Genomic DNA, 56,524 nt, shown 5'->3' with positions numbered 1-56,524 from the left:
CCTGCGCGGTCCGGGGGAGGGGCGCGGGCGCCGCGGTCAGTGGTGCCAGGCCTTGCCGCCGGTGTTGTGGATCATGCGCTGCAGGACCTTCAGGGTGAGGAGGTACTCCTCGTCGCTGATGCCCTCGTGGATCTCGGCCCGCATCCGCTGCTGCAAGGCCGCGCAGTTCGCGAAGGTCTCGGCGCCCTCCTCGGTCAGGGCGAGTGAGGCGGCGAGGAGGGCTTCGTCCGGCTCCGCTTCCTGGGTGGTGTCCGTGGCCGGGGGAGCGGTGGCGTCCGCGTCTGCGGCCCGGGGAGTGGCGGCGCGGGCGTCCGCGGCCGGGGGAGTGGTGGTGAGCAGGCCCCGGGTGCGCAGGGTGCGCAGGTCGGCCACGAGGGGCGAGGCCCCGACGTCGAGGTAGCCCTCCAGGACCGCGACGACCTCCGCGCCGGTCAGGGGCGCCTCGCTCCTGGCCACCTGGGCGAGGATCCACCACTGCGGCTGGGTGAGGCCGTGCGCGGCGAGCCCGGTGCGGATATGGGTCACGACGGCCTTGTGCGCGGCCCAGCTCCAGTAGCCGATCGGCTGCTGGACGAGCTCCGCGTCACTGTGTGAGAACCGCATCTTCCCCTGCCTTCCGCGCCCTCTGCTGCCGGGCTGCCGCTGTGCTGATTGCTGATTGCTGTGCGCTCGACGCTAGGACCTGAACTTTGCTTGAGGTCAAGGGCGGTTGGTGGTTGGCGGTTAGTGGGCGAGCGGACGGGCGGGCGAGCGGACGGACGGGTGAGCGGGGGCGCCGGTGAGTCCCCTCCGCTTGTCAACTTCGATTGACAGGTGTTCTCTTGTCAACCATCATTGACGCCATGACCGAAGCAACGGATCTCGCCGAGCGGGCGGGCGACCGGGACCCGCGGATCGGCCTGCGTGCCGTGGCGGCGCTCCGGCGGCTCCTGGAGCAGTTGGAGGCCGTCCAGGTGCGCAGCGCGCGCAACCAGGGCTGGTCCTGGCAGGAGATCGCCGCCGAACTCGGCGTCAGCAGGCAGGCCGTGCACAAGAAGTACGGGAGGCAGTGATGTTCGAGAGGTTCACCCGGAGCGCGGAGGACGTGGTGAAGGGGGCCCTGGACCACGCCGACCGGGCCGGTTCCCGCCGGGTGGAGAGCGCGCATCTGCTGCGCGCGCTCCTGGACGGGGAGGGCAGCCGGGGCGCCTTCGTACTGGCGGCGCTGGGGGTTCCGGAGCGGCGGGCTTCGCTGGAGCGGGCCCTCGACCTGTCCCGTCGGCGGGCCGGGCTCTCGGGGGCCGACAGCCGTGCCCTCGCGGAACTGGGCATCGATGTGGAGGCCGTGGTCTCGCGCGTCGAAGACGTCCACGGGGAAGGGGCCTTGGCCGACAGCCCCAGGCCGCGTTCCCTCTTCGGCCCTCGGCGCCCCTTCGGCAAGGAGGCCAAGGACGTCCTCACACGCTCGCTGCGCATCGTCACCGCGCGCGGCGAGCGGCGGATCGGGGACGAACACCTGCTCCTCGCCCTCACCACCCAGCCGGGCGCCGTCGCCGAGGCCCTTGCCGACCACGGCGTCACCTACGCCTCCGTGGAGCGGATCCTCTACGGCGGGGGAGAGAACCGGGGGCAGGCGAAGGCGGGTTGAGGTGAGCGTCGTCGGCTGAGACGGAGGTCGGCTGAGGCGTAGGGCGAGGGGGCTGAGGTGGGCTGAGGTCTGCCTGTCGGGAGCGGTGGGTTGCGAGCTTCCTGCTCGGCCGACTGACCTGTCCGGCCGACCTGTCCGACTGACCTGTCCGGCCGACCTGCCGGGCCGAGTGGCCTTCGGTGCCGATGGCCATCGGCTCTCGCCCGCCTGCCCGGACAGGCGCCCCTCGGTCCCGACGCCCCCCAGCCCCCCGGGCCCCCTCACTCCTTCCGGCTGTACGGCGCCCGGAGCGTGGCCGCGATATGGGCCGCCGCGGTCGACAACTGCCGTCTGGTCTCCCGGAACTGTTCCTCCGTCACGCCGTGGTCGCGGGCCGCGTCGCGGATGTCGTCGCGGAAGCGGTCGAGCAGGCGGTCCAGGGCGCGGGCCGGATCCTCGCCCAACGGTTCATGGGCCCAGGCCGGTTCGTACCCGAGGCGGAAGTCGGTGTCGCTGCCCGGGGTGATGACGGGCTCGGGGACCGGCGGTGCGGTCGGCCCCTCCTTCGCTCCGGCGGCGGGGCCGGGCTCCGACGGGGCGGCAGGACCGGGGCCGGAGCTGGAGCCGGGGGCGCCGAAGCCGAACTCCTTGCCGAAGCCCTTGCCGAAGTCGCCGAATTCCCGGGCGAGTTCGGAGAGTCCCTCGCGTATGCCGGTGGGCCAGTCGCCGCGGGCGAAGTGGTCCTGCACCTGCTCCTGTACCTGCCGGGCGAGCCGCTGGACATCCCGCTGGGCCTGCGCCTGGGCCTCCTTGGCCTGGCGGCGGGCCTGCTCCGCCTCCTCGCGGGCGCGGCGGCTCTCGTCCTTGGCGCGGCGGGCCTGCTCCTTCCACTCCTGCTTGGCGCGCTTGAACTCCTCCTTGGCCTCGCGCCAGGCCTCCTTGTCGCCCCAGCTGCCGTCCAGGAAGTCCGAGGCCTCGGGGAAGCCGCCCGGCTTGGCCCTGCCGCCCTGGCCGCCGCTCTTGACCCGGGCCTCCTTGGCCGCGGCGCGCATATCGCGGCGCAGGTCACCGGCGGCGCCGCGGACGTTGTCGCGGATCTCGGCGGCGAGTTCGGCGACCGACTCCCGGATCTCCAGCTCCAGTTCGGCGAGTTCGCCGCTGCGCTCGGCCAGTTCGGCGCGGCCCGCGTCGGTGATCGCGTAGACCTTGCGGCCGCCCTCGGTGGTGTGGGTGACCAGGCCCTCGGCCTCCAGCTTGGCCAGCCGTGGGTAGACGGTGCCCGCGGAGGGGGCGTAGAGGCCCTGGAAGCGCTCCTCCAGGAGGCGGATCACCTCGTAGCCATGGCGGGGGGCCTCGTCGAGGAGCTTGAGCAGATACAGGCGCAGGCGGCCGTGGGCGAAGACGGGGGCCATCTCAGAGCACCTTCTTCCCGCTGGTGGCGACCGGGGCCTCGGGCTCGTCCTCCGGGGCCCGGCGCAGCAGGGCGATCGGGCCGGAGACGCTGGTGGCCCGGAGCCTGCCTCTGCCCCGGCCGAGTCTGCCGCTGATGCCCCGGGGCCCCCAGGCCGGACTGACCCGCAGGTCCTCGAAGGCGTTGGAGACCGCGCCGGAGGTGGTACCGGCCTCGACCTCCGCGTCCGCCTGATGGGGGAGCCGCACCGCGATCCGGCCGGAGACGGTGCTCAGCTCCATGCGGGCGGGCGGGTCCGCGCGCTCGTGGTCCACGGTCAGCGAGCCGCTCACCGAGACGGCCTGCACGGCGCCCGCGCCTTCGAGGAGGGTGAGGTCGCCGGAGACGGAGTGGAAGGTCAGCTCGCCGGTGACGCCCTGGGCCTCGACGTCCCCGGAGACCGTCTCGGCGCAGACCGCCGCGCCGAGGCCGACCAGGGTGGTCTCGCCGCTGACCCCGCGGACCGCGGTCTCGCCGCGGATGCCCGAGATCACCGCCGTCGCGCCCACCACGCCGACCTCGACCCCGGTGTCGGCCGGGACCGCCAGGGAGACGACCGCGTGCCGCCGCCAGCCCCGCGGGTCCAGCCACTTGAGGAAGCCCTTCCAGGGCAGGTCCTCGTAGGCGACGGTCAGGGTGCCGTCCTGCTCGGTCACCCGCAGTGGTGGGCCCTCGATCCGGGAGACCTCCAGGCGGGCGGAACTCTCCTCGGTGCCGACGACGTTGACCGTTCCGTTGACGATGCGTACCTGCAGTGCCGTCACGGGAGCGTCGAAGGAGAGCCTCTGCGGCTCCGCGACTGACCACTCGGACATGGGTGCTGACCTCCTCGACCGACCCGGGGCGTGACGCGCACTATCGCGTCTCGACTCACACGATATATCTCGGTCACGGAAAGTCAAGAGCCGAGTTCGCGAGGGTGCGGGGCCGCGGGCCCTGTGCCCGGTACGGCCCAATTGCCCCGTACCGACCCGTGCGAACTGGCTTACGGTGACGGCATGTCCTCCCAGGTACCCGCCGCGTCCGCGGCCCCGCAGACCTCCGCGAGCGCCGCCGGTGCGCTGCTCCTGTGCCGGGCGGCGCCCGCGCAGGTGGCTCCGCTCGCGCAGCTGCTCGGCGAACGCATGCTCCTGGTGCCCGCGGGGGAGGGCTGGAGCGCGCTCGTCCCCGAGGGGAAGCCCTGGCTGCACGGCGGGGAGGCCGTCGACCGGGTGCTCACCGGCTGGGCCACCGCGCTGGCCGTGGGCGCCGACTGGCCCGTCCTCGCCCTGTGGTGGGACACCGAGCGCGGCGGCTACACGCTGGCCTCCGGCTTCCGCCGCACGGTCGGCTACGAATGGCTGGCGAGCGGCACCCCCGTCGGCGAGGACGAGGCCATGCGGACCTTCGCCGCCCGCCTCGGCCTCGACGACGCACCGGCCGGGCGGCCGGCCACCTCCGCACCCGGGCGGCCCACCGCCCCCGCAACCGGCCGGGCCACCACCTCTGAGCCCGGGCAGGCCTCTGGGTCCGGGCAGGCCTCCGAGTCCGGGCGGGTCTACGAGTCCGGGCGCGCCCCCGAGTCCGGGCAGGCCGAGGAACTCGGGCAAGCCGACGCCCCCGTGCAGCCCGCCTCCGCCGAACCCCCGACGCCGGAGCCCGCCCCGTCCGCCGCGTCCCCCGGCAACGACCCGGGCAGCGACCCCGTCCGCGCCGCCCTCCGCGCGCTGACCCGCCCCGACCCGGCGGCCGATGCCAGGGCCCGCCTCGCCGCCCTGGTGCGGGTGCTCGGGCACGCCGGTCTGGCCCTGCCCGCCGGACTGGCGCCCGGTGACACCGCGGACCGGCTGCGCGAGGTGGCCCGGGTGCAGCCGGAGGCGCAGCAGATCGAGCAGCGGGGCGGGCGGAGCCGGCGCGAGGCGCTGCGCGGTGAACACGGTGAGGCCTCGTGGCTCGCCGGTTACGCGGAGGCGCGCGCCGCACTCGGCACCGGGCGCGGGACCGGGCGTGAGGACGGCCCCGTACCGTCCCCTGGCGGACTGCCCGCACACCTCCTCGGCCCGGCTCAACTGGCCCTCGGACTGCCCCTGTTGGTCTGGGGCGCCGCCCGCAGGAACGGCGGGTGGGCCGCGGCCGGGCTTGTGCTCGCGGCCGAGGGCGGCCTGCGGTGGGCGTACGCGCTCAAGGGCCCCGGCAGGCACCGGAGTTGAGGACCGGCGGCTCAGCCCTCGGTCCTTCCTCCGCCGGGCGCGCCGGTGACTCCACCTGCGCCGGTGACCCCCGCGGCTCCCACGACCCCCGCGGCTCCCGTGACCCCCGGAGCCCCCGGCCCTCCCGCGGCGGGCCCCGGGCGCGTCCCCTCCGCCTCGCCCCCGCTCGCGTCCAGGGCGGCGAGGGCCGCGCTGATCCGGGGCAGGTCGGCGGCGGTGCTGGTGTCCAGGCCGGTCAGTGCGGCGATCTTGCGGAGCCGGTAGTCGACGGTGTTCGGGTGGACCTGGAGCCGGGCCGCGGTCGCCCGGCGGTTCAGCGCGCAGGCGAAGTGGGTGCGCAGGGTGTCCAGGAGGCCGTGCTGTCCCGCCAACGGGGCGAGCAGGGCGGCGAGTTCGGCGCGGGCGGGGCCGGGGCGGGTCAGCTGGTATTCGAGCAGGACGTCCTGGAGCCGGTAGAGCCCGGGCTCGCGGCCGAAGACGGCCGCCACCTCGCGCACCTCGCCGCTGAGGCGGGCCGCCGCCCCGACGTCCCGGGGGCGGGCGGCCGCCGCGCCCGCGGTGAGCGCGGCCCCGCTGACCCGGCTCATGTGGTCGAGCACCCCGGCCAGCCAGTCCCAGTCCCCGGCGCCCACCTCCTCGGGCGGGACGGGGTGCGGGACCAGGGCGAGGCCGCCCTCGGGCGAGAGCACCGAGAGGACGGCGCCTTCGACATGGCGCTCCAACTCGACCCGCAGGCGGCGGAGTTTGCGCCGCGCCGCCACCGTGGTGCTGACGCCGCTGGCCCGCTCGTCGGGGTGCGCGCCCACCGCCAGGCTCAGTACGAGGTAGCACTCGGGCAGCGGCACCCCGGCCGCGGCGGCGGAGCCCGTGGGGTCGGCGCCGTCGAGCAGGGCGGAGAGCAGGGCCTGGCGGGCGATGTACTCGTCGCCGAAGGAGGCCTGGCGCGCCTGGACGTAGCCGCCGGAGGCCGCCGAGGTCATCACCTGGAGATAGCGCAGGACCAGCGCGCTCGCGCCGAGCACCGCGGGCAGGTCCGCCGGGGCCGCCTCCCGCAGCACCTCGTCCATGCACAGCTGCACCCCGATGTGGTACGCGCTCACCACCGCCTCCAGCGGCACGCCCTCCTCCGCCCGCCGGGCCGCGCCCTCGCGCAGCCCCGCGAGCTGTTCGGGGCCGGGCAGTTCACCGGTGCGCAGCACCTCGGCGCAGAGGGCGATGTTCAGCTCGACGATCCGCGCGATCTCCCCGCGCAGCGCCTCCGGGGGCAGCGCCGAGTACGTCGGCACCTCGCCCGCGAGCCGGGCGACCACCGCGTCCACCAGCGGGCGGGAGCGGGAGGTGAGGAGGGTGTGCAGCGGGCGGCCCGCCAGCGTGAACGGCGGCGCCTGGGGCGGCACCCGGCCGGATCCGGTGCCCGGCGCGGGGCTCGTACGCCCCGTACGGCTCGTCGTCATGGGCGCCCCCGCTCGTGGTCCTTCTCGTGGTCCCGCCAGGACTAGCACGCGGCCCGGGCCCGCTGCCAGGGAGCCGCCCGTACCGCCGCCGCACTGTGACCCGTCACAACAGCGCCCCCGCAAGGCTGGCCGCCGTCCCGGCGCTCTCGGGCCGCCCGCGCCCCAGGATGGTGCGGCCCGGTGAGCGCGGCACCGCCGCCGGGCGCCTCGACCAACGCCCTCTGCCGCGCCCCGCACCGTGGCGCGGCACAAGGACCGAAGGAGCCCCATGCCCTCCCGTACCCCCGCACGGACCGCGCGCCGCCTCGCGGTCGCCGCCGGATGCGCCGCCCTGATCTCCGCGGCCCTGGTGACCCCGGGCCGCGCCGCCGAGCCGCTCGACTATGTGGCGCTCGGCGACTCCTTCGCCGCCGCCCCGCTGGTACCGGCGCCCGACCTCGCCCACCCGCTGTGCCTGGCCTCCCGCTCCGGCTACCCGGATGTCGCCGCCGAGCGCCTCGGCGCCGAGCTGGACGACGTCAGCTGCTCCGGGGCGAAGGTGGGCGACCTCGCGGGACGGCAGTTCGGTGTGGTGGCCCCGCAGTACGAGGCACTCGGCGCGGATACCGACCTGGTCAGCCTCACCGTCGGCGGCAATGACACCAACCTGGTCGCGGCCGCCCTCGGCTGCGTCAACCTGGCGCCGGAACCGCTCGGTTCGAGCTGCGCCGACCGCTATACCAAGGGCGGCGGCGACCAGCTGGGCGAGGCCGTCGCCGCCTGGGCACCGCAGCTGGGCAAGGCGCTCGACGAGATCCACCGGCGCGCCCCGCGGGCCCGGGTCTTCGTGGTCGGCTACGGCGACTACATCCGGCAGGGCGGCTGCTGGCCCACCCAGCCGATCTGGGCGCGGGACGGCGACTACCTCCAGCGCTCCGTCGACAAGCTGAGCGCCGCGCTGCGGGAGCAGGCCGCGGGCCACGGCGCCTCCTTCGTGGACGCCTACGCGGCGACCCGGGGCCACGACGCCTGCGCCGCCCCCGGGGACCGCCACCTGGAAGGCCTCGTCCCGACCGCTCCCGCGGCTCCGCTGCACCCCAACGGGGCGGGCTCCAAGGCGGTGGGCGAGGCGCTGGCGCGGGCCGTCGAGGGCTAGGGTCCGCGCGGGGCGGGGCGGCCGGGACTCCGGGGACCTCCCCGTCGGAGGCCGAGGCTCCCCGCCCGAGACCGAGGCCCCGTCGAAGTCCGAGGCCCCCTCAGCGGCAGCGCCCCGTACTCACTCGTCCTCGTCCTCGTCGTCCAGCCGGGCCAGCCAGGTCGCCAGGCGTTCGACGGGGACCTCGAAGTCGGGGTTGAGGTCCACGAAGGTGCGCAGCTGCTCGGCCAGCCAGGCGAGGCTGACCTCCTCCTCGCCGCGCCGCTTCTCCAGCTCCTCGATGCCACGGTCGGTGAAGTACAACGCAAGCTCCTGAGGGGGACGGATGTGCCGCCCCCCATCGTAGGCCGCGGCCGGGGGCGTGGGGACATGCCCGAGGGCCCGCCCCCGCCGTGCACTGCACGGTGGGAGCGGGCCCTCGGTCGCTGTCCGCGGTTGGCGGCTCAGGTCCGGGAGGACCTGGCTCAGGCCTCGAAGACCTCGTTCACCAGCTGCTCCTGCTCGGCCTGGTGGCGCTTGGCGGAGCCGACCGCGGGGGACGAGGAGTGCGGGCGCGAGATGCGCCGCAGCCGCTCGCCGTGCGGGATGTCGGCACCGACCGCCAGGTCCAGGTGGTCGATCAGGTTGAGCGCGATGAACGGCCAGGCACCCTGGTTCGCCGGTTCCTCCTGCGCCCAGAGGTACTTCTCGGCGTTCGGGTACTTGGCGATCTCGGCCTGGAGCTCGGCACCCGGCAGCGGGTACAGGCGCTCCAGGCGGATGATCGCCACGTCGTTCGCCTCGCGCTTCTTCCGCGCGGCGTCGAGGTCGTAGTACAGCTTGCCCGCGCAGAAGACGACCTTGCGGACCACCGACGGGTCCACGCTGTCGTCGCTGATGACCGGGCGGAACTGACCCGAGGTGAACTCCTCCGTCTTCGAGGCGGCGGCCTTCAGGCGCAGCATCGACTTCGGGGTGAAGACCACCAGCGGCTTGTGGTGCGGGTTGTGCACCTGCCACCGCAGGAGGTGGAAGTAGTTCGACGGCAGGGTCGGCATGGCGACCGTCATGTTGTTCTGCGCGCACAGCTGGAGGAAGCGCTCGATACGGGCCGAGGAGTGGTCCGGGCCCTGGCCCTCGTAGCCGTGCGGGAGCAGCAGGGTGACGCCGGAGGTCTGGCCCCACTTCTGCTCGGCCGCGGAGATGTACTCGTCGACGACGGTCTGCGCGCCGTTGACGAAGTCGCCGAACTGCGCCTCCCACATCACCAGGGACTCGGGGCGGGCCAGCGAGTAGCCGTACTCGAAGCCCATGACCGCGTACTCGGAGAGCAGGGAGTCGTAGACGTTGTACCGGGCCTGGTCCTCGGAGAGGTACAAGAGCGGGGTGTAGTCCTCGCCGGTCTCCCGGTCGATGAGGACGCCGTGCCGCTGGCCGAAGGTGCCGCGCCGGGAGTCCTGGCCGGAGAGCCGGACCGGGACGCCCTCCAGGAGCAGCGAGCCGACGGCGAGGGTCTCGCCCATGCCCCAGTCGATGGTGCCGTCCTCGACCATGGCCGCGCGGCGCTGCAGCTGGGGCAGCAGGCGCGGGTGGACGGTGACCCGCTCGGGGATGTTGACCTGGGACTCGGCGATGCGCTTGACGACCTCCTGGGAGATCGCGGTGTTCACCGCCACCGGGAACTCGGCCTGCGGGTCCGGGAGATGGGCCTCGCCCGGGTGCGAGACGGCCTCGCGGACCTCGGTGAAGACCTTCTCCAGCTGGCCCTGGAAGTCCTGCAGCGCCTGCTCGGCCTCCTCCAGGGTGATGTCGCCGCGACCGATGAGGGACTCGGTGTAGAGCTTGCGCACCGAGCGCTTCTTGTCGATCAGGTCGTACATCAGGGGCTGGGTGAAGGCCGGGTTGTCCGACTCGTTGTGGCCGCGGCGGCGGTAGCAGATGAGGTCGATCACGACGTCCTTGTTGAACGCCTGGCGGAACTCGAAGGCCAGCCGCGCGACCCGGACGACGGCCTCGGGGTCGTCGCCGTTCACATGGAAGATCGGCGCCTCGATCATGCGGGCCACGTCGGTGGCGTACATCGAGGAGCGCGAGGACTCCGGGGCGGCGGTGAAGCCGACCTGGTTGTTGATGACGATGTGGACCGTGCCGCCGGTGCGGTAGCCGCGCAGCTGCGACATGTTCAGGGTCTCGGCCACCACGCCCTGGCCGGCGAAGGCCGCGTCGCCGTGCAGGGCGACCGGCAGGACGGTGAAGTCCGTGCCGCCCTTGTTGATGATGTCCTGCTTGGCGCGGCTGATGCCCTCGATGACCGGGTCGACCGTCTCCAGGTGGGAGGGGTTCGCGGCCAGCGAGACCTTGATCTGCTCGCCGTCCAGGCCGGTGAAGGTGCCCTCGGCGCCCAGGTGGTACTTCACGTCGCCGGAGCCGTGCATCGACTTCGGGTCGAGGTTGCCCTCGAACTCGCGGAAGATCTGCGCGTACGACTTGCCGACGATGTTGGCGAGGACGTTCAGGCGGCCGCGGTGGGCCATGCCGATGACGACCTCGTCGAGCCGGTTCTCGGCGGCGGAGTCGAGCACCGCGTCGAGCAGCGGAATGACGGACTCGCCGCCTTCGAGCGAGAAGCGCTTCTGGCCGACGTACTTCGTCTGCAGGAAGGTCTCGAAGGCCTCCGCGGAGTTCAGGCGGCGCAGGATGCGCAGCTGCTCCTCGCGCTCGGGCTTGGAGTGCGGGCGCTCGATGCGGTCCTGGATCCACTTGCGCTGCTTGGGGTCCTGGATGTGCATGAACTCGATGCCGGTGGTGCGGCAGTACGAGTCGCGCAGCACGCCGAGGATGTCGCGCAGCTTCATCAGGGTCTTGCCCGCGAAGCCGCCGACCGCGAACTCGCGCTCCAGGTCCCACAGGGTGAGCCCGTGCTCGGCGATGTCCAGGTCGGGGTGCTTGCGCTGCATGTACTCCAGCGGGTCGGTGTCGGCCATGACGTGGCCGCGCACCCGGTAGGAGTGGATCAGCTCGAAGACCCGGGCGGCCTTGGTGACGTCGTCGTCGTGCGAGGCGTCGATGTCGCGGTTCCAGCGCACCGGCTCGTACGGGATGCGCAGCGACTTGAAGATCTCGTCGTAGAAGTCGTTCTCGCCGAGCAGCAGGTTCGCGACGTTGCGCAGGAACTCGCCGGAGGCGGCGCCCTGGATGACCCGGTGGTCGTAGGTCGAGGTCAGCGTCATGACCTTGGAGATGCCGAGCTTGTTCAGGGTGTCCTGGGAGGTGCCCTGGTACTCCGCCGGGTACTCCATGGCGCCGACGCCCATGATCACGGCCTGGCCGGGCATCAGGCGCGGCACGGAGTGCACGGTGCCGATGCCGCCCGGGTTGGTCAGCGAGACGGTGACGCCGGAGAAGTCGTCCATCGTCAGCTTGTTGTCGCGGGCGCGGCGGACGATGTCCTCGTAGGCCTGCCAGAACTCGAAGAAGTTCAGCGTCTCGGCGGCCTTGATCGCGGCGACCACGAGCTGGCGGTCGCCGTTCGGCTTGACCAGGTCGATGGCGAGACCGAGGTTGACGTGCTCGGGCTTGACCAGGGTCGGCTTGCCGTCCTTCTGTGCGAAGGAGTAGTTCATCGACGGCATGGCCTTGATCGCCTGCACCATCGCGTAGCCGATCAGGTGCGTGAAGGAGATCTTCCCGCCCCGGGCGCGCTTGAGGTGGTTGTTGATGACGATCCGGTTGTCGAAGAGCAGCTTCACCGGGACCGCGCGGACCGAGGTGGCGGTCGGCAGCTCCAGCGAGGCGTTCATGTTCTTCGCGACGGCGGCCGAGGGGCCGCGCAGCGTCACCAGCTCGGGACCGGCCGGGGCCTCGGCCGCGGGCTGCTCCTCCTTGGCCTTGGCCGCCGGGGCGGCCTTGGCGGGAGCGGCGGCGGGCTTGGCGGCCGGGGCCGCCTGCTTCGCGGGCGTGGCAGCCGCCGGAGCGGCCTGCGCGGGCTGAGCGGTCTGCGCCGGCTTGGCCGGGGCCGCGGGCGCCGGGGCCTGGGCCGGGGCGCTCGGTGCGGCGGGGGCCTGGGCCGCGGGCGCGGCGGTCTGCTTGGCCTGGGTGGCACCGCCCCCGGGCTTGTAGTCGGCGAAGAAGTCCCACCAGGCGCGGTCTACCGAATTCGGGTCCTGGAGGTACTGCTGATAGATCTCGTCGACGAGCCACTCATTCGGACCGAAGGCGGCAGCAGGGTTCTTCCCCTGACCGTCTTGGTCAGTGGTCGGGGTCCCGCCCGGCTTCAGGCCGGGGGAGGTCGAGTTACTGGGGGACTGTGGCGACACGGCGGCAACCGCCCTCTTCCGCTTCACAAGGTGATGGACAGCGGAAATAAAGGCTACGCCCCCCTGACGCCCGGATGCAGGCCGGGCGGCTCATCCGTCGTGTAAGTCACATCAGAATGCGTGTTTCAGGCGTGGAAATGGCGGGAAACAAACGCGGTTTGATGCAGTCGGCAACGCCGAAGTACGGGCCCTGCCGCCCGGTGGACCGCTCGCGGGCCCTGTCCAGGGCGTTCTCCGGCGGCCCGGCCGCGGATCCCGATCTTCCGCTTCGAACCCTACGTCAACCCGATGGATGCGGAAGGCCCGGAAGAGTGACCTGGATCCGGCAGCCCCGAGAGGATTCGGCCACCCCGATCGCGCCGCCGTGCAGATCCACCGCCCAGCGGGCGATGGCGAGGCCGAGGCCGGTGCCGCCGTCGCTGCCCGAGCCGTGGCTCTTGGCGGGGTTGCCGGGGTCACCGCCGTGGCTGCCCCGGTTGAAGCGCTCGAAGACGCGGTGCCACTCCGACTCCGGGATGCCGGGGCCCTCGTCCAGGACCTCCAGGTCCAGCGACTCCGGATGGTGGCCGCGGCGGGCGCGCACCGTCACCCGGCCGTGCGGCGGGCTGTGCTTCACCGCGTTGTCGATGAGATTCGCCACCACCTGGTGGATCCGCTCCGGGTCGGCGTGCGCGGTCAGCTCCGGCGGGGAGACGTCCAGGTGCAGATGGACGTCCGTACGGGTGTGCCGGCCGGAGCCGGAGGCGATCCCGGCGCGCTGGGAGGCCACCATATTGGCCTCCTTGAGCACGCCCGAGAGATAGGGCCAGACCTCGAAGCGGCGGGCCTTCAGCGGCACCACGCCGTTGTCCAGGCGGGAGAGGTCGAGCAGGGTCTCGACCAGGCGGCCGAGGCGCTCGGTCTGCTTGAGGGCGGTGCGCATGGTCTCCGGGTCGGCGCTGGAGACGCCGTCCACGACGTTCTCCAGGACCGCCCGCAGCGCGGCGATGGGGGTGCGCAGCTCGTGCGAGACGTTCGCCACCAGCTCCTTGCGCTGCCGGTCCTGGGCCTCCAGGTCGTCGGCCATCCGGTTGATGGTGGAGGCCAGGTCGCCCAGCTCGTCGCGGCGGTCGGCGCCGCGGACCCGGCGGGTGTAGTCCCCGTTGGAGATGGACCGGGCGACGATGTTCATCTCGTCCAGCGGGGCGGTCAGCGAGTGCGCCACGAACTGGGTGAGGAGCAGGGTGGCGATCACCGAGAAGACGGTGATGAAGCGCAGCTCGGTCTCGGTGCGCACGGCGATCATCAGCAGCCCGGTGGTGATGAACACCGAGACCACCACGAGGGTGCCGAGCTTCGCCTTCACCGAGAAGGGCCGCGAGGAGAGGGTCCGGGAGCGGAGGCCGCCCGCCCTGCGCGGGGCGCCCGGGTGGCTCATCGTCGTGCCGTCATGGCGTCGGCGTCTCCAGGGCGTAGCCGACGCCGTGCACGGTACGGATCCGCTCGGCGCCGATCTTGCGGCGCAGGGCCTTGATGTGGCTGTCGACGGTACGGGTACCCGAGGCGTCCGCCCAGTCCCAGACCTCCGCGAGCAGCTGCTCGCGGGAGAGCACCGCGCGCGGGGTGTTGGCGAGGCAGACCAGCAGGTCGAACTCGGTCGGGGTGAGGTGGACGTCCTCGCTGCGCACCCGCACCCGGCGCTGCGAGTGGTCGATCTCCAGCTCGCCCAGGCGCAGGATGCCGCTGCGCGGGGTGGCGGCGGCGAGCGCGGCCCGCTCCACGCGGCGCAGCAGCACGTGCACCCGGGCCGCGAGCTCGCGCATCGAGAAGGGCTTGGTCATGTAGTCGTCGGCGCCCACACCGAGGCCGACCAGCATGTCCGTCTCGTCGTCGCGCGCTGTGAGCATCATCACCGGCACCGGACGCTGCGCCTGCACCCGGCGGCAGACCTCAAGACCGTCGAAGCCCGGCAGCATGATGTCGAGGATCAGCAGGTCCGGCTGCCAGGCCTCGGCGGTGTCGACGGCCGAGGGACCGTCGCCCGCGGTTTGCACCAGAAACCCCTCGGCGCGCAGCCGGGCGGAGACGGCGTCGACGATCGTCGGATCGTCCTCGACCACCAGGACCCGCCGCTGTGCACCCGGCGCGGCACTGCCCGCGCCGTTGTGGGAGGTCTGTGTCTGCTCCATCGCCCCGCCCCTGACTGTGCTTTCCGGAATCCGGGAAGAAGGATTCCACGTTGCGCTTCACGTTTGAATGATCCGGTGATGCCCAGCAGCGTACGGGCAGTGACCACCCCGCCGCTATCCAGGCCTCACCGCGAGATGCACCACGTCCGGAACGCCCCGGGCGACCGGGATTTCCTCGGTACGTACCTCTTCGTACCCGGCGTCCCGCAATGCCGACTCGAACGCCGGGGAAGGCTGTGCGGACCATACAGAGAGCACCCCGCCGGGGGTAAGCCTGCGGGCGCAGGCGGCCAGCCCGGCGGGGGAGTAGAGGCCGTCGTTGTCCTCGGTGACGGTCCAGTCGGGGCCGTTGTCGATGTCCAGGCAGAGCGCGTCGTAGCGGGGCGCCGCCGGATCGCGCAGGTGGGCGAGGAGATCGGTGTGCGCGATCGCGGTACGGGCGTCGGCGCGGGCGGCGGCGGACAGCTCGCCCAGCGGCCCGTCCCGGTGCCAGTCGACGATGGCGTCCTCGCGCTCGACCACGGTGATCCGCCCCCAGCGCGGCTCGGCGGCGGCGTGCGCCAGCGAGAAGCCCACGCCGAGGCCGCCGAGGAGCAGCGCGGGCCGCGGGCGGTCGTCGAGGGCGCCGAGCGCCGCGTCGACGAGCAGCCGCTCGGAGCGGCCGTCGGAGGTGTCCATCAGGAAGCAGCCGTTGGCGATGATCTGGAGCAGCGCGCCGTGGCGGCGCAGGACCACTTCGCCGTGCGGTCCGGTGCGGCGGTCGAGTACCTGCGGCTCGCCCGCGGGTGAGGCGGAGTACATGGCGACACTGTGCCGCACGCCGCGCGCACCGGCCGAATCCGGACCCCGGCCGTGCGGACCGCCGACGGCCCGGGTCCCGGAGCCCCGGCCCCCGCCGGTGCGCCCGGTCCCGGCGCGGCGGAACGGCGCGGGGACCGGGCGCGGGTGCGGCGGGCCGCGGTGCGGCCCCCGGCTCAGCCGGTGCCGAGCGCGTACCGCGCCACCCCGTCGGCACTGCTCACCAGCAGCATTCCGGCCTTCTCCAGTACGCGTACGGAGGCCGGGTTGGCCGTCTCCACCTGGGCGGTGACGGTGTGCACCCCGGGTGCCCGCAGCCCGTGGGCGGCCAGGGCGGCGGTGGCCTCGGTGGCGTAGCCGCGGCCCCGGCGGGAGGCGACGATGCCGTAGCCGATCTCCAGGGAGCCCGCGGACGGTGGCCAGAAAAGGCCGATCGAACCGACGACCAGCCCGCCCTCCCGCTCGGTGACCAGCCGGTGCCCCCACTCGCCGCGCGCCGCCGGCTGCCCGGCGAGGAAACCGGCGATCACCTGATCCCCTTCGGCGGGGAAGTCCGGCGCCCAGCCCGGCAGCCGGTCACCGGAGCACACCGCGCGCAGCTCGGCCTCCGCCCAGGGCCGCAGCACGAGGCGGGCGGTCACCAGAGAGGAGGGAGTGGGAGTGGGAGAGGGGGAGGGAGGAGGAGTGGACGCGGCGGAGGACGCAGCGGCGGCCGGGGAGGAGGAGGCAGGGGAAGAAGGGCCGGAAGAAGAAGGGCCGGAAGAGGACGGGCCGGAGGAAGAAGACGGGTCGGGAGAAGAAGGAGTGGACACGTGGAACTCCAGGTCTGTGGCGGAGAAGACCCGGGCGGTGCGTCGTCCGTTCAGGAGGCCCGGGTCAGGGCATGCGGAAGTGCCGTCCGGCAAGCCATGGCCTCGGCCTCCCTCTTCCGCTCCCCGGCCCGTGCTGCCGGGCCTCTGCTCTTCCCCGCCCTGCGGCGCCCGGTGCTTCCCGGGCCCGGCGCGGACCGCGCGGGCTGAACCGCCGCGCGCGCCCAGGAGCGTAGCCGGGCGCGGAGCGGCTGTCGCCGGAATTTCCGGTGGGGCCCGGTTGCTGCCCTGAATCCGGTGGATACGGGAGAACCCGGTGGATACGGCCCGCGTGCTCCCCGCCGCTGTCCGATCGCTCACAGCGAACACCCCCAGGGGAACATTCTCCGGCTCACAAGCATTGAGTCGGCATAGCTCAAGTTGACTGCCGAAGGGGAGATCATGGCTGCTGAGTCCGGTGAATTCAGGGCGCCCGAGTCGTCCGCGGTGCTCACCCTGCCCGTGCTGCCGCTCGACGAAGAGGTCGTGCTGCCCGGGATGGTGGTTCCGCTGGACCTGAGCGAGGGCGAGGTCCGGGCCGCCGTCGAGGCCGCCCAGGCCGCCGCGCGCGAGGAGCCCGGCAAGCCGCGGGTGCTGCTCGTCCCGCGGATCGACGGGACCTACGCGAGCACCGGTGTGCTCGGCACCGTGGAGCAGGTCGGGCGGCTGTCCGACGGCGACCCCGGTGCGCTGATCCGCGGCCGCGGCCGGGTGCGCATCGGCTCGGGCACCACGGGCCCCGGCGCCGCGCTGTGGGTGGAGGGCCTGGCCCTGGAGGAGAAGGTGCCGGAGCCCCTGCCGGGCGCGGTCACCGAACTGATGAAGGAGTACAAGGCGCTCGCCACCAGCTGGCTGAAGGACCGCGGCGCCTGGCAGGTGGTGGACCGGGTCCAGCAGATCGACGAGGTCTCCCAGCTCGCCGACAACTCCGGGTACTCGCCCTTCCTGAGCACCGCCCAGAAGGTGGAGCTCCTGGAGACCGCCGACCCGGTGGAGCGGCTGAAGCTCGCCACCGAGCAGCTGCGGGCGCACCTGGCCGAGCAGGAGGTGGCGGAGTCCATCGCCAAGGACGTCCAGGAGGGCGTCGACAAGCAGCAGCGCGAGTTCCTGCTCCGCCGCCAGCTGGACGCGGTCCGCAAGGAGCTGCGCGGGCTGAACGGCGAGGGCGCCGAGGACGAGTCCGACGACTACCGCGCCCGGGTGGAGTCCGCGGACCTGCCCGGGAAGGTACGGGAGGCCGCGCTCAAGGAGGTCGAGAAGCTGGAGCGGTCCAGCGACCAGAGCCCCGAGGGCTCCTGGATCCGCACCTGGCTGGACACCGTCCTCGAACTCCCGTGGAACGAGCGGACCGAGGACGCCTACGACATCTCCGGCGCCCAGGCGGTGCTCGACGCCGAGCACGCGGGCCTGGAGGACGTGAAGGAGCGCATCACCGAGTACCTGGCGGTGCGCAAGCGCCGTGCCGACCGCGGCTTCGGCGTGATCAGCGGCGGCAAGGAGGCGGAGACCGGCGGCGGCCGCCGGGCCGGGGGAGCGGTGCTCGCCCTCGTCGGCCCGCCCGGCGTCGGAAAGACCTCGCTCGGCGAGTCGGTCGCGCACGCCATGGGCCGCAAGTTCGTCCGGGTCGCCCTCGGCGGCGTACGGGACGAGGCGGAGATCCGCGGCCACCGGCGTACGTACGTGGGCGCGCTGCCCGGCCGGATCGTGCGGGCGATCAAGGAAGCCGGTTCGATGAACCCGGTGGTGCTGCTCGACGAGGTCGACAAGGTCGGCTCGGACTTCCGGGGCGACCCGGCGGCGGCCCTGCTCGAAGTGCTCGACCCGGCGCAGAACCACACCTTCCGGGACCACTACCTGGAGGTCGAACTCGACCTGAGCGACGTGGTCTTCCTCGCCACCGCCAATGTCCTGGAGGCCATCCCGGAGGCGCTGCTCGACCGGATGGAACTGGTCCGGCTCGACGGCTACACCGAGGACGAGAAGGTCGTCATCGCCCGGGACCACCTGCTCCCGCGCCAGCTGGAGCGGGCGGGCCTGGAGCCCAGCGAGGTGGAGATCGAGGAGGGCGCGCTGCGCAAGCTGGCCGGGGAGTACACCCGTGAGGCGGGCGTGCGGAACCTGGAGCGCTCGGTCTCGCGGCTGCTGCGCAAGATCGCGGCCCAGCACGAACTGGGCGAGCGGGAGCTGCCGTTCACGGTCGCCGACACCGATCTGCGCGCGCTGATCGGGCGCCCGCACCATGTGCCCGAGTCCGCCCAGGACCCGGCGGAGCGGCGCACCTCGGTGCCCGGCGTGGCCACCGGTCTCGCGGTGACCGGGGCGGGCGGCGACGTGCTCTACGTGGAGGCCTCGCTCGCGGACCCGGAGACCGGGGCCGCGGGGCTGACCCTGACCGGCCAGCTGGGCGATGTGATGAAGGAGTCGGCGCAGATCGCGCTCTCCTTCCTGCGCTCGCGCGGCGCCGAACTGGAGCTGCCCGTCGCGGACTTGAAGGAGCGCGGCGTGCACATCCACTTCCCGGCGGGCGCGGTGCCCAAGGACGGGCCGAGTGCCGGTGTCACCATGACCACCGCCCTCGCCTCGCTGCTGAGCGGCCGGCTGGTACGGACCGATGTGGCGATGACCGGTGAGGTCTCGCTGACCGGTCGGGTCCTCCCGATCGGCGGGGTGAAGCAGAAGCTGCTCGCCGCGCACCGGGCGGGGATCACCACGGTGGTGATCCCCAAGCGGAACGAGGCCGATCTGGACGACGTCCCGGCGGAGGTGCTCGACAAGCTCGACGTGCACGCCGTCACCGACGTCCGCCAGGTGCTCGAACTCGCCCTGGAACCCGCGACGGACGGGGCGGAGCGGATCCCGGTCGCGGCCTGAGACCGGAGCCGGGTGCGGCGGCTGCCCGCCGCACCCCTCCCGCCGCTCCCGCTCCCGCACCGGCCCCGCGCACGGCAACGGGCCTCCCTCACTGCACCGGAGGGAGGCCCGTCGTCAGGGGCGGGGCCGCGGTGTGGGGGCCGGGACCCGGGGGAGGAGCCGGGGATCAGCCGTTGGCGAGGGCGACGACGCGGTCCAGGGCGCCGTTGAACTGGTCGTGGTCGCCGACGATCGGGCCGGTGGAGGTGTACTGCCACATGGTGTGGGTGCCCCAGCCCGCCGGCAGCTCGCCGGGGGCGGTGTTGTAGCGGGCGATCCACAGCGGGTTGGTGGCGCCGAAGGCGGCGGAGTTGCCGGTGCACTGGGTCCACCAGCTGGTGGCCGTGTAGATCACGGCGTCGCGTCCGGTGCGGGCCTTGTAGGTGTTCAGGAAGTCCGCGATCCAGTTGACCATCGGGGCCCCGGCCATGCCGTAGCAGGCCTCGCCGTACGGGTTCCACTCGATGTCGAGCACGCCGGGCAGCGTCCTGCCGTCCTTGGACCAGCCGCCGCCGTGGTCCACGAAGTAGTTGGCCTGGGCGGCGCCGCTCGCGGTGTCCGGGGTGGCGAAGTGGTAGGCGCCGCGGATCATGCCGATGTCGTACGAGCCGTTGTACTGCTGGGTGAAGGACTCGTTCTGGTACGTGGTGCTCTCGGTGGCCTTCACATAGGCCCACTTCACCCCGCTGTTCCAGAGCCCGCCCCAGTCGACGCTGCCCTGGTGGCCGCTGACGTCGACACCCTCGGTGGTGGCGGCGAGCGAGCCGCCGGGCCGGCCGCCCTGCCCGTCGTGGGCGAGGACGCCCATGCCGAGGTGGGCGTCGCCGCGCTCGGGGGCGGCGGGCGTGTCCGCGGGCGCGGGCTGCGCGGTGGCGGGGAGGGTGAGCAGCAGGGAGAGCGCTGCGAGCAGGGCGCCGAACACGCCGAGGCGGGTACGGCGGGCGAAACGGGATCTGCGCACGAACATCGCGTGCCTCCGGAAGATCGGGCGGGGCTCGGGAGAGGACGAGCCCAGTGGGGGGACCACCTGATGTTGTCGGTGGCATGTCACCGGGGACGCTACGCACGTAGACCCCGGCAGGGAAGGGGGCCTGGGCGCTGCCGTTGGTCTACGCCTGCGAAATACTGACCGAGCTGCGGCGACGCCGGGCCGGTGGCGGAAACTTTCAGGACCCGGATCCCCGAGTACCGACCAGGATGGGCGCTGACGTGCACGAGTACGAGAACCTTCGAAGGCCCGAAGGCGGCAATCAGGCGAGCGAGACCGGGACGGAAACTGGTGTGGACCACGAATTCCTGGACCTGGAACGCGAGTTGACGCTGCTCTTCCGCCGGGCCCGGGCCCGTTCGGGCGAGATGGCCCGCCAGGTGCACCCCGACCTGGAGCCCGCGGCCTACGGACTGCTCCAGCGCCTGGAGGAGTCGGGCCCGCAGCGCGCCACCGCGCTCGCCGCCTTCATCGGCGTCGGCAAGGCGACCATGAGCCGCCAGCTGCGCGCCCTGGAGGACCTCGGCATCGTCGCCCGCGCCCCCGATCCGGCGGACGGCCGGGCCTGGCTGGTCGACCTCACCGAGACCGGCCGCTCCCGCTTCCGCGCGGTACGCGACGCCCGGCGCGCCCGCTACGTACGGCAGATGGCGGGCTGGGACCGGGCCGAGGTCGCCGAACTCGCCCGCCTGATCGGGCGGTTGAACTCGGACGGCGAGGAGCAGGACTAGGACGGGGAGCGCCGCCGGAGCGGGCGCGGGGCGCTCAGAACTCCACGAAGCCCACCGCCGCGTCGTCGTGCGTCTTGCTGCGGCGCAGACGCAGGCGCTGCTCGGCGTCGGCGGTCTCCAGGGCGCGCACCCGGTCGATCAGCGCCTCGCCGCCCTCCTTGCGGAGCAGGGCGAAGCAGGCGCGCCAGTCGCCCTCCCGGAAGGTCTCCACCCAGCGGCTCGCGCCGTCGCTGAGCGCGGCGAGGGCGCGCACCCGGGCGCGGGGCAGCTGCCCGGCCACCGCGCGGGCCGCGACCGCCGGGTCCGCGGCGGCGGTGAAGAAGCCGCCCTCCTTGTTGCGCACCGTCGCGTCGGCCACCGCGGCCGAGGCGAGGCTGGCCCCCGGCAGGCGCGCGATCCGGTCGTCCAGTACCGCGCTCACCTCGCCGTCCGGGGCCTCCAGGAGCAGGGCGGAGTCGGAGAGGACGAGGTGCTCCAGACGCTCCTCGTCCCAGCGGGCGAGCACCACGGTGGCCTGGGGGGTGCGAGGGTGAGAAAGGTCACAGGTTAGAGAGTGCGCTTCGGCGGTACGGGCGATGGCCGCGGCGAGGATCTCGCGCAGCTCCAACTCCCGGCGGGAAATCGACAGTTCACCGAGGGCGCCGCCGAGCCGGGCGGTGAACCAGGGCACCGAGTGCAGGCAGCCGTCGTCCCCGGGCGGGGGCGTCACCCCGTCGAGGAGGACCAGGGCTCCGCCCAGTCCGGAAGCGGGCACGGCGATCGAGAGGTAGTCCTCGTTGGGGCGGCCGGCGGTCCCCGGACGGCTCGCGAGTTCGATGCGCATGGCTCAAGTCTGCCCGAGCCGCCACCCGGCCGAGATGGCGTGTACCCGACGGCCGGATCCGGTGTCCGCACAGGTCAGCCGCCGGAATTGGCCCGGAATGATCTCTTCCGTGTCGTCGGTGGTGGCGCATCCTGCCAAAGCCCGCGTGCGCAGTCCACCCGAGGGTGCGCAGGTGCCCACGGAGTGTGCAGGGGGAATTTGCCCGTCAACTCCGGCTCGATGTTCACTCCTTCCGGTGGCCGGGGAGGCGATGTGCGTCCGCCGCCCGCAGGCACTGGAAGGGTCGGGTGCCCTACCGGGTGGGGCACGCCAGTGGACGGACCGTCACCCGGGCCGAGTGGCGGACGAGTCAGGAATGCGAGCACCGGTGCAGAAGAAGCGGCCTCGGCCAAAGGGTGCCACGGCGTCCTCGCCCGGGGACATCAGCCCTTCCCCCGCCACACCCGCGAAGCGGCCCGCCCGGGTGCGCAACCGCCTGGTGGTGGCCGTCGCCGTGGTCGCCGCGGCCGTCGCGGGGGCCGCCGCCCCGGGCATCGCCGACGCGACCGGCAGGCTGAGCGACTCCCAGCAGGCGGTGACCGGCTCCGAACAGCTGGCCGGGGCCCTCGCCCTGGCCCACGCCCTCGCCGAGGAGCGCGACGCCGAGACCGCCCGCCTCGCCGCGGGCCGGTCGGCCGAGGCCCCCACCGCCGAGCACCGCGACCGGGTCGACCGGCGCCTCGCCGAACTGCGCCCGGAGGCACCGGCCGCCCTCGCCCGCGCCCTCGGCGCCGTCGCCGGGGCCCGCGAGACCGCCCGGGCCGAGGGCACCACCGCCCTCCAGGCGCACCAGGCCTACGCCCGGCCGCTGGCCCAACTCCACGCCCTCGCCGAGCGGTTCGCGGAGCAGCTGCCCGGGCGCGCGCCCAGCGGCTCGCACGCCCTGGCCGAGCTGGACACCGCCGTGGCGCAGACCTCCGCCGCCCGCGGACTGCTCGGCGCGGCCCTCGCCGTCCCGCGCGGCACGAAGATCACCACCCTCGACCCGGTCACCGGGGCGCCGGTCACCCGCTACGCGGAGCAGAAGGCCGACCGCGCGCAGCGCCGCACCCTCACCGAGGCGGCCCGCGAGGCGCATCTGCGCTCCGGTACCGCCCTCGCCGAGTTCCGCGAGACGGCGCCCGAGGAGGCGCTGCGCTCCTACGACTCGGCCGTCACCGGCGACGGCGTCACCGAGGCGGAGCAACTGCTCGGCCGCCTCACCGACGAGCCCGCCCTCTCCGCCGCCGAACTCGCCCTGGACCCCGGCCGGACCGACGCCGTGCTGCGCGCCAGGATCGAGCTGATGCGCGGCGCCGAGTCGGCCCTCAACGTCCGCCGCAGCAAGGATCTCGCCGCCCTGCGCGACGAGGACGTCACCGCCCTGGAGATCCGGATCGCCCTGGCCGGTGCCTGCCTGCTGCTCGCGGCCGGCTTCGCGATGGCCACCTTCCGCTCCCTGACCCGGCCGCTCGCGGTACTGCGGCTCGGCTCCGCCCGGCTCGCGGGGGAGCCCGAGACCGAGGAGCCGGTCCGCTTCACCGGCAGGAACGACGAGTTCGCCCAGATCGTGGCCTCCGTCAACGCCCTGCACGCGCACGCCGTCGCCCTGCACGAGCGCCTCGGCACCCTGGAGGGCGAGCGCCGCCACCTGATCGGCCAGCGCCAGATGCTCGCCGAGGAACGCGAGGAACTGCGCGGGAAGTTGAGCGAGTCCACCGCCAGGCTGGAGGGGATGGAGCACAGCATCCACGCCACCTTCGTCAGCCTGGCGCTGCGCACCCTCGGCCTGATCGAGCGTCAACTCGGCGCCATCGAGAGGCTGGAGGAGCGCGAGCAGGACCCGGACCGGCTCGCCACCCTCTTCAAGCTGGACCACTTCGCCACCCTGATGCGGCGCCACAGCGAGAACCTGCTGATCCTCGCGGGCGCCGACCACCGCCAGCAGGACCCGGGCCCGGTGCCCCTGGTCGACGTGGTGCGCGCGGCGGTCAGCGAGATCGAGCGCTACGAGCGGGTCCGGATCACCGCGCTGCCCGCGCACGCCCACATCGCGGGCTTCGCCGCGGACGACCTGAGCCATCTGCTCGCCGAACTCCTCGACAACGCGGCCGCGTTCTCCCCGCCCGACACCCCGGTGGAGATCTCCGGCCAGCTCCTGGAGAACGGCGACCTCATGCTCTCCGCCGTGGACGAGGGCATCGGCGCGAGCGCCGGGCGCCTGCGCGTCCTCAACGCCCGCCTGGTCGGCTTCGACCCCGAGTCCCCGTACGTCAGGGCCGAGGGCGAGGACCCGGAGGGCGGGCTCGGCCTCGGCCTGTACGTCGCCGGGCGCCTCGCCCACCGGCACGGGGTCCGGGTGCAGCTGCGGGAGCAGAAGGAGGGCGGGGTGGCCGCCGTCCTCGTCCTCCCCAAGGCGGTCTTCACCGAGGCCCCCGCCGCCCCCGCCGCCCCCGCCGACGCCCCGGCCCCGGGCGCGGCCTCCGCCGTACGCTTCCCGGGCTCCGAGGCGGAGGCCAACTCCAACGCGCTGTACGGGCGTTCGGACACCACGGCCGGACAGGACCTGCCCGACCCGGCCTCGGAACCTGTCCCGGCTCCGGCCTCGGAACCTGTCCTGGCCTCGGAATCTGCCCCGGCCCTGGCCTCGGAAGGGGTCCCGGTTCCGGAATCCGGCCCGGAAGCTGGCCCGGAATCCGGCCCGGCCTCCGAACCGGCCGAGCCCGCGGAGGGCGCCGCTGCCGGGGACACCCCGCCCGGACCGTCCGCGCAGGGCGACGACCCCCTGATCGCCGCCGCGGAGCGCGCCGTGCGGGCCTCCGAGGAGGCCACCGCCGCGGAGCCCGCCCCGGCTCCGGAGCCCGCACCCGAACCCGAGCGCACCCCCGCGCCCGTGCCGGTACCCGGGCGCGCCTCCGCGTACGTACGGCAGTCCGCGCCGGAGCCCGATCCCGCGTACGTACGGGAGCCCGCGCCGGAGCCCGCCCCCGCGTACGCGCCGGAGCCCGCCCCTGCCTCGCGCCCCGCGCCCGAGCCCGGCCCGCACTCCGGCACGGACCCGTACGCGATCGGTCCCGACCGGCACGAGCGCGCCGAGGACGAGGCGACGGCCCCCGCGGACGCCCCACCGGCTTCCCACGAGGAGCAGCCGCGCCCCGCCGCGGAACAGCCGCAACCCCTCCGCGAGGAACAGCCGCCCGCCTCCCACCGGGAGCAGTCGGCCCCCCACGAGGAGCAGCCGTCCGCCCCGGACGAGGCACCGCCCGCCCCGTACGCGACCCCGCTCCCCGCAATGGGCCCCGAGCCCGCGCCCTGGGACGAGTTGACGGACAAGGGGCTGCCGAGGCGGACGCCGAAGGCCGCGGAGCCCGTGCCGGTTCCGCAGCCGAGGTCCGGTGGTGTCGACCCGCAGGAACTGCGCCGCAGACTCGGTGGTTTCCACCGGGGCGCGCTCGCCGGGAGACGGGACGCGGACGCCGAGATCGCCGGGGAGACCGGTGAGGCCCAAGGACCGGGGGACCCAGTCGAGGAGGGAACCAGTTGACCGCTCCCATGCGTACGCCCCGCACCGGCCGCTCATCCGGTCCGGCGGCCCGCGAGCCGCGGCCGGAGCCGGGACTGAGCAGCGAGGCGCGCAATCTGCAGTGGCTGCTGACCAATCTGGTCGAGGAGGTGCCGGGGCTGCGTTCGGTCGCGGTGGTCTCCTCCGACGGGCTGCTGCTGCTCTCCTCGGACCTGCTCCTCGGCGAGCAGCCGAAGACCGGCGCCCCGGAGGCGAGGCCCGGCCCCAAGGACTCCAGCGGGGACCTCGCCACCCTGGTGGCCGGGGTCGGCAGCCTCACCATCGGGGCGGCCCGCCTGATGGACGGCGGCGGCGTCAAGCAGACCATGGTCGCGATGGACGAGGGCAGCCTGTTCATCATGGCCATCAGCGACGGCTCGCTGCTCGGCGCGCACGCCGCCCCGGACTGCGACATGAGTGTGGTCGCGTACCACATGGCGCTCTTCGTGGGCCGGGCCGGACATGTGCTGACCCCCGAACTCCGCAGCGAGCTGCGGCAGTCGATGGAGCACGCGCAGTGACCGGTGCCCGGGGGCTGCCGAGCCGGGGCCGGAACCGCAAGCCCGCCCGGGTGCGTCCCTACTCGCTCACCCAGGGGCGGACCCGCTTCGGGCACGTCCTGCTCGTGGAGACCTTCGTGGCCGCCCTGGAGGCCCCGCCGGAGCGCCCCGAGCTGGTCCGCGGGGACCTCTCCACCCGGGTCATGCCGGAGATGCGGGCCATCGTCGCGCTCTGCCGCCGGATGCGTACGGTGGCCGAGGTCGCCGCGCTCCTGAAGATGCCGCTCGGGGTGGTCAGGGTCCTGCTGAGCGATCTCGCCGACCAGGGCAAGATCCGTGTGTACGGTACCGGTCACGGCCCGGGACAGCCGGACCGCGCATTGCTGGAAAGGGTGCTGGATGGACTCCGCCGTCTCTGAACTCGCCGCCGCCGAGGGCGCCTTGGGCGAAGTGGAGGACGAAGGCCAGGTCCAGGCCTGGCAGTTGGACCGCAGCCGGGCGCCCACCGCGACCAAGATAGTGATCGCGGGGGGCTTCGGGGTGGGCAAGACCACCCTGGTCACCACGGTCTCGGAGATCACCCCGCTGCAGACCGAGGCCCTGATGACCGAGGCCGGCGAGGGCACCGACGACGTGAGCGCGGTCCCGCTGAAGACCACCACCACGGTCGCCATGGACTACGGGCGGATCACCCTCGACCAGGACCTGGTGCTCTACCTCTTCGGCACACCCGGCCAGGAGCGCTTCTGGTTCATGTGGGACGACCTGGTGCGCGGCGCGATAGGCGCGGTGGTCCTCGCCGACACCCGCAGGCTCACCGAGTGCTTCCCCGCCCTGGACTACTTCGAGCGCAGCGGACTCCCGTACGTGGTGGGCGTCAACCACTTCGAGGGGACCGAGGAGTTCGCCGTCGCCGACGTCCGCGAGGCGCTCTCGGTGCCCGCGGAGGTGCCGCTGCTCGTGATGGACGCGCGCAAGCGGGCCCCGGTCGTCGAGACGCTGCTCGCCCTGGTCGGGCACGCCTACGAGCAGAGCCCGGAACCCGCCCCCGTATAGCGGCGCCGGACGCGACCCCGCCACCCAGCGGCAGGAGGAGAACACCCCGCATGCGCAAGATACTTGTCGTCGGAGCCGGTCAGTCCGGACTCCAACTCGCCCTCGGACTCCAGTCGCACGGGTACGAGGTCACCCTGATGTCCAACCGGACCGCGGACGAGATCCGGACCGGACGCGTGATGTCCACCCAGTGCATGTTCCCGCGCGCCCTCGCGCACGAGCGGGCGCTCGGGCTCAACCTCTGGGAGGAGCAGGCCCCGAAGATCACCGGGCTCGGTGTCTCGGTCGCCGGGCCGCCGCCCGAGGACGACCCCGAGGGGCCCCTGACGCGGGCCGTCGACTGGGTCGGCGACCTGGGCGGCTTCGCCCAGTCGGTCGACCAGCGGCTGAAGATGGCGGGCTGGACGGAGCTCTTCACCGAGCGCGGCGGCCAACTCGTCGTGCACGGCGCCGCCGTCTCCGACCTGGACTTCTTCACCCGCAGCCACGATCTGGTGCTCGTCTGCGCGGGCAAGGGCGAGCTGGTCTCGCTCTTCGCGCGCGATGCCGAGCGCTCCCCGTACCGCACCCCGCAGCGGGCGCTGGCCGTCTCCTATGTGCACGGCCTCGGCCACCGGCCCGAACTCCCGGACGCCGAGACCGTACGCTGCAATCTGGTGCCCGGGGTCGGCGAGCTGTTCGTGATGCCGACGCTGACCACCTCGGGCCGCGCCGACATCCTCTTCTGGGAGGGCATCCCCGGCGGCCCGCTCGACGTCTTCGGCACCGTCACCGACCCCGCGGAGCACCTGGCGCTGACCCTGAGCCTGATGGAGCGCTACACGCCCTGGGAGTACGCGCGCGCCACCCGGGTCGAACTCACCGATGAGGGCGGCACCTTGGCCGGGCGGTACACGCCCACGGTGCGCAACCCCGTCGGGCGGCTGCCCGGCGGCGGCGCGGTCCTCGGGGTGGCGGACGTCGTGGTCGCCAACGACCCGATCACCGGGCAGGGCGCCAACTCCGCGGCCGTCTGCGCGGCGGTGTACCTGGAGGCGATCCTGGAGCACGGGGACCGGGAGTTCGACGAGGAGTGGATGCGGGCCACCTTCGCCCGCTACTGGGACAGCGCCCGGCACGTCACCAAGTGGAGCAACGCGATGCTGGCCGCCCCGCCCCCGCACGTCCTCTCCCTGATCGGCGCCGCGGGCCAACTCCCGCCCGTGGCCGACCGGTTCGCCCGCGGCTTCAACGACCCGGCCGACTTCGAGAACTTCTTCTTCGAGCCGGAGAAGACCGAGGCCTACCTCACCGAGACCGCCGCCGCACTCGGCTGATCCGGCCGCTCCGGCTCATCGGGCCCCTCCGCTCATCGGGCTGATCCGGCGGGGCCGCGCGCACCCGTACCGCTCGCGGCCCCGCCCCTCTCACAGCCCCCGGAACCCGGCGTCCGAGCCCGCGGTGGCGCCCGGCGGCAGCTTCGGCGGGTGCCAGCCGGTGAGCGGCCTGCTCTCCGGGTCCGGGCGGACCGCGCCGAGCACCGGGTTCGAGCCGAGCGGGGAGACCTTCACCGCCGCGCCCGGCCGCGGTGCCTGCACCACCATGCCGCCGCCCAGGTAGAGGGCCACATGGGTGGCGCCGGGGAAGTACAACACCAGGTCGCCCGGGCGGAGTTCGGAGAGCGCGAGGTGCTTCAGGCGCGCCCACTGCTCCTGGCTGGTGCGGGGCAGCGGCCGCCCCGCGTGCGCCCAGGCCCGCGAGGTCAGCCCCGAGCAGTCGAAGGCACCGGGCCCGGTCGCGCCCCACTGGTAGGGCTTGCCGATCTGCCGGACCGCGTACGACAGGGCCCGCGCCCCGGCCTTGGAGGGCGGCCGGTAGCCGCTGAGCGCGCCCGCGGTGACCAGGGAGCCGCGGGCGCTGGCCGCGTCCGCGCGCTCCAATTGCGAGACCGAGGAGAGCTCCTGCGGGCTCAGCCCGGCGAGCAGCTCCTCCACCTGCTGCAACTGGCCCCGTACCGCGTCCCGTTGGCGCTTCTGCCGCTCCGCGAGCCGCTTCTGCTTGGCGAGCGCCTTGCGGGCCTTGCCGCGCAGACCGGCCGCCTTGTGCGCGTCGCGCGTCAGCCGCTCGACGGCGGCGGTCCGGCGCGCGGACTCCCGGCCGATGACATGGCCCTCGTCGAGCGCCCGCTGCGGATCGCCCGCGAGCAGCAGCCGCAGATACGGGGAGAGCCCGCTGTGCCCCTGGTACTGCACCCGGGCCAGCCGCCCCGCCTCCGCCCGGCCGCGGTGCAGCGAGGACCGCGTCGCCGACAGCTTGTGGTCGAGCCCCCTGACCTTGGCCCGCTGCCGCTTCAGGCGTTCGGCCGCGGTGTGGTAGCGCTCGTTCGCCTGCTCGGTACGCCGGTACAGGCCCTGCAGCTCCGTGAGCAGCCCGGCCACCGAACTCTCGCCGGGCCCCGGCACCCGGGGCGCCGCCCCGGCCGTCCCGGGCGCGGCGGCGAGCGCACCGGCCACCAGCCCCGCGGTGGCGGCCGAGCAGACCCAGCGCACATGTCTGCCTGACACCTGATCACCTCCGTGCGGGACGGAGCGTCCGCCCCACAACCGCGAGCATCCGCCGGGCAGGGCGCGCGGAGGTGGATTTGGGGCCCGCACGGGCGGACAGCTCACCCGCCCAGGGGTGCCGGACGCGGGGGCGCGCCCACGGGTGGCGCAGCGCGGGGCGGTCCGGGCTTGCGGATCCGGGCGGCCCGTGGGCTCAGTCCCGTCCCCGCCGCCGCCTGGTCCACGGCCACTTCGGGCCGCCGCGCGGATCGCCCTCGGGGTCGTACTCGTAGCGCCAGCCGCGGTGCAGTCCGAGGCGGGGGCTCGGCGGTGCGGCCACCCGCTGGTAGACGAGGACGGTGGGCTCGCCGCCCTCGGGGTGCGGGACGGGGACCCGGTACGTCTTCGGGGGGTGACCGGTGGGGCCGAGCAGCACCGGCAGCACCCGGCCGTCCAGGGGGCCGCCGAAGAAGGGGGTGTCTTCGCTCTTCACCCCGCCAGTGTGGCCGAAGGGCCCGGGGCCGGGACCCGCGGGCCCGGGCACCGCAGGGCCCGGGGCCGGGCGCTCACCCCAGTTCCGCCGCCGCCTCCACCAGCGGCAGGATGCGCTGCGCGAGCCGGGGTATCACGCCGCCGGGCTCCTCCAGGGACAGGACGTACCCCACGATCTCGGCGATCTGCTCGTCCCGGCCCGCGGCCGTGACCAGCTGCACCACCAGGTTCTCCACCAGCCAGTCGCGCAGCTCCTCGACCGAGGGGTCCTTGCCCTCGTCCAGCCAGATCAGCGAGGCGGCCTCCACCGCGGTGATCCACATCCGCACCGCCATCCGCAGCCGCGGGCCCGGATCGGTGACGCCGAGGTGGCGCAGGATCTGCTCGGCGGCGGCGCGGCGCACCTCGTCCACGATGGCGCTGGTCCGGGAGGTCTCCACCACGCTGCCGCCCTGGAGCAGGGCGCTGAACCCGGCGTCGTGCCCGACCACGAAGGCCAGATAGCGGTCCAGGGCCCGGGACAGGCGCTGCATCAGCGGGCCCTCCTCGGGCTCCGCGAAGCACTGCTCCAGTACGTCGGCGGCGCTGCGCAGGGCGGCCTCGTAGAGCTGCTGCTTGCCGCCCGGGAAGTAGCGGTAGACCAGCGGGCGCGAGACCCCGGCGGCCTCGGCGACGTCGTCGAGGGAGACGTCCTCGGGTGCGCGGTGGGCGAAGAGCTGGAGCGCCGTGTCGATGAGCTGGGCGCGCCGGTCCTCGACGCTGAGCCGCCGGTAGGCGCGCGGGGTGGCTGCCGAGGTCATGCCAGGCAGCGTAACCGGCTTCGGGGCCGGGCAGTGGCGCGCCCTTCGGGTCCCGGCCACGGGCGGCGGCTCAGCCGAGCAGCCCGGAGCTGCGCCACAGGGGGCGCCCGACGCCGCGCAGCAGGCCGATGTCGTCGAGGAAGTCGGTCAGCCGCCGGGCGCCGGCCTGCATCACCTCGCGGCGGTGGCCGCTCGCCCTGACCTGGGCGACGGCCTCCCGGCGGTCCAGGCCGACGTTCGCGTAGACCTGCGGGTTGACGAAGGCGACGGAGAAGACGCGGGCCGCCTCACCGGCGCTGAGGATGGTCAGCTGCCGCTCCCAGGCGGGCGCGGTCGCCATCTGGCGCCGCAACTCCTCGCGCGCGTACCGGACATGGCGGGCCTCCTCGATGACATGGATGCGGGTCACCCCGCGGACCAGGGACTGCACCCGCTCGTCGGGGAAGGTCAGCCGCTGCATCCAGTCGAGGATCTCCTCGCCGAGCAGGGTGCAGGCGAAGGAGCCGGGGGTGGTGGAGACCGTCTTGAGGATCCTGGCCAGATTGTGGTTGAGCCGCGAGACCGGGTACGCGGGCACCCCGGCCTTGTGGATCATGCGCGCGAACATCATCGAGTGGCGGCACTCGTCGGCGATCTCGGTGAGCGCGTACCGCACATGGCTGCTGGTCAGCGACTTGTCGTAGATGTGGCGGACGAGGAGCTGGATGAGGATGACCTCGAACCAGATGCCGAGCGAGGCGAGCGAGGCCGCCTCGTGCCGGGCGAGGTCCCGCCGCTGCTCCTCGGACATCCGTTTCCACAGCGGGGTGCCGTAGAGCGAGACCAGCTCCGGCGGCCAGAACCACTTGCCGTCCTCCAGCGGGGCGTCCCAGTCGAGTTCGCGGTCGGGGTCGAAGGAGTGCCGGGCGGAGGAGTCGAGCAGGCGCAGCGCGGTCTCCTCGCGGTCCTTCAGCAGGCCGAGGGCGTCCCTGAGCAGCACGGACTCGGGCACGGTGGTCATCGTCGACACCTCTTCGTACGGGTACTCGGGCTCTCGGGACCGCGGAGGTCTCCGCCTTATAAGACTGCTTGTCAGCAAGGCCGTCAATCCCCTGTGCGGGACTTGTTGAACGCCCGGGGAGCGGGGCCGCGGCGCACGAGGGCCGCCCCCGGCTCCGGGGTGCCGGAGGCGGGGGCGGCCGAGGGGTGGACGGTCGGGCGGGAGGGTGCGGAGGGGCGGGCCGGGGCGGCTCAGTCCCCGGGGCCGGTCTGTGTCGTGCCGGAGGTCCCGGCGGCTCCCTTCGTGCTCTGGCCGACGGCGGCCGTGAACTGGTCGAGCAGGGCGGTCACCTCGGCCTCGACGCGGTCCTTGTCCACGCCGAGACCGGAGAGGACCCCGCTGCCGTCCTCGTGTTCCAGGAGCGAGAGCAGCAGGTGCTCGGTGCCGATGTAGTTGTGTCCGAGGCGCAGGGCCTGGCGGAAGGTCAGCTCCAGGACCTTGCGCGCCCCGGCGTCGTACGGGATCAGCTCCGGCGGGTTCTCGGCGGGGCCCGGCAGCGCGTCGGTGGCCGCGCCGCGGAGCTGCTCGACCGTGGCGCCCTGGGAGGTGAGCGCGTGCACCGCGAGCGACTCCGGCTCGGCGAGCAGGCCGAGGACCAGGTGCTCGGCGCGTACCTCGGCGTGCGCGGCGGACTGGGCCTCGTGGTGCGCGGCGACCACCGCGTTGCGGGCGCGCGGGGTGAAGCGGCCGAAGCCCTGGTTCGGGTCGAGGGCCGGTGCCTCGCCCGGGTCCTTCGGTACGAAGCGCTTCTGGGCGGCCTGCCGGGTGACCCCCATGCTGCGGCCGATCTCGGCCCAGGAGGCGCCCGAGCGGCGGGCCTGGTCGACGAAGTGGCCGATGAGGTGGTCGGCCACTTCGCCGAGGTGGTCGGCGGCGACCACGGCGTCGGTGAGCTGTTCCAGTACGTCGGTGTGGACCGTCTTGATGGCCTGGATCAGGTCGTCCAGACGGACCTGGCTGGTGATGCGGGCAGGTTCGGTCATGTGTCAACCGTAAGTTGACATGCCGCGAGGTGTCAACCCTGGGTTGCGCCCTCCGGGGTCTCGTGGTCCGCCCGCTCCGGGGCGAGGGGCGCGGCCTGCTGTGCGGGGAAGGTGGCGCGCAGGGTGAAGGCGTACGGGTGCGGGCCGTGGGCGCGCAGGTGGTCCAGGCGCTCCCGCGCCTCGGTGACGGTCGGCAGATGCCCCGCGGGCACCCACCACAGGGCGGTGACCGCCTCGTCCAGCCGCTCGAAGAACTCCCTGCGGCGGGCGAGGAGTTCGCGATGCGTGCCCTGGTACATGAAGGCGGTCAGGGACTCCGGGTCCCGCCACACCGACATGTTGACGATGATCCACTCGTCCTCGTAGGGGCGCAGATCGGTGGCGTCGTCGCCCTCGCCCTGGAGCCGCCAGACGAATCCGGGCGCGGCGTCGGCGATCGCGTTCACCGGGTCGAGGTTGTCGGAGAAGTCCTTCAACTGCGGTGAGTCCAGCGGGGCTTTGAGGCGGGCGATATTGATCTGGGCGAGTTCGAAGGGTGTGCTCTCGGCTGCCATGGCGGCACGATAGGCGGACGCCGGGCGGGACCCGGACCCGGTCCGGAAGCTGAGAAGATCCCGCGGCAGGCTTCGGGCAGCAGACGGGCGGCGGTGGTAACAGGCAGCGTGCGGCGGGCAATTGGCAGCGCGTGGCGGCAACTGGCGTGCGGCGCGCGGCGGTTCAGCGCCCGAGTGCCGCTTCCATGACGGCCCGGGCGATCGGTGCCGCGCTGCCGCCGCCGCTGATCTCCGCGCGGTCGGCCGCCGCGTCCTCCACCACCACGGCCACCGCGACCGGCGGCGCGTCTCCGGCCTCGCTCTGCGCCCAGGAGACGAACCAGGCATAGGGCGTACCGGAGTTGGCGACGCCGTGCTGGGCGGTGCCGGTCTTGCCGCCGACCGTCGCCCCGGGGATCCGCGCCTTCTTGCCGCTGCCCTCCTCGACCGCCGTGGTCATCAGCTCCGCCAGCCGCCGCGCGGTGGCCGGGGTCATCGCCTGCCGGGCCCGGGCACCGGCGGTCCTGCGCACCGTGCGCCCCTCGCCGGTGGTCACCTTGTCCACCAGGTACGGCGGCTTCACCGCGCCGCCCGCCGCGACCGCCCCCGCGACCATCGCCATCTGCAAGGGGGTCGCCCGGGTGTCGAACTGCCCGATGGCGGACATCGCGAGCTGCGCCCGGTCCATCCCGGTGTCGAAGGTGCTCGGGGCGACCGGGAAGGGGATGCGCAGCGAGGCGTCGTCGAAGCCGAAGCGCCCGGCGGTGCGGCTCATCGCGGGCAGCCCGGTCCGTACGCCGAGCCGGGCGAAGACGGTGTTGCAGGACCAGGCGAAGGCATAGCGCAGCGAGGCGTTCCGGCAGCCGCGCGCCTCGTTGCCGAGCAGCCGGTCGGAACCCGGCAGCCGGTACGGGTCGGGGGAGCGGGTCGGCGCGTCCAGGTCCCGGACCAGGCCCGCGTCCAGGGCCGCGGCGGCGGTGACCACCTTGAAGGTCGAGCCGGGCGGATAGGTCCCCCGGACGGCCCGGTTCAGCATCGGCTGGTCCGGGTCGGCTTCGAGCCGCTTCCACCTGCGCCCCACCGAGGCGCTGGTGCCGGAGAGCGCACCCGGGTCGTACGAGGGGGTGGAGACGAGGGCGAGGATGCGGCCGGTGGAGGGGTCGAGGGCGGCGACGGCGCCCTTGCGGTCGCCGAGCCCCTCGAAAGCGGCGCGCTGGGCGGCCGGATCGAGGGTGGTGAACACCCGCCCGCCGGGGCTGCGGCCCGGGTCCGCCCCGGCGAGCGCGGCGAGCGAGCCGAAGGGCGCGAGGGCCGGGTCGGTGCCGGAGAGCACGGCGTCCTCGGCGTTCTCCAGGAGGCTGCTGCCGTAGGTCTGGGAGTCGAAGCCGGTGACCGGGGCGTACAACGGGCCCTCGCGGTAGGTGCGTTCGTAGCGCAGGTTCTCGCCGGTGTCCTTGGAGCCGGTGATGCCGCGCCCGGCGACCAGGATCTCGCCGCGGGGCTGCTGGTAGCGCTCGATGCCCGCGCGGCGGTTGGCGCTGTTGGCCTCCAGTGAGCCGGCCTCGACGAGTTGCAGCCGCCCGGCGTTGACCAGCAGCGCGAGCAGCGGCAGCAGGCAGCAGAGGGCCACCCGGCGGATGTACCGGGTCATGGGGCGTCCGGTTCCGCGTGCGCGGCGAGCGGGCGGGGCGCGGGGGCGGACTCGGGGGCGCTCTTTGCGGTGGTGGCCGGGACGGGTCCGGGGGCGGTCTTCTCGGCGGCCGCCGTGTCGGCTGTCGTGTCAGCCGTCGTGTCGGTTGTCGCATCGGCCGTCGCGTCGGCCGCGGTCCGGGGCCGCCGGGCCGAGTCGCTCATCCGGACCAGGAGGGCCACGATCACCCAGTTGGTGACCACCGAGGAGCCGCCCTGGGCGAGGAAGGGCATCGGCATGCCGGTCAGCGGGATCAGTCCGGTCACCCCGCCCGCGATCACGAAGACCTGGAGGGCGAGCACCGCGGCGAAGGCGGTGGCGAGCAGCCGCCCGAAGGCGTCCCGCAGGCCGAGGCCCGCCCGGTAGGCGCGCTCCACGAGCAGCGCGTAGAGCAGCAGCAGGGCCGAGAGCCCGGCGAGACCGAGTTCCTCGCCGACGGTGGCCAGGATGAAGTCGGACTTGGCGGCGAAGCCGATGAGCACCGAGTGGCCGAGGCCGAGCCCGGTCCCGGTGACCCCGCCCGCGCCGAAGGCGAAGAGCGACTGGGCGAGCTGCCCGGGGCCCTCGCCCGCCTCGATGGAGGCGAAGGGGTGCAGCCACTCGGTGATCCGGGCGTGCACATGCGGTTCGTAGCGTCCGACGAGCCAGGCGCCCGCGGAGGCGAGCAGCAGACCGGCGGCGATCCAGCCGATCCGCCCGGTGGCCGCGTAGAGCAGCACCACGAAGAGGCCGAAGAAGAGCAGCGAGGTGCCGAGGTCGCGTTCGAGGACCAGCACCGTGACGCTGAGCAGCCAGACGGTGAGCACCGGGCCGAGCACCCGCCCGGTGGGCAGCCGCAGCGGGCCGAACCGCCGCCCGGTGTGGACCAGGGCCTGCTGCCCGGCGGCGAGGTGCGCGGCGAAGAAGACGGCGAGCAGCACCTTCGCGAACTCCCCCGGCTGCAGGGAGAGTCCGCCCGCCCTGATCCAGATCCGGGCGCCGTTGACCGCGGGGAAGAAGACGGGGGCGAGCATCAGCGCGAGGGCGGTGAGCACGCTCAGATGGGCGTAGCGCCGCAGCACCCGGTGGTCGCGCAGCAGCAGGAGCACCACGAGGAAGAGGGCGATGCCGACGGTGGACCAGACGAGTTGCGCGGGCGCCGCCCGGTGGTCCGGCGTCTCCAGGTCGAGGCGGAACAGGAGCACCAGGCCGAGTCCGTTGAGGAGCACGGCGATCGGCAGCAGCAGCGGATCGGCGTACGGGGCGCGCCGGCGCACGACCAGATGGGCGAGGAGGGCGAACGCACCGAGCCCGGCGCCGTAACCGGCGGCGCCGGGCGGGAGGGTGCCGTTCTTCGCCAGGCCCACGGCGCAGTAGCCGTAGACCGGGAGAAGAACGGCCAGGACGGTCAGACCGAGTTCGGTGCCGCGGCCCCGGGGAGGGCGGCGCGTGGCCTCGGGGGCCGCGCCCGCCGTCGTTCCGGTCATGCCGGGGAACGTAGCAAGCACCGGACGCTATGTCCTGTTCTGTGGGGGTGGGTCAGCACCAGCGGGGGGCCGGGCCGATGTTCTCGATGTAGCGGGCCGAGGCCCAGGCCCAGGTGCCGTCCGCGAGGAGGTACCAGCGCCAGTTGCCGTCGACGTTGTCGCCCTTGGTCTTGCAGTAGATGTGGACGTAGGCGCCGTAGGGCTTGGAGCCGATCACGTCGCTGCTGCGGGTGGGGGCCTCGCGCAGCAGCAGTCCGCTGCGGGCGATGACCCGGCCCTTGTAGTAGCGGTGCGAGTCCGGCGACCACTGCGTCTCGGCCGTGTGGTCCGAGGGCAGCTGGTTCGTGACGCCCGGCAGCGAGTCCTCGCCGACCGGCTGCGGGTCCGCACCGGCCGCGAAGGCGGAGCCGGTCACGGCGACGGCCGTGAGGGCGCCGGCGGCGGCAGTTATGGCGATTCGGTGCGCGAGAGACCGCACAGACATGTGTCCTCCAGAGGAAGGAGTTCGAGGGTGATATGAGCAGGTTCACACTAAAACGTCCACATAATGTGCGCAAAAGATCACTCTGCGTACTCAGGGGTGGGGTGGCGCACCGGCAGGGCGGCTCAATCGCCTTTCAGGCAGGGCGAGTTGGGCACCTGGGCAACTGCGGTCGACCGCTCCCCTCCCCGCTGCCGCGCGCCCCGTCCCGCCGAAATCGCCCGCATGGCCCTCGGTTCGGATCCCCCGGCCCGCCGCCGCGCCTGCCCCGGCCGCCGGTCGGGCCCGCCCTCACCGCCCGGTGCGCTCCGCGTACGTCCGCAGGACCTCGATCAGCTCGTTCCACCCCGCCGCATGGCTCTCGTACGAGGCCTCCGGGTGTTCCGGCGGCAGCGGCACCTCGGTGAAGCCGCTCTCGGTGAGGTGGAGCAGGGTGCGCTCGCCCTCGGCCGCCAGGGTGAACTCGACCAGGGTGGCGTTGCCGGGGACCGCGATGTCGCCCGGATAGCCGCTCGCCCACAGATAGGCGAAGTGCTGCGGGGGATCGACCTTCACGATCTTCGTCGGGAACTGCCCGGCGCTCCCGTGGTCCACCTGCATGATCCCGCCGGGGCGCAGATCGATCTGGGCGGGCGCCCCCTGCCCGAACCACTCGCCGACGTGCCCGGGTTCGGTGAGCACCGCCCAGACCCGCTCGATGGGCGCCGCGATGCGGACCTCCCGCTCGATCCGGTCCGCCGGGGCGGCCGGTTCCCGGTCCGGTCCCGGCTCGGTGGGCCCGTCCGTGGTGCGGCGCGCCTTGCCGTTCTCGCTCATGAAGGGGTTCCTCACGTGGGGGTGGGTGGGGGCTCGGGCGGGTGCCGCGCGAGCCGGTGTCCGTACCCGGTCTCTGTACCCGGTCCCGGGCTGTGGGTCGTGGAGTGCGGGTTGTGAATTGCGGATTGTGGGTCTCAGGTTGTCGGTCCCGGAGTTGCGGGTTCCCGGGGTTGTGGGTTGTGAGTCGCGGGGCTCGGGAGGGGGCGGGGTCCCGGATCTCCGGTCTCAGGGCAGCGGCCGGGCGCGGTTCGGGTTGAACAGCGGGGCCAGCAGGTCGCCGTGGGCCTGGAGCCGTGGGGGGATGTCGTCGGCCAGGAAGTGCAGCCGGGCGGCGTCCCGGCAGTCGGCCACCTCCTCCCAGGTGACCGGCGCCGAGACGGAGGGCTCGGGCCGCGCCCGCAGGGTGTACGGGGTGGCGGTGGTCTTGGCCGCCGCGTTCTGGCTGAAGTCCACGAACACCCGGCCCGGCCGCAGGCTCTTGGTCATCCGGTGCGTGACGAGCCCGGGCAGCGCCTGCTCCGCCTCCACCGCGAGCCCCTTGGCGTAGCCGGTGACCTCGCCCGAGGGGGTCGGCTCGATCGGCGCGAGCAGGTGCAGGCCCTTGGCCCCGGAGGTCTTCGCGAAGGCCTCGATGCCGTCGGCGGCAAGCCGCTCGCGCAGCCAGAGCGCTACCTCGCAGCACTCCACGACGCTCGCGGGCGCCCCGGGGTCGAGATCGAGGACCAGCCGGTCGGCGATCCCGTGGGCGTCCGCCTGCCACTGGGGCGTATGGAACTCCGTCACCAGATTGGCCGACCAGACCAGGGTCGCCAGATCCTGTACGAGGACCTGCCGCGCGGGCCCGTCGGAGTGCGGCACCTCGGCGGTCCTGATCCAGGAGGGCGTACCCGGCGGCACGTTCTTCGCGAAGAACCGCTGCCCCTCGGGCCCGTCCGGGAACCGCAGGAAGGACACCGGCCGGTTGTACAGGTGCGCGAGCAGCGAGCCCGCCACGCTCGCGTAGTAGTGGACCACCTCGCCCTTGGTGAAGTGGCGCGCCGGATAGATGACCTTGTCGAGGTTGCTGAGCGCCAGCCGTCGCCCCTCCACCTCCGTGATGGGCGTCATACGATGAGAATCCCACGAAAGCCGAGCCAAGCCCATCGAAGCGGGAGAAAAGCCCCCCGGGTGGTCACTCCCGTACGGGACCGGTGCGCGGTCCCCGGCGGGCCCTCCAGCAAAGGTGTCAGATCGTGCGATCCATATGGAACGGCGCCATCTCCTTCGGCCTGGTCAGCATCCCGATCAAGGTCGTGAACGCCACCGAGAACCACAATGTCTCGTTCCGGCAGATCCACACCGAGGACGGCGGCCGCATCCGCTACCGCAAGGTCTGCGAGCTGGAGGACCGCGAGGTCACCCAGTCCGAGATCGGCAAGGGCTACGAGGACGTCGACGGCTCGATCATCCCGATCTCGGAGGAGGAGCTGTCCGCGCTGCCGCTGAGCACCGCCAAGACCATCGAGATCGTCGCCTTCGTCCCGGCCGACCGGATCGACCCGCTCCAGATGGACGCCGCCTACTACCTCGCGGCCAACGGAGCCCCCGCGACCAAGCCGTACACCCTGCTGCGCGAGGCGCTGAAGCGCAGCCGCAAGGTGGCGGTGGCCAAGTTCGCCCTGAGGGGCCGCGAGCGGCTCGGGATGCTGCGCGTGGTCGACGACGTCATCGCCATGCACGGGCTGCTGTGGCCGGACGAGATCCGCACCACCGAGGGGGTCGCCCCGGACGCCGAGGTCACCGTGCGCGAGGCCGAACTCGACCTGGCGGACGCCCTGATGGACACCCTCGGCGAGGTCGATCTGGCGAGCCTGCACGACGAGTACCGGGAGGCCGTCGAGGAACTGATCGCGGCCAAGGCGGGCGGCGAGGCCCTCGCCCCGGCACCGGCCGCCGAACGCAAGGGCGGCAAGGTCATCGACCTGATGTCGGCGCTGCAGAGTTCGGTACGGGCGGCCCAGGAGGCGCGCGGGGAGGGCGGCGGCGGGTCCGCGGCCGAGATGGCCGAGGTGCGGCGGCTGCCGCGGGAGTCCGGCGAGGGCTCCGCCACCGCCCGGCGGTCCGCCCCGGCCCGGCCCAAGGAGGTCGGCGGCAAGAAGTCCACCTCCACCGCGAAGAAGGCGGCGAAGAAGACGCCCGCCAAGAAGTCGACGGCCAAGGCAGGTTCGGGTACCACCGCGGCCAAGAAGACCGCCCAGTCGGGGAGTTCGGCCTCCCGGCAGGGCGCCAAGAAGACGGCGGGCAAGACGGCGGCGAAGTCCGCGGCCGGCACGAAGTCCGCCGCCCGGCAACCGGCGAAGTCCTCCGCCTCCGCCAAGTCGACGGCGAAGAAGACGAGTTCACGGCGCAAGGCCTCGTAGCCGCATCGGGCGCGGGATGCGTTGCGCGCGTGGCTGCCGATCGGAGCGGCATGCGCTCAGGCGACTGGTGGGGCCCGACGCGGGATGCGTTACGCGAATGGTGGGGCCCGGAGCGGATGCGCCTACGCGAGTGGCGGCTGTGCGCGAGGGTCCGCCGCCGGGGGCGGGAGGCGCGTGTGCGAGTGCTGGTACGAGTGGCCGTACGCGGAAGGCCGCCGCCGGGCGGGAGGTGCCCGGCGGCGGCCCGGGTCAGGGACCGCTTCCGCTCACCGCGGGTCGGTTTCCTCCTGGGTCCGCTCGGGGGTGCCGGTGCCCGGCGGGGTGAGGTCCTGGACGGCTCCGCGGGCGGGGAGGGACCAGCCGCCCTCCCGGGACTCCACGGCTTCCACCTCGACCGCCTCCACCTCGGCGACGGCCAGCTCGGCGGCGGTACGCGGCGGGCGGTTGGGGTGGCTCATCGGGTTCAGACGATCCCAGCGGGTCATACGAACTCCTTCGGTGCTGACGGCTCGCGCACTGCCGCTCACGGTCCGCTGTCCGGGATCCGTCGGGGCAGTGCCCGGGACTTCCTCCACGTATACGCCATCGGGGCCCGGGGGTGCCTATTGGTTGAACCAGTGCGCGGCCGGGCCCGTGATACGGCCTTCGTACGGCGTTCGAGGAGGCGGCGGACGGTTGCCGGGAGGGCGCCTCGGGCAAGGGCTCTGGGGGGTGCGCCCCGCGCGGCGGCTCCTGCTACTGTGGCCCGTCCGATCGACGACCGAGGAGGTGAGCCCCATCAACGCACGTCAGGCAGGGTGCTCACGCCCCAGGACCTCGCGCCTCGGGACGGCACAGGGATCCCCGCACCGCGGGTGAACCCGGGAGCGCCCTTCGTCCGTCCGAAAGGCCCCGCTCTTCTCATGTCAGGTTCCCCGTCCCGCGGCCCCGTTCCCGGCCCCGGTGACCCCTCTCCCGTACCGCCCGTCCGGAGCCGGCCGCCGGTCCCGGAGCGTGAGCCCGTCCCGGACCCCGCCCTCGTCGCCCGTCTCCGTGCCTCCGGCTGCGTCTTCGCCGAGGACGAGGCCGCGCTGCTGACCGCCGCCGCCCCGGACGCGGCCGCCCTGGAGGCGATGGTGCGGCGCCGGATCGCCGGGCTGCCCCTCGAACACGTCCTGGGCTGGGCCGAGTTCCGCGGGCTGCGGGTGGCGGTCGGGCCCGGGGTCTTCGTGCCGCGGCGGCGCAGCGAGTACCTGGTGGACCGCGCCCTCGCGCTCGGCCGCCCCGGCGCCCTGGTCACCGACCTCTGCTGCGGCTCGGGCGCGCTCGGCCTCGCCCTCGCCACCGCGCTCGGCGCGGCCGCACTGCACGCCGCTGACATCGATGCCGCCGCCGTCGACTGCGCCCGCCGCAACCTCGCCCCGGTGGGCGGCACCGTCCACCAGGGGGACCTGTACGAGGCGCTGCCCGGAGCCCTGCGCTGCCGGATCGACATCCTCCTCGCCAACGTCCCGTACGTACCCTCCGGAGAGGTCCCGCTGCTGCCCGCCGAGGCACGCGAGCACGAGCCGCTCACCGCGCTCGACGGCGGCGGCGACGGACTCGACGTGCTGCGCCGGGTGAGCGGCTCGGCCCGGGAGTGGCTGGCTCCCGGCGGCGTCCTCCTGGTGGAGACCGGCGCCCGCCAATCGGCCCGGGCCGCCCGGCTGTTCACCGAGGGCGGGCTCACGGCCGAGGTGCACAGCGACGCGGAGGAGCAGGCCACCGTGGTGGTGGGGACCCGGCCGCGGTCATAACTGCCCTGGAGTCAACTGCCCTGCGGGTCAAGGCGGTTCGAGAACTCCCCCACAGCTCAGCCCAGTTCGAGGCTGGTCACGCCGTAGACCCGTTCCAGGTGCGGCGGTTGTGCCGGGTCGGTGTACATCCGGGTGGTCACCGAGCGCGGGGTCAGGCCGCGGGCGGTCACCGACTCCACGGCCTCGGTGCGGGGTTCGGGCACATCGATCCACAGCTCCTCCTCCGGTCCCAGGTGGGCGGCGAGGGCGTCGAGGAGGGCTTCGGCGCCCTCCCGGCTGTCGGCGAAGAGCGGTCCCACCCGGCGGCCCGCGCGGGCCGGGCGCAGCACCCCGTAGCCCGCGACCTCGCCCTCGCGCAGGTGCACATGGGCGTGGTGCCCCTCGGCGGTGAGCCAGCGCCGTACGAAGGAGGCGCGCTCGGCGGGGAAGCAGCGCGCGTCATAGGCGGCGAGGGCGCCCAGGTGCTCGGGGCCCACCGGGTGCACGTCCGGGTGGGGCGTGCCGGAGAGTGCCGGGCGCCCCGCGTAGCGGACGTTCTCGTAGGTGGGGTGGAAGCCGGAGCGCCGGTAGGTGGCGGTCTGCGCGGGGACCGCGTCGAGGCCGACCACGCGCGCGCCCGCGTGCGGGAAGGCGCCCCGCCAGGTGCGCAGGCCGAGGCCCCGGCCGCGGTGCTCGGGGTGGACCAGGTAGTAGCCGAGGAAGGCGAAGCGCGCGGAGTAGTTGACGACGGAGACGGCCGAGACGAGCTGCCCGCCGCTCCTGCCGACGAAGAAGCCCTCCGGGTCGGTGGGGTGGAAGCCGTGCACATCGCGCAGGCCCGGATTCCACTGCTCCTCGGCGGCCCAGTCGGCGATCTGGTGCCACTCGTCGAGACGGGCGCGGCTGAGGGTGAGTTCGGGGTGCGTCGGCTGCATGGGGGCTGCCTTTCGGGCGGTGGCGCGGTCCTCGCGCGGAGGCGGGCACGACCGGCGGGGAGACCGGCCGTGCCCGCCCCGGATCAGGGTTCTATGAGGGGCAGTTGCTCAGATCAGGTCCATGGCGGCGACCTCGTCCGGGCGGCCGTAGCTGACCGGACCCTGGAAGCGCCTGCGGGCGGTGGCGAACCACCACACGGTAGCGATGGTGAGGACCACGGCCAGGGCGATCGGGGCGTAGTTGAAGGAGGTCGCGTCGATCGGGGAGACCTGCGGCAGCATGAACAGCACGCTGCTGAACACGATCCACAGCACCGCGATCGCGGCCACCGGCTTCCCCCAGCGGCCCAGGTTCCACGGGCCGGGCTGGAAGGCGTCGCCGAGGCGCAGCCGCAGGAAGATCGGCACCGCGTAGGCGAGGAAGAGCCCGACCACGTTGACGCTGACCACGGCGGAGAAGGCGACGTGGGACCACCAGCCCGGGATCACCAGGACCAGTGAGCAGGCCGCCGCCAGCCAGACCGCCTTGACGGGGGTGCGGGTGCGGGGCGAGACGGAGTGCCACAGGCGGGAGCCCGGCATGGCGCCGTCCCGCGAGAAGGCGAAGATCTGGCGGGTGTTGCTGGTCATGTTCGCCAGTCCGCAGAAGAGCATCGCGCCGATGACGATGAGCAGCAGCATTTTCGCGGTGCCGGTGCCGAGGGCGTCGATGAGCACCTGGACCGGTGGCGCGTCGGCGCCCGCCTCCTTGCCGTAGTCGCGGATCGCGTAGACGAGGGCGAGCATGAGGAGCAGGCCGGTCACCGCGGAATAGCCGATCGCCCGCACAATTCCCTTGGGGGCGTTGACCGTTGCCTTGACCGTCTCCTCGGACATGTGGAAGCTGCCGTCGAAGCCGGTGAAAGTCCAGCTGGTGACGAGCAGGCCCAGCATTCCCGCGTAAATCGCGTTCTCGAAGCCGGTGTTGTTGGCGTAGTGCGTCACGAAACCGGCCGACTGGTGCTGGTCGGGGACCACGATCAGGGTGGTCACGATGATGACCATGCCGACGAGCAGCCACCACACCGAGATCCGGTTCAGGATCGCCACCAGCTGCACGGTGTAGGTGTTGGCGAGCGCCTGTACGACCAGGATGCCCGCGGTGATGAGCACGGTCTGCTGGAGCGTGGGGTGGTACGAGGACCACTGCATCGACACATAGGCCTGGATGAAGGTGGCCGCGGCATAGCCGGTGGCCGCGGTGCCGCCTATCTGGCCGACGAAGTTGAGCCAGCCCGTGTACCAGGACCAGGCGCCCTTGTGCTTCTTCGCGAGTTTGCCCGCGGAGAAGTAGAGCGCCCCGCTCGTCGGATAGGCGGATGCGATTTCCGCCATCGCCGCACCGACGAAGAGCACCATCACCGAGACGCCGATCCAGCCGAATACGAGAATGCGCGGGCCGCCCGCGTTCATCCCCATTCCGAAGGAGGAGAAGATGCCGGAGATGATGTTGATGATGGTGAAGGAGATGGCGAAGTTGTCGAATGCGCGGAAACGCCGTGTGAGTTTCCGCGGATATCCCATGGCATGCAGCGTCGCATCGTCGTCGAGGGTCGCCGATGCGGTGGGGGGTGCTGCCTGCGTGCGGCGGGTGGTGCGCTCGGACACGGCCGCGACCTTTCTGGGGGGTGGGGGACGGAGGAGTCGCCGGGTGGGGCCGGAGGACTCCGGGACTTGGGGGAGCACGGGGACGGGAACCGCCCGGCGGGACAACGCGGTCGGCGGCCCGCCGGGGGAGTGGGACCTCCTCAGGACGGAGCGGGTACGGGCAGTCCGCACAGCCGTCTGGCCCGGCTCAGCTGCTCCGCGGGCTCGCCGAAGGCGTGCCACGGCATCCGGGAGGCGTAGGGGCCCATCGCGGTGAAGACGGCCCGCGCCTCGAATTCGCACCGGGCCAGGAAGAGGGCCTGGGCGAGGTAGCTGAGGTCGAGCACCGGCGTGAAGCGGGCGTCGGTGACCTGCGGGAACCAGGTGTGGTAGATGCTCAGCGCGGTCTTGCGCCACTGCGGCTGCTCCCACACCTTCAGCGAAAGCGGCACCGTCGGGTCGTAGTCCTCGACCAGCGCCACAAGGGGCAGCAGCCGCAGCGGCGAGGTGGCGGGCGCCCGGTGGCTGAGGAAGGTGGCCACGTCCCAACGGGCGCTCGCCGAACCGCCGTTGCGGGCGAAGTAGTAGGAGAGCAGCCGGTGGTGGGCCTCGCGGTGCCAGGGGTCCAGGCGCAGGATCCGTACGAAGAGGCGCCAGGGTCCCGGCGGTCCGGTCATCAGCCCCTCGGGCGCCGGGTCCCGCATCCCGTCGAGCCGGGCGAGGGCCAGCTGCGCCACCCAGGGCGTGGGGTCGGCCGGGAACATCACGGCCGCCCGCTCGCAGGCGGTGAAGGCGATCCGGGTCAGCTGGCCGGTGCGCCCGTCCTCGGTGCCCGCCATCCGCAGCGCGCGCAGCATCGCCACCCGCGCCCAGAGCAGCGCCGCCTCGGGCCCCGGCTCCTCGTCGAGCCAGCGCTCGGCGAGGTCGGAGTCGGCGGCCTCGGAGGCGAGGACCAGGGAGCGGTGGGCCCGCAGCTCGAAGTCCTGCCGGGAATCGCGTAAGACCTCCTGGGCGCTGAGGTAGCGCCCTGCCCTGACATCCACGCAGGCGCGCGCCAGCTGCCGGTCGTCGGCCGCCGGATGCCATACGTACTGGCCGGCGAACGATTCCACCGTCACGCGCTCTCCCCCGTTTCCGTGTACTTTGCACGCCGGACAACCGCCATTCCGGCCAGCCGGATTCCACCCCTCGCAATTCGTGCTCGGCGGTAGCGGCTCACACACTACTGGTGATCTAAGAGGAAGTCAGGGGGTGTTGTGCACTTCCCTGGGCCGGGTTCCGTGAATTGCGCGCAGCGGTCTCGCGGACTTTCCGTGGCGGTGCGCCGCCGCCGTCCACGATTCGGCGGCCGACCCGGACCGCGGGCCTGCTCACCGGGCTCCCGCGGTGATCTCCGGCGTGATCTCCGGCAGTACCGAAGCATCCGCCGACACGGAACTCCTGCCGGACAAAACCGCCGGACAAAGCGCGGGCATATGCCCTCACCCCCCGGTCCCCTTGATAAAAAAACCGCAATACGCCTGCGAGGTGCGGCCGTACGGTATATAGGCGCCGCGGCGGGGGATTGCCGATTGCCGCGGCGGCCCCGGTGCCGGGTGCCGGACCGGCGGGCCCGCCGGGGCTGAGATGATCGGGGCATGGCACAACGAGTGATCGCCGCGTGCGACGGGGCATCGAAGGGGAATCCGGGACCAGCGGGCTGGGCCTGGGTCATCGCCGACGCCGAGGAGGTACCGGCCCGCTGGGAGGCGGGCCCGCTGGGCACGGCCACCAACAACGTCGCCGAACTCACCGCCCTGGAACAGCTGTTGACCCAGCTGGACCCCGCGGTGGAGGCAGAGATCCGGATGGACTCGCAGTACGCGATGAAGGCGGTCACCACCTGGCTGCCCGGCTGGAAGCGCAAGGGCTGGAAGACCGCCTCCGGCAAGCCGGTCGCCAACCAGGAACTGGTCGAGAGCATCGACCGCCTCCTCGAGGGCCGCACGGTGGAGTTCCGCTACGTGCCCGCGCACCAGGTCGACGGCGACCCGCTCAACGACCTCGCCGACCGCGCGGCCAGCCAGGCCGCCCAGCTCCAGGAACCCCTCGGCAGCGACCAGGGCTCCGCCGAACCCCCGGCCACCCCCAAGGCGGCCCCGGCGGGCGGCAAGGCGCGCGGCACCGGCAAGGCGGCAGGCGGCGCCCGCCGCACCGCCAAGGGCGGCGCCGCCCGCACCCTGAAGGCGAAGTTCCCGGGCCGCTGCCGCTGCGGGCGCCCCTACCCGGCCGGCGAACTGATCGCCAGGAACGACGACGGCTGGGGCCACCCGGAGTGCCGCACCGGGGCCGCCGCGGGCTGATCGCCGGGGAGCGCGCCGCGGCCGGGGCCCCGGGAACCGCAGGCGCGCGCCGCTCGTCGGGTACCAGTGTCACGGGGGCGGGGACGCCCCCGAGGCGGCGGGCACCCGCCCGGCCGCGCGAGGCAGCCCGAGTGACGAGGGGGACCACCGGTGGAGCCACTGCGGCCCGAGGACCCGGAACGAGTCGGCGGCTACCGGCTGGTGAGCCGCCTCGGCGCGGGCGGGATGGGAGAGGTGTTCCTCGGCCGCTCCGCGGGCGGCCGCCCGGTCGCGGTGAAACTGGTACGCGCCGAGTACGGGCACGACGAGGCCTTCCGCCGGGGCTTCGCCGTCGAGGTGGCGGCCGCGCGCCGGGTCGGCGGCTTCTTCACCGCCCAGGTCGTGGACGCCGACCCGGAGGCCGCCCGCCCCTGGCTGGTGACCGCGTACGTACCGGGCCCCTCGCTCGCCACCGCGGTCGGCGCCTACGGGGCCCTGCCCGCCGAGGCGGTGCGGGTCCTCGGCGCCGGGCTCGCCGAGGGGCTCGCCGCGATCCACGGCTGCGCACTGGTCCACCGGGATCTGAAGCCGGCCAATGTGCTGCTCGCCGCCGACGGGCCCCGCGTCATCGACTTCGGCATCGCCCGCGCCCTGGAGGCCACCTCGCACACCGCGACCGGAGTGCTCGCGGGCACCCCCGCCTTCATGTCGCCGGAACAGGCCAGGGGCGCCCGGGAGACCGGTCCCGCCGCCGATGTCTTCGCGCTCGGCGGGGTACTCGCCTTCGCGGCCACCGGCGCGGCCCCCTTCGGCGAGGGGCACCCCTCCGCCGTGCTCTACCGCATCGTCCACGAGGAGCCCGAACTCGCGGCGGTACCAGCGGAGTTGCGGAGCCTGATCGCCGCCTGCCTGGACAAGGACCCGGACCGCCGCCCCGAGGTCGCCGCGATCCTCCGGGAGTGCGCGGCGCAGGACACGGCCGGGGAGGCCGGGGACTGGCTGCCGCCGATGGTCGCCGCGATGGCCGACGCCGCCCGGCTGCCCGGCGAGGCGGCGCCCACCCGGCCCCCGGAGCCGCCCGCCCCCACCCGCCGCGCGGAGGCCCCGGCGCCGGAAACCGCCCCGGAGCCGCCGGCCCGCGAACGCCGGGGACTGGGCCGGGTCCTGCCCCGCTTCCGCCGCACCGAGGCCACCGGTTCGCGCCCCGAACGCCCCCGCGACCGGCGCCCCGCGACGACCCGGGAACTGCTGGCCCGCGGCTGGAACGGCCTGCCCTGGGGCGCCACCCTGGAGGACTTCGAGGCGCTCTTCCCGCGGGGCGGGCAGCAGAACGGCGACTGGTGGGTGACCGGGGAGGGCCCGGAGTCCTTCTGCGGGGTGGAGATGGACGTCCAGTACGGCTTCAACGGCCGTGAGGAGCTGTACCTGGTCGCCTTCTACCCGGAACCGGCCCACCGGGACCGGCTGGCGGTGGCCGTCCTGGAGGAACTCGGCGCCCCGGACGGCACCAGCACCAAGTGGACGGTCGGGCAGGTCGAGGTCGAGGTGAAGATCGCGGGCGTACTCGCCTCGCTGACCCATCGGCAGTACGCCAAGAGGTGAGGCGGCTCCCGGCGAGGGGAGGGAGGGAGGGCGCGAGCCAAGTGGCGGGTGGGGAAGGGGAGTTGCCCGCTCATGGGCCCCGCTCCCGCCCCGCGGCAGATGCCGCTCCGGGCTCGGCCCCCGTCCCCCGTCCCCCCCCGTCTACTCCTGGACCGCGAACAGCTCCAGGTGGCCGCACTTGGGGCAGCGGTAGGCGTCGATCTGATGGCGTTCGCGGCCCAGGCGCTTGGCGCCGCCGAGGAGGCCGCGCTCCAGGGGGCCCGCGATCCAGCGCGCGTACCCGCGGGAGTGTTCGCCGGCGTCCTCGATGAAACCGGGCGCGAGGCCGGGCGTCCCGCACTGTGTACACGTCACGTTGCTCGTCATCCGCCGCAGTGTAGAGGGGAGTTGGGGCCGGGGTGCGGGCGGGCCGGGCGCGCCGGGGCGTGTGCGGTGCGCCACCGCTGCGGGCCTGACTGGAGATTTCCCCGTCCCACCCGGCAAAATCTGAGCCGCAGGTGCAGCCCTGCTGCGCGCTCCGCCGTCCCCCTTCGCGGGACAGCCGGGGGAGCGGCCGGTGGGACCGGCTCGGCGAGCACCCGCACGGGGACGGTGCGCCGGTGGCAGCGGCGTACCGGGATGAGTGAGTTCTCTTCGCGAGGAGTGCCGTGAACAGCCAGGCCGACCAGACCGAGCAGGTCGAGACGTACGAGTTCCAGGCCGAGTCCCGCCAGCTTCTCCAGCTGGTGGTGCACTCGATCTACTCGAACAAGGATATTTTCCTGAGGGAGTTGATCTCCAACTCCTCGGACGCCCTGGACAAACTGCGTCTGGAATCGCTCCGCGACAGCGACCTCGACGCGGACACCTCCGACCTCCACATCGCCCTGGAGGCCGACCCCGGGCAGCGGACCCTCACCGTGCGCGACAACGGCATCGGCATGTCCCGCGAGGAGGTGGTGCAGCTGATCGGCACCATCGCCAAGTCCGGCACGGCCGAGTTCGCGCGCAAGCTGAAGGAGGCCCAGGAGTCCAAGGACGGCGCCGCCTCCGCCCGCCTCATCGGCAACTTCGGCGTCGGCTTCTACTCCAGCTTCATGGTCGCCGACAAGGTCACCCTGGTGACCCGGCGGGCCGGAGAGAGCACGGGCACCCGCTGGGAGTCCAGCGGCGAGGGCACGTACACGCTGCAGCCGGTGGAGGACGCCCCGCAGGGCACCTCGGTCACCCTGCACCTCAAGCCGGAGGACACCGAGGACGCGCTCTTCGACTACTCCGCCGAGCACAAGATCCGCGAGATCGTCCGCCAGCACTCGGACTTCATCCCCTGGCCCATCCGGCTGGCCACCGAGCGCACCGAGGACGGCGAGACCAAGCAGGTCACCGACACCGTCAACTCGATGAAGGCGCTCTGGGCGCGCTCCCCGGAGGAGATCAAGGAGGAGGAGTACCAGGAGTTCTACAAGCACGTCAGCCACGACTGGAACGACCCGCTGGAGACCCTCCACACCCGGGCCGAGGGCACCTTCGAGTACCAGGCGCTCCTGTTCATCCCCTCCCGGGCGCCCCTCGACCTCTTCCAGCAGGGCGCCCGGCGCGGAGTGCACCTCTACGTCAAGCGCGTCTTCATCATGGACGACTGCGAGTCGCTGCTCCCGGACTACCTGCGCTTCGTCAAGGGCGTCGTGGACGCGCAGGACCTCTCCCTGAACGTCTCCCGGGAGAACCTCCAGCAGGACCGCCAGATCCAGCTCATGCACCGGCGCCTGGTCAAGAAGGTGCTCTCCACGGTCAAGTCGATGCGCACCAAGGACGCCGACCGCTACCGCACCTTCTGGGGCGAGTTCGGCCGCGCGGTCAAGGAGGGCCTGCTCAGCGACTACGACAACCGCGAGGCCATCCTCGACATCTGCTCCTTCCCCTCCACCCACGACCCGGAGCAGCAGACCAGCCTGCGCGACTACGTCTCCCGGATGCAGGAGGGCCAGGAGCACATCTACTACCTGACCGGCGAGTCCCGCTCCCTCCTGGAGAACTCCCCGCACATGGAGGCCTTCCGCGACAAGGGCCTGGAGGTGCTGCTGCTCACCGACCCGGTCGACGAGGTCTGGGTGGAGCAGGTCCGCGAGTTCGACGGCACCGCCCTCAAGTCCATCGCCAAGGGGCAGGTCGACCTCGACTCCGAGAAGGACGACAAGGAGGAGGACCCGGAGCGCGCCCAGCAGGAGAAGGACTTCGCCGGTCTGCTCTCCTGGATGACCTCCGCCCTCGCGGAGGACGTGAAGGAGGTCCGCCTCTCCTCCCGGCTGACCACCTCACCGGCGTGCATCGTCGGCGACTCCGACGATGTCACCCCCACCCTGGAGAAGATGTACCGGGCCATGGGCCAGGAGATCCCGCGCATCAAGCGCATCCTGGAACTCAACCCCACCCACCCCCTGGTCACCGCCCTGCGCGCCTCCCACGCCAAGGACCCGCTGGACGGCGCCCTCCCGGAGACCGCGGAACTCCTGCACGGCATGGCCCTCCTCGCCGAGGGCGGCGAACTCAAGGACCCGGCCCGCTTCACGCGGGTGCTGGCGGGGAGGCTGGCGGCCGGACTCTGAGCGAGCGGGGCCCGGGCTCCGAGCGAGGAGCCGGGCCGGTGCGGGCGGAGGAACGCTGCTTACTCCGTGACTCCGCCCGCACTGACCGTCCCGCCCGTACGCCGGGTGGGCTCCCGGTGCGTACCGGTGCGCCGTTTCGCGCCGTGTTACCGCTTGCGCCCTCCTCCGAAGGCCAGGCCCGCGGTCGCCAGGGCGGCCAGGCACATGACGCCGCCGGTGATCACATTGCAGAGGACGGTCCTGGTCGTCGACATGTCGCCGGAGATCACCCACGGTGCCAGGATCGTCCAGACACCGATCCCGGCCGCCGCCCAGCTCATGCTGTGCGTGCGTTCGTAGACGTTGCCCATGCCCATGGACAGGAAGGCGAAGGCCAGGCCGGCGATCAGATTGGTGATCGTCAGGGCGGTCAGTCCGCTGAAGCCCACGATCCACGGCGAGGCCGCGAGGAAGAGGCCGGCCAGCAGGCACAGTGCCTCGGCGGCCTGGGAGGCGGGCGAGGCGGCCGCGGCTTCGGAGCGGGCCTTGAGATCGATGATGTCCGGGTGCTGATGGATGTCGGGTGTGGTGGAAGCAGCCACGCCAATCACGTCCTCAGGTCGATTGATCCGCGTGCGTTCGACATATTTATCCTAGGCTTATGCGCTTCTGATATCGACCGTCCGTTTGATATCGCTTCCATACCATTCGCAAGGGTTTGCTCGCTGGCCGGTTCTCGCCCTCTGCGCGGACACGGGGGATGAGGAACCGGCCGCCTGTGCGGTACGTCTCCTCTCCCTGAAGGGGTGTCGGACGTACCGGCGCCCCGGGAGAAGACGGGGCGCGCCGCACGGCGTGCTCCGGCAGCAGGCAGAGAGGAATCCATCGTGGGACTGCGCAAGGCGCACCGGGCCGCGCTCGCCTCCGTGGCGGCGGCAGGGCTGCTGGCGGCCGGATACGGCACCGCCCAGGGCGTGGGGGCCGACCCCTCCGGCGAGGACGGCGGCGCCTCCGACAGCCGGCCCGGGCCGCGCGCCCAGGACGACTACCAGTCCACGCTGACGCTCGGCGACGGCCGCAAGGTCACCGTGCGCCTGGTCAAGGGCACCGGCGTCCAGGAGCGCCACCAGGCCGCCGGCGCCACGAAGTGGAGCGCCTGGCACACGCTCTACAAGACCAAGACCGACCTCTGCCAGGGCGTCGACCTCGCCGAGGTCAACGGCACGGTCTCGCTCATCGCCGACTTCGGTCTCTACTGCTCCGACGGCGAGCCTCCGACCGAGTCCGTGGCGGGCGTCGGCACCGGCGAGCTGACCGACTGGGACATCGACATCACCAAGGACTTCGACGGCTGGGGCGACACCTCCCTGAACGACGACGGCAGCCGGGTCCTCTTCGTCTACGACAGCGACGCCGGGCTCTACTACCTCCGCTGGGAGCAGAGCGAGGGCTTCGAGAAGATCGTGACGCCCAAGAAGGCGTGATGTCCCGGAGAGTGTGATGTCCGGGAGGGCGTGGCACCGGAGCGGGGCTGAGGCCCTGCCGCGTGTCCGCCCTCCCAACTTCCTTGTTTCTGGGGGCAGTTGCGTTGTCCGTCGCCTTCCGGTCGAACTGCCTCGCTCTTTGAGGGGCGATTTGGTGTCATAGCGGTAGACCTTTCGCCTGTCAGGGCGGGTGGACGGCGGACTCCTGCGCAGGATCCCGGCCGGCGCTGAGGCGGTACTTAGCGGTGCCTTAAGGGAGGACGTAAGCTGAGGGTGTCTCCGTTTGGTGCAGGAAAGTCCGGGCGAACAGGGCCCGGCCGCGAAGGCAGGGAGTACCCATGGACGCGACCGAAACGTCCGCCGTACGGCGTCCCATGCGCGCCGACGCGCGCCGCAACTACACGCGGCTGCTCGACGCGGCGAGAGCGGCGTTCGCGGAACACGGCACGGAGGCGTCCCTGGAGGACATCGCCCGGCGGGCGGGTCTCGGCATCGGCACGCTCTACCGGCACTTCCCGACCCGCAACGACCTCCTGGAGGCCGTCTTCCACGAGTCCGTCGTCGGCCTCCAGGAGCAGGCCCGCGCGCTCCTCGACTCCCCGGCGCCCGGCGAGGCCCTGATGGACTGGCTGCGGGCCACCGCCCAGCACGCGACGACCTACCAGGGCCTGGCCGGTTCGCTGATGACCACCATGCTCGACGACGCCGCCTCCAGCCCGAGCGACTGCCACACCCGCATGCTCAGCGCGGGGGAGGCGCTGCTCGTCCGGGCCCAGGAGAGCAAGGCGGTCCGGCCCGACGTGGAGATCGGCGAACTGCTCAGCCTGGTCAACGGACTCGCCTGGGCGGCCCGCCGCTCCCCGGCCGGACAGGACCGTACGCACCGGATGCTGGAGCTGGCCCTGTGGGGGCTGGTGCCGCGCGAGGTCTGACCGGCGCGCGGCCCGACCGGCGCGTGGACGGGGGCGCGGAGGTGCGCTCCCGGGCGCGCGGGAGACGGCGGAGCCGGACCCGGTCGGGGGAGAGCCGGGTCCGGCGGCCTGTGCCTCAGCCGGAGGTGGGCCGGCCCGCGGTGCGGGGGCTGAGCCGCGCGGCGGTCTCGGCGAGGATCTCGAAGGACCGGATGCGGTCCTCGACCCCGTGCACCAGCGTCAGCGACATCAGCTCGTCGGCCCCGGTGCGCTCCAGGAACGCGGCGATCTTCTCGCGCAGCGTCTCCGGACCGCCGACCAGGTGCGCCTGGACACGCTCCCGTACGTAGTGCGCCTCCTGCGGGCTGTACGGATGCGCCCGCGCCTCCTCGGGGCTCGGGTACGGGCCCGTTATGCCGGTGGTGCGCTGGAGCAGGGAGGACAGGGCCATCGGGCCCGCGAGGTACTCGGCGCGCTCGTCGGTGTCGGCGGCGATGACGATCGCCGCGACGATCGCGTGCGGCCGCTCCAGGGCCGCCGAGGGCTGGAAGTGCTCGCGGTAGGTGCGCAGCGCGGGCACCGTGTTCTCGGCGCTGAAGTGGTGCGCGAAGGCGAACGGCAGCCCGAGCGTCGCCGCCATCCGCGCGCTGTTGCTGCTGGAGCCCAGCAGCCACAGCGGCGGACGGTTGCCGAGGGCCGGCGTCGCGCTGACCGGGAGCGAGGGCGCCCCCTGCGGCGACTGGGCGAAGTAGCCGACCAGTTCGGCAAGGCGCTCGCCGAAGTCGTCGGCGCCCAGCGAGCGCCGCAGCGCCCGGGCGGTGACGGGGTCGGTGCCCGCGGCGCGGCCGATCCCCATGTCGATCCGCCCGGGGTGCAGGGCTTCGAGCGTGCCGAACTGCTCCGCGACCACCAGCGGCGAGTGGTTGGGCAGCATCACCCCGCCCGAGCCCACCCGCAGATCGCGGGTCGCGGCGGCTATCCGGTCGATGAGGATGGGCGGTGCGCAGCTGGCGATGTTGGGAGCGTTGTGGTGCTCCGCCATCCAGTAGCGCACATAGCCCAGTCGGTCGACGCGCTGGGCGATGGTGACGGTGTCACGCAGGGCCTGGCCCGGATCCGAGCCGCTGACCACCGGACAGAAGTCCAGTACGGACACCGGCACCGTTGCCGGCCGAGTTTCGGACATGCTCTCGCTCGCTTCCGATCGTTGGGCGCCTGGCGGCTCAGGCGGCCGGCTTGGCGGGCGGCTTGGGCATCTTCACGGCGAACAGCGAGATGAGGAGCGCCGCGATCGCGAAGGCGGCGCCGCCGACCGCCGCGGAAGCGATGCCCTCGCTGAGGACGTGGTGTGCTGCCTGGTCCGCGCTGGAACCGGCGGGCGGCGTCGCGTCCTTGCGCGCCGTCTCGAACAGGTTGACCAGGATGGCCAGGCCGAGCGTCGCGCCGATCTGCTGCATCGCCTGGAGCAGGCCGGAGGCGGCACCCGCGTCCTGCGGCTTGACCTCGGAGAGGATGATCATGTTCAGCGGCAGGAAGCTCAGACCGGAACCGGTGCCGAAGAGCAGCATCGGCCCGACGACCGCGGCGGCGTAGCTGCTGCCCGCGTCGATCTGGGTGAGCCAGACGATGCCCGCGGTGACCAGCACGCCACCGGTGACGAGCAGCGGCTTGGGGCCGAACTTGGGCAGCAGCTTCGGGGAGAGCCGGGCCATGCCGAACTGGGTCAGGGCCATCGGCAGGAAGGCGAAGCCGGTCTGGACGGCGTTGTAGTCCAGGACGTTCTGGAGGAACTGGGTGAGGAAGAAGAAGAGCGCGAACATCGTCGCGGGCAGCAGCAGCATGTTGGTGTAGGCGCTGGCCCGGTTGCGGTGCAGCAGCAGCTTCAGCGGGGTGATCGGCTGCTCGGCGCGGGTCTCGATGACCAGGAAGGCCGCGAGCAGCACCACCGCCGCCGCGAAGGAGCCGAGGGTCCCGCCGTCGCCCCAGCCGTCCTCGGAGGCGCGGATGAAGCCGTACACCAGGGAGCCCATGCCGAGGGTGGAGGTCAGCGCGCCGCCGATGTCGAAGCGGCCGGGGTGGCGCTCGGGCTGGCGCACGTACAGCGGGGCGAGGACCAGGATGCCGAGGCCGATCGGGACGTTGATGAAGAGCACCGAGCGCCAGGACAGCCAGTCGGTGAGCAGACCGCCCACGATCAGGCCGAAGGCCATGCCCGCGCCGGAGACCGCCGAGTAGATCGACAGCGCCTTGGTGCGCGCCTCGCCCTCGAAGTTGGTGTTCAGCAGCGCCAGCGTGCTCGGCGCCGCGAAGGCGGCCCCCACGCCCTGGAGCGCGCGGGCGGCGAGCAGCCAGGTGTCGTTGGTGGCGAAGCCGCCGAGCAGCGAGGCGACGGTGAAGACGGCGATGCCGGCGGTGAAGACCTTGCGGCGGCCGAGGATGTCGCCGGTCCGGCCGCCGAGCAGCAGCAGGCCGCCGAAGGCCAGGGTGTAGGCGTTGACGATCCAGGCCAGGTTGGTCGGCGAGAAGTGCAGGTCGCCCTGGATGTCGGGGAGCGCGATGTTCACGATCGTCGCGTCCAGGATCACCATCAGCTGGCAGGCGAGGATGACGGTGAGCGCGAGGCCTTGATGGTTGCGGGGGGCTTCGGCGGCTCCGGAGCCGACCGGACTGCCCACTGTCGACTGAGCCGACATGGTTCCTCCAGGGGGAGATTTTCCGGGCGCGGGGACAACACGGGCAGGCGTCGTCACACGGCGGACGCCCGCGGCGGCCACCTAAACGGAGGGTGGCTCTGTTTACGATACGGAGGGTACCTACGTTTTTCAATCGCGGCCGTCCCCCGGCCTGAAACGGCTTTCGTACGGCGGGAGATGAGGCGGCGTCAGCCCGTGCCGGACCGCCGCCTCATCACCCCGTCCGCTCAGGCCGCGGGCGCGCCGAACCAGTGGGTCAGCGCCGCGTGCAGCCCCTCGGCGTCCCGGTCCGGCTCGCCCGCCCAGGCGATGTGGCCGTCGGGGCGCACCAGCAGCGCCGGTGCGCATCCGCTTCGTAGATGCCGAGCCTTTCCGCGCGCCTCTAGTGGGCCCACGGCGCGGCGGAAGGCGGTCGGCCCTGGACAGCGGCCAGCCGGTGCAGCTTGCGCAGGCCCGCGGACTCCGGCATCCGCTCGGAGTCGCTGTCCGGAAAGTGGTCTACCTGGCGCTGGAACTCGTCGAGTTGCGACTCTCTCGAGCAAAGGCAGTACGGCGGAGCGCACCCGTCGGCGTTCGAACTGCCGCGCGTCCAGGGTGAGTTTGCCGTTGACCGCCGGGTACTCGGCGGCCCCGCGCCGTGGTGCTCCCGAGTCTGGGAAGGCCGCCTAAAGGCGGTCTGATCAGGTGCTTACCGAGGTCGGGCGGTGGGGGAGCGCCTGGCCCGGCGGCAGCCCCCACCCCCCGGCGTCACGGCGCGAGCGGGTGCCCGGTCGTCGCGTCCACGTGGTCCGGGACCTCCTCGTGCCGGTCGCCCACGCTGGACGTCCCGGTGGGCTCGAAGAGCAGCAGGGTGGCGCCGGACGGGGCGGCGGGCCTGTGCTC

50 protein-coding genes and 1 pseudogene (1 of these 51 only partly in view) are annotated in these 56,524 nt (G+C 73.2%); 18 read left to right on the top strand and 33 right to left on the bottom strand.

Translation table 11 applies throughout. The annotated features are described in order from the left end of the window. Positions 1–36 precede the first annotated feature (36 nt). Positions 37–603 (bottom strand): MarR family transcriptional regulator, encoded by a 567-nt coding sequence (locus MID12_RS08140; RefSeq protein WP_263165689.1) that lies wholly within the window; start codon positions 601–603, stop codon positions 37–39. Between the two features lie 239 nt (positions 604–842). Between MID12_RS08140 and MID12_RS08135 the strand changes: the two genes are divergently transcribed. Further along, positions 843–1,052, top strand: coding sequence for a helix-turn-helix domain-containing protein (locus tag MID12_RS08135; RefSeq protein WP_040248424.1), 210 nt, complete (start codon positions 843–845; stop codon positions 1,050–1,052). Next, a complete protein-coding gene (locus MID12_RS08130; protein WP_263165686.1) occupies positions 1,052–1,627 on the top strand; it encodes a Clp protease N-terminal domain-containing protein in 576 nt (191 codons plus the stop codon). The genes MID12_RS08135 and MID12_RS08130 overlap by 1 nt, the downstream gene beginning before the upstream one ends. Positions 1,628–1,887: 260 nt before the next feature. Here MID12_RS08130 and MID12_RS08125 read toward each other — a convergent pair whose 3' ends face one another. Beyond that, positions 1,888–3,018: a PadR family transcriptional regulator gene (locus MID12_RS08125; protein ID WP_263165685.1), complete on the bottom strand. Its 1,131-nt coding sequence runs from the start codon at positions 3,016–3,018 to the stop codon at positions 1,888–1,890. A gap of 1 nt (position 3,019) precedes the next feature. Next, positions 3,020–3,871, bottom strand: a complete 852-nt coding sequence (locus MID12_RS08120) for a DUF4097 family beta strand repeat-containing protein (RefSeq protein WP_263165683.1) — start codon at positions 3,869–3,871, stop codon at positions 3,020–3,022. 183 nt (positions 3,872–4,054) lie between these two features. Here MID12_RS08120 and MID12_RS32395 point away from each other — a divergent pair. Continuing rightward, positions 4,055–4,465 (top strand): annotated as a pseudogene (locus MID12_RS32395) (hypothetical protein); the annotation flags it as partial. Positions 4,466–5,256: 791 nt separating this feature from the next. On the opposite strand, the gene MID12_RS08110 reads toward MID12_RS32395, so the two are convergent. Beyond that, positions 5,257–6,699: a PucR family transcriptional regulator gene (locus tag MID12_RS08110; protein WP_263165679.1), complete on the bottom strand. Its 1,443-nt coding sequence runs from the start codon at positions 6,697–6,699 to the stop codon at positions 5,257–5,259. A 268-nt stretch (positions 6,700–6,967) separates the two neighbouring features. On the opposite strand from MID12_RS08110, the gene MID12_RS08105 reads away from it, so the two are divergent. Then, entirely contained in the window at positions 6,968–7,834 is an 867-nt protein-coding gene (locus MID12_RS08105) for an SGNH/GDSL hydrolase family protein (protein ID WP_107071288.1), read from the top strand. Positions 7,835–7,954: 120 nt separating this feature from the next. Here MID12_RS08105 and MID12_RS08100 read toward each other — a convergent pair whose 3' ends face one another. The 6 genes from MID12_RS08100 to MID12_RS08075 form a co-directional block, all read right to left on the bottom strand. Then, positions 7,955–8,137, bottom strand: a complete 183-nt coding sequence (locus MID12_RS08100) for a DUF6104 family protein (protein ID WP_040248411.1) — start codon at positions 8,135–8,137, stop codon at positions 7,955–7,957. Positions 8,138–8,298: 161 nt separating this feature from the next. Beyond that, positions 8,299–12,129 carry a multifunctional oxoglutarate decarboxylase/oxoglutarate dehydrogenase thiamine pyrophosphate-binding subunit/dihydrolipoyllysine-residue succinyltransferase subunit gene (locus tag MID12_RS08095; RefSeq protein ID WP_263165675.1) on the bottom strand — a complete coding sequence of 1,277 codons (3,831 nt, stop codon included), beginning with the start codon at positions 12,127–12,129 and terminating at the stop codon, positions 8,299–8,301. Between the two features lie 280 nt (positions 12,130–12,409). After that, complete coding sequence (locus MID12_RS08090) at positions 12,410–13,546, bottom strand: sensor histidine kinase (protein ID WP_040248407.1); 1,137 nt, start codon at positions 13,544–13,546, stop codon at positions 12,410–12,412. A 10-nt stretch (positions 13,547–13,556) separates the two neighbouring features. Then, a complete protein-coding gene (locus MID12_RS08085) occupies positions 13,557–14,297 on the bottom strand; it encodes a response regulator transcription factor (protein ID WP_040248405.1) in 741 nt (246 codons plus the stop codon). A gap of 114 nt (positions 14,298–14,411) precedes the next feature. After that, on the bottom strand, positions 14,412–15,098 hold the full coding sequence (locus tag MID12_RS08080) for a spermidine synthase (protein ID WP_040256590.1): 687 nt from the start codon (positions 15,096–15,098) through the stop codon (positions 14,412–14,414). Positions 15,099–15,271: 173 nt separating this feature from the next. Beyond that, the gene (locus MID12_RS08075) at positions 15,272–15,739 is read right to left on the bottom strand and encodes a GNAT family N-acetyltransferase (protein ID WP_263172972.1); all 468 of its coding nucleotides are present in this window, start codon (positions 15,737–15,739) and stop codon (positions 15,272–15,274) included. Between the two features lie 606 nt (positions 15,740–16,345). On the opposite strand from MID12_RS08075, the gene lon reads away from it, so the two are divergent. After that, positions 16,346–18,814 (top strand): endopeptidase La, encoded by a 2,469-nt coding sequence (gene lon, locus MID12_RS08070; RefSeq protein ID WP_040248403.1) that lies wholly within the window; start codon positions 16,346–16,348, stop codon positions 18,812–18,814. Between the two features lie 166 nt (positions 18,815–18,980). On the opposite strand, the gene MID12_RS08065 is transcribed toward lon, so the two are convergent. Then, positions 18,981–19,820, bottom strand: a complete 840-nt coding sequence (locus tag MID12_RS08065) for a lysozyme (protein ID WP_040248401.1) — start codon at positions 19,818–19,820, stop codon at positions 18,981–18,983. A 230-nt stretch (positions 19,821–20,050) separates the two neighbouring features. Between MID12_RS08065 and MID12_RS08060 the strand changes: the two genes are divergently transcribed. Continuing rightward, the gene (locus MID12_RS08060; RefSeq protein ID WP_078844823.1) at positions 20,051–20,572 is read left to right on the top strand and encodes a MarR family winged helix-turn-helix transcriptional regulator; all 522 of its coding nucleotides are present in this window, start codon (positions 20,051–20,053) and stop codon (positions 20,570–20,572) included. 34 nt (positions 20,573–20,606) lie between these two features. Here MID12_RS08060 and MID12_RS08055 read toward each other — a convergent pair whose 3' ends face one another. Then, positions 20,607–21,395: a protein phosphatase 2C domain-containing protein gene (locus MID12_RS08055; RefSeq protein WP_040248397.1), complete on the bottom strand. Its 789-nt coding sequence runs from the start codon at positions 21,393–21,395 to the stop codon at positions 20,607–20,609. Positions 21,396–21,858: 463 nt separating this feature from the next. On the opposite strand from MID12_RS08055, the gene MID12_RS08050 reads away from it, so the two are divergent. Genes MID12_RS08050 through MID12_RS08030 form a run of 5 tightly spaced genes read left to right on the top strand, consistent with a single transcriptional unit; the run spans position 21,859 to position 27,847 of the window. Beyond that, on the top strand, positions 21,859–24,957 hold the full coding sequence (locus tag MID12_RS08050; protein ID WP_263165666.1) for a nitrate- and nitrite sensing domain-containing protein: 3,099 nt from the start codon (positions 21,859–21,861) through the stop codon (positions 24,955–24,957). Continuing rightward, positions 24,954–25,496 (top strand): roadblock/LC7 domain-containing protein, encoded by a 543-nt coding sequence (locus MID12_RS08045; RefSeq protein WP_397914505.1) that lies wholly within the window; start codon positions 24,954–24,956, stop codon positions 25,494–25,496. The genes MID12_RS08050 and MID12_RS08045 overlap by 4 nt, the downstream gene beginning before the upstream one ends. After that, positions 25,493–25,894, top strand: a complete 402-nt coding sequence (locus MID12_RS08040) for a DUF742 domain-containing protein (RefSeq protein WP_040248393.1) — start codon at positions 25,493–25,495, stop codon at positions 25,892–25,894. Before MID12_RS08045 ends, MID12_RS08040 begins: the two co-directional genes overlap by 4 nt. Beyond that, positions 25,875–26,531, top strand: a complete 657-nt coding sequence (locus tag MID12_RS08035) for a GTP-binding protein (RefSeq protein ID WP_040248391.1) — start codon at positions 25,875–25,877, stop codon at positions 26,529–26,531. Before MID12_RS08040 ends, MID12_RS08035 begins: the two co-directional genes overlap by 20 nt. Positions 26,532–26,581: 50 nt before the next feature. Beyond that, positions 26,582–27,847: a styrene monooxygenase/indole monooxygenase family protein gene (locus MID12_RS08030; RefSeq protein ID WP_263165663.1), complete on the top strand. Its 1,266-nt coding sequence runs from the start codon at positions 26,582–26,584 to the stop codon at positions 27,845–27,847. 90 nt (positions 27,848–27,937) lie between these two features. Here MID12_RS08030 and MID12_RS08025 read toward each other — a convergent pair whose 3' ends face one another. From MID12_RS08025 to ligD, 11 genes are all read right to left on the bottom strand, one after another. Next, positions 27,938–29,074 (bottom strand): C40 family peptidase, encoded by a 1,137-nt coding sequence (locus tag MID12_RS08025; RefSeq protein ID WP_263165661.1) that lies wholly within the window; start codon positions 29,072–29,074, stop codon positions 27,938–27,940. A gap of 193 nt (positions 29,075–29,267) precedes the next feature. Further along, entirely contained in the window at positions 29,268–29,546 is a 279-nt protein-coding gene (locus MID12_RS08020; RefSeq protein ID WP_263165659.1) for a hypothetical protein, read from the bottom strand. 73 nt (positions 29,547–29,619) lie between these two features. Further along, positions 29,620–30,345, bottom strand: a complete 726-nt coding sequence (locus MID12_RS08015; protein WP_040248385.1) for a TetR/AcrR family transcriptional regulator — start codon at positions 30,343–30,345, stop codon at positions 29,620–29,622. 70 nt (positions 30,346–30,415) lie between these two features. Then, a complete protein-coding gene (locus tag MID12_RS08010) occupies positions 30,416–31,345 on the bottom strand; it encodes an AurF N-oxygenase family protein (RefSeq protein WP_040248382.1) in 930 nt (309 codons plus the stop codon). A gap of 230 nt (positions 31,346–31,575) precedes the next feature. Beyond that, the gene (locus MID12_RS08005) at positions 31,576–32,367 is read right to left on the bottom strand and encodes a Clp protease N-terminal domain-containing protein (protein WP_263165656.1); all 792 of its coding nucleotides are present in this window, start codon (positions 32,365–32,367) and stop codon (positions 31,576–31,578) included. 32 nt (positions 32,368–32,399) lie between these two features. Then, positions 32,400–32,921: a DUF3291 domain-containing protein gene (locus MID12_RS08000; RefSeq protein ID WP_263165655.1), complete on the bottom strand. Its 522-nt coding sequence runs from the start codon at positions 32,919–32,921 to the stop codon at positions 32,400–32,402. A 163-nt stretch (positions 32,922–33,084) separates the two neighbouring features. Further along, positions 33,085–34,551, bottom strand: coding sequence for a penicillin-binding transpeptidase domain-containing protein (locus MID12_RS07995; protein ID WP_263165653.1), 1,467 nt, complete (start codon positions 34,549–34,551; stop codon positions 33,085–33,087). Further along, positions 34,548–36,056 carry an FtsW/RodA/SpoVE family cell cycle protein gene (locus MID12_RS07990; protein WP_263165652.1) on the bottom strand — a complete coding sequence of 503 codons (1,509 nt, stop codon included), beginning with the start codon at positions 36,054–36,056 and terminating at the stop codon, positions 34,548–34,550. The genes MID12_RS07995 and MID12_RS07990 overlap by 4 nt, the downstream gene beginning before the upstream one ends. A gap of 52 nt (positions 36,057–36,108) precedes the next feature. Continuing rightward, positions 36,109–36,540: an SH3 domain-containing protein gene (locus MID12_RS07985; RefSeq protein WP_040248377.1), complete on the bottom strand. Its 432-nt coding sequence runs from the start codon at positions 36,538–36,540 to the stop codon at positions 36,109–36,111. 288 nt (positions 36,541–36,828) lie between these two features. Next, positions 36,829–37,353, bottom strand: coding sequence for an SRPBCC domain-containing protein (locus MID12_RS07980; protein WP_263165650.1), 525 nt, complete (start codon positions 37,351–37,353; stop codon positions 36,829–36,831). Positions 37,354–37,578: 225 nt separating this feature from the next. Then, complete coding sequence (gene ligD, locus MID12_RS07975) at positions 37,579–38,460, bottom strand: non-homologous end-joining DNA ligase (RefSeq protein WP_263165647.1); 882 nt, start codon at positions 38,458–38,460, stop codon at positions 37,579–37,581. Between the two features lie 125 nt (positions 38,461–38,585). Here ligD and MID12_RS07970 point away from each other — a divergent pair, with 125 nt between their 5' ends. Continuing rightward, complete coding sequence (locus MID12_RS07970) at positions 38,586–39,752, top strand: Ku protein (RefSeq protein WP_263165644.1); 1,167 nt, start codon at positions 38,586–38,588, stop codon at positions 39,750–39,752. A gap of 266 nt (positions 39,753–40,018) precedes the next feature. Here the strand turns inward: MID12_RS07970 and MID12_RS07965 are convergent, their stop codons facing one another. Beyond that, complete coding sequence (locus tag MID12_RS07965; RefSeq protein ID WP_145945116.1) at positions 40,019–40,237, bottom strand: hypothetical protein; 219 nt, start codon at positions 40,235–40,237, stop codon at positions 40,019–40,021. A 417-nt stretch (positions 40,238–40,654) separates the two neighbouring features. Here MID12_RS07965 and MID12_RS07960 point away from each other — a divergent pair, with 417 nt between their 5' ends. Beyond that, positions 40,655–41,527 carry a putative protein N(5)-glutamine methyltransferase gene (locus MID12_RS07960; protein ID WP_263165642.1) on the top strand — a complete coding sequence of 291 codons (873 nt, stop codon included), beginning with the start codon at positions 40,655–40,657 and terminating at the stop codon, positions 41,525–41,527. A gap of 56 nt (positions 41,528–41,583) precedes the next feature. Here the strand turns inward: MID12_RS07960 and MID12_RS07955 are convergent, their stop codons facing one another. From MID12_RS07955 to MID12_RS07945, 3 genes are all read right to left on the bottom strand, one after another. After that, entirely contained in the window at positions 41,584–42,441 is an 858-nt protein-coding gene (locus MID12_RS07955) for a GNAT family N-acetyltransferase (protein WP_263165639.1), read from the bottom strand. Between the two features lie 108 nt (positions 42,442–42,549). Then, a complete protein-coding gene (locus tag MID12_RS07950) occupies positions 42,550–44,004 on the bottom strand; it encodes an amino acid permease (protein WP_263172970.1) in 1,455 nt (484 codons plus the stop codon). Between the two features lie 224 nt (positions 44,005–44,228). Beyond that, complete coding sequence (locus MID12_RS07945; protein ID WP_052482187.1) at positions 44,229–45,185, bottom strand: hypothetical protein; 957 nt, start codon at positions 45,183–45,185, stop codon at positions 44,229–44,231. Positions 45,186–45,704: 519 nt separating this feature from the next. Between MID12_RS07945 and MID12_RS07940 the strand changes: the two genes are divergently transcribed. Both MID12_RS07940 and MID12_RS07935 read left to right on the top strand, forming a co-directional pair. After that, positions 45,705–46,409: a ribonuclease H gene (locus MID12_RS07940; RefSeq protein ID WP_040248366.1), complete on the top strand. Its 705-nt coding sequence runs from the start codon at positions 45,705–45,707 to the stop codon at positions 46,407–46,409. A gap of 150 nt (positions 46,410–46,559) precedes the next feature. Further along, positions 46,560–47,990 (top strand): serine/threonine-protein kinase, encoded by a 1,431-nt coding sequence (locus tag MID12_RS07935; protein WP_263165634.1) that lies wholly within the window; start codon positions 46,560–46,562, stop codon positions 47,988–47,990. Positions 47,991–48,131: 141 nt separating this feature from the next. Here MID12_RS07935 and MID12_RS07930 read toward each other — a convergent pair whose 3' ends face one another. Continuing rightward, positions 48,132–48,356 (bottom strand): hypothetical protein, encoded by a 225-nt coding sequence (locus MID12_RS07930; protein ID WP_052482185.1) that lies wholly within the window; start codon positions 48,354–48,356, stop codon positions 48,132–48,134. Between the two features lie 281 nt (positions 48,357–48,637). Between MID12_RS07930 and htpG the strand changes: the two genes are divergently transcribed. Next, on the top strand, positions 48,638–50,575 hold the full coding sequence (htpG, locus tag MID12_RS07925; protein WP_040248362.1) for a molecular chaperone HtpG: 1,938 nt from the start codon (positions 48,638–48,640) through the stop codon (positions 50,573–50,575). Positions 50,576–50,721: 146 nt separating this feature from the next. Here the strand turns inward: htpG and MID12_RS07920 are convergent, their stop codons facing one another. After that, positions 50,722–51,156 (bottom strand): SPW repeat protein, encoded by a 435-nt coding sequence (locus tag MID12_RS07920; RefSeq protein WP_040248360.1) that lies wholly within the window; start codon positions 51,154–51,156, stop codon positions 50,722–50,724. A gap of 285 nt (positions 51,157–51,441) precedes the next feature. On the opposite strand from MID12_RS07920, the gene MID12_RS07915 reads away from it, so the two are divergent. Continuing rightward, positions 51,442–52,038 (top strand): hypothetical protein, encoded by a 597-nt coding sequence (locus MID12_RS07915; RefSeq protein ID WP_263165632.1) that lies wholly within the window; start codon positions 51,442–51,444, stop codon positions 52,036–52,038. Positions 52,039–52,376: 338 nt separating this feature from the next. Further along, the gene (locus MID12_RS07910; RefSeq protein ID WP_040248359.1) at positions 52,377–52,970 is read left to right on the top strand and encodes a TetR/AcrR family transcriptional regulator; all 594 of its coding nucleotides are present in this window, start codon (positions 52,377–52,379) and stop codon (positions 52,968–52,970) included. A 115-nt stretch (positions 52,971–53,085) separates the two neighbouring features. Here the strand turns inward: MID12_RS07910 and MID12_RS07905 are convergent, their stop codons facing one another. The 4 genes from MID12_RS07905 to MID12_RS07895 form a co-directional block, all read right to left on the bottom strand. Then, positions 53,086–54,135, bottom strand: coding sequence for an LLM class flavin-dependent oxidoreductase (locus tag MID12_RS07905; protein ID WP_263165630.1), 1,050 nt, complete (start codon positions 54,133–54,135; stop codon positions 53,086–53,088). Positions 54,136–54,172: 37 nt separating this feature from the next. Beyond that, the gene (locus MID12_RS07900) at positions 54,173–55,642 is read right to left on the bottom strand and encodes an MFS transporter (RefSeq protein ID WP_040248355.1); all 1,470 of its coding nucleotides are present in this window, start codon (positions 55,640–55,642) and stop codon (positions 54,173–54,175) included. 227 nt (positions 55,643–55,869) lie between these two features. Beyond that, a complete protein-coding gene (locus MID12_RS32390; RefSeq protein WP_411576922.1) occupies positions 55,870–56,037 on the bottom strand; it encodes a hypothetical protein in 168 nt (55 codons plus the stop codon). A 352-nt stretch (positions 56,038–56,389) separates the two neighbouring features. Next, a protein-coding gene (locus MID12_RS07895; protein ID WP_263172969.1) for a cupin domain-containing protein crosses the window boundary here: on the bottom strand, positions 56,390–56,524 show its final stretch. Its footprint extends 291 nt past the window's final position; only the last 135 of its 426 coding nucleotides appear in the window; the start codon falls outside the window, past its right edge; its stop codon occupies positions 56,390–56,392.

This window comes from Streptomyces sp. SCSIO ZS0520, assembly GCF_025643355.1.
In the GTDB taxonomy this organism is placed as follows: domain Bacteria; phylum Actinomycetota; class Actinomycetes; order Streptomycetales; family Streptomycetaceae; genus Streptomyces; species Streptomyces physcomitrii.
The sequence above is the reverse complement of the archived record's forward strand: the minus strand, read 5'-3'. Positions and strand labels throughout refer to the sequence as shown.

Bases quoted from the DNA above. Each gene is read 5' to 3' on its own strand.
- MID12_RS07995 (WP_263165653.1), bottom strand. From the start codon at position 34,551: ATGACCCGGTACATCCGCCGGGTGGCCCTCTGCTGCCTGCTGCCGCTG.
- MID12_RS08090 (WP_040248407.1), bottom strand. From the start codon at position 13,546: ATGAGCCACCCGGGCGCCCCGCGCAGGGCGGGCGGCCTCCGCTCCCGG.
- MID12_RS08065 (WP_040248401.1), bottom strand. From the start codon at position 19,820: ATGTTCGTGCGCAGATCCCGTTTCGCCCGCCGTACCCGCCTCGGCGTG.
- MID12_RS08060 (WP_078844823.1), top strand. From the start codon at position 20,051: ATGGGCGCTGACGTGCACGAGTACGAGAACCTTCGAAGGCCCGAAGGC.
- MID12_RS07990 (WP_263165652.1), bottom strand. From the start codon at position 36,056: ATGACCGGAACGACGGCGGGCGCGGCCCCCGAGGCCACGCGCCGCCCT.
- MID12_RS07980 (WP_263165650.1), bottom strand. From the start codon at position 37,353: ATGAGCGAGAACGGCAAGGCGCGCCGCACCACGGACGGGCCCACCGAG.
- MID12_RS07950 (WP_263172970.1), bottom strand. From the start codon at position 44,004: ATGGGATATCCGCGGAAACTCACACGGCGTTTCCGCGCATTCGACAAC.
- MID12_RS07965 (WP_145945116.1), bottom strand. From the start codon at position 40,237: ATGACCCGCTGGGATCGTCTGAACCCGATGAGCCACCCCAACCGCCCG.
- MID12_RS08035 (WP_040248391.1), top strand. From the start codon at position 25,875: ATGGACTCCGCCGTCTCTGAACTCGCCGCCGCCGAGGGCGCCTTGGGC.
- MID12_RS08085 (WP_040248405.1), bottom strand. From the start codon at position 14,297: ATGGAGCAGACACAGACCTCCCACAACGGCGCGGGCAGTGCCGCGCCG.
- MID12_RS07930 (WP_052482185.1), bottom strand. From the start codon at position 48,356: ATGACGAGCAACGTGACGTGTACACAGTGCGGGACGCCCGGCCTCGCG.
- MID12_RS07940 (WP_040248366.1), top strand. From the start codon at position 45,705: ATGGCACAACGAGTGATCGCCGCGTGCGACGGGGCATCGAAGGGGAAT.
- MID12_RS07960 (WP_263165642.1), top strand. From the start codon at position 40,655: ATGTCAGGTTCCCCGTCCCGCGGCCCCGTTCCCGGCCCCGGTGACCCC.
- MID12_RS08005 (WP_263165656.1), bottom strand. From the start codon at position 32,367: ATGACCGAACCTGCCCGCATCACCAGCCAGGTCCGTCTGGACGACCTG.
- MID12_RS08120 (WP_263165683.1), bottom strand. From the start codon at position 3,871: ATGTCCGAGTGGTCAGTCGCGGAGCCGCAGAGGCTCTCCTTCGACGCT.
- lon (WP_040248403.1), top strand. From the start codon at position 16,346: ATGGCTGCTGAGTCCGGTGAATTCAGGGCGCCCGAGTCGTCCGCGGTG.
- MID12_RS08105 (WP_107071288.1), top strand. From the start codon at position 6,968: ATGCCCTCCCGTACCCCCGCACGGACCGCGCGCCGCCTCGCGGTCGCC.
- MID12_RS07910 (WP_040248359.1), top strand. From the start codon at position 52,377: ATGGACGCGACCGAAACGTCCGCCGTACGGCGTCCCATGCGCGCCGAC.
- MID12_RS08125 (WP_263165685.1), bottom strand. From the start codon at position 3,018: ATGGCCCCCGTCTTCGCCCACGGCCGCCTGCGCCTGTATCTGCTCAAG.
- MID12_RS08140 (WP_263165689.1), bottom strand. From the start codon at position 603: ATGCGGTTCTCACACAGTGACGCGGAGCTCGTCCAGCAGCCGATCGGC.
- MID12_RS08110 (WP_263165679.1), bottom strand. From the start codon at position 6,699: ATGACGACGAGCCGTACGGGGCGTACGAGCCCCGCGCCGGGCACCGGA.
- MID12_RS08030 (WP_263165663.1), top strand. From the start codon at position 26,582: ATGCGCAAGATACTTGTCGTCGGAGCCGGTCAGTCCGGACTCCAACTC.
- MID12_RS07900 (WP_040248355.1), bottom strand. From the start codon at position 55,642: ATGTCGGCTCAGTCGACAGTGGGCAGTCCGGTCGGCTCCGGAGCCGCC.
- MID12_RS08135 (WP_040248424.1), top strand. From the start codon at position 843: ATGACCGAAGCAACGGATCTCGCCGAGCGGGCGGGCGACCGGGACCCG.
- MID12_RS07905 (WP_263165630.1), bottom strand. From the start codon at position 54,135: ATGTCCGAAACTCGGCCGGCAACGGTGCCGGTGTCCGTACTGGACTTC.
- MID12_RS08015 (WP_040248385.1), bottom strand. From the start codon at position 30,345: ATGACCTCGGCAGCCACCCCGCGCGCCTACCGGCGGCTCAGCGTCGAG.
- MID12_RS08055 (WP_040248397.1), bottom strand. From the start codon at position 21,395: ATGCGCATCGAACTCGCGAGCCGTCCGGGGACCGCCGGCCGCCCCAAC.
- MID12_RS08000 (WP_263165655.1), bottom strand. From the start codon at position 32,921: ATGGCAGCCGAGAGCACACCCTTCGAACTCGCCCAGATCAATATCGCC.
- MID12_RS08010 (WP_040248382.1), bottom strand. From the start codon at position 31,345: ATGACCACCGTGCCCGAGTCCGTGCTGCTCAGGGACGCCCTCGGCCTG.
- MID12_RS08080 (WP_040256590.1), bottom strand. From the start codon at position 15,098: ATGTACTCCGCCTCACCCGCGGGCGAGCCGCAGGTACTCGACCGCCGC.
- MID12_RS08130 (WP_263165686.1), top strand. From the start codon at position 1,052: ATGTTCGAGAGGTTCACCCGGAGCGCGGAGGACGTGGTGAAGGGGGCC.
- MID12_RS07985 (WP_040248377.1), bottom strand. From the start codon at position 36,540: ATGTCTGTGCGGTCTCTCGCGCACCGAATCGCCATAACTGCCGCCGCC.
- MID12_RS07955 (WP_263165639.1), bottom strand. From the start codon at position 42,441: ATGCAGCCGACGCACCCCGAACTCACCCTCAGCCGCGCCCGTCTCGAC.
- ligD (WP_263165647.1), bottom strand. From the start codon at position 38,460: ATGACGCCCATCACGGAGGTGGAGGGGCGACGGCTGGCGCTCAGCAAC.